General features: G+C 36.7%; 58 protein-coding genes, 1 pseudogene and 1 other annotated feature (1 of these 60 running past the window's edge). Of the genes and pseudogenes, 33 read left to right on the top strand and 26 right to left on the bottom strand.

The features are described 5' to 3' along the window. Positions 1-108: 108 nt before the first annotated feature. Positions 109-789 (bottom strand): YidC/Oxa1 family membrane protein insertase, encoded by a 681-nt coding sequence (locus AAFN87_RS14330; RefSeq protein ID WP_347791756.1) that lies wholly within the window; start codon positions 787-789, stop codon positions 109-111. A 618-nt stretch (positions 790-1407) separates the two neighbouring features. Between AAFN87_RS14330 and nagB the strand changes: the two genes are divergently transcribed. Continuing rightward, positions 1408-2139 (top strand): glucosamine-6-phosphate deaminase, encoded by a 732-nt coding sequence (gene nagB, locus AAFN87_RS14325; protein ID WP_347791755.1) that lies wholly within the window; start codon positions 1408-1410, stop codon positions 2137-2139. 16 nt (positions 2140-2155) lie between these two features. Here the strand turns inward: nagB and AAFN87_RS14320 are convergent, their stop codons facing one another. Then, positions 2156-3034: a DMT family transporter gene (locus AAFN87_RS14320; RefSeq protein ID WP_347791754.1), complete on the bottom strand. Its 879-nt coding sequence runs from the start codon at positions 3032-3034 to the stop codon at positions 2156-2158. Between the two features lie 130 nt (positions 3035-3164). Between AAFN87_RS14320 and AAFN87_RS14315 the strand changes: the two genes are divergently transcribed. After that, the gene (locus AAFN87_RS14315; protein WP_347791753.1) at positions 3165-4076 is read left to right on the top strand and encodes a S66 peptidase family protein; all 912 of its coding nucleotides are present in this window, start codon (positions 3165-3167) and stop codon (positions 4074-4076) included. Positions 4077-4515: 439 nt separating this feature from the next. Here the strand turns inward: AAFN87_RS14315 and AAFN87_RS14310 are convergent, their stop codons facing one another. Both AAFN87_RS14310 and AAFN87_RS14305 read right to left on the bottom strand, forming a co-directional pair. Then, a complete protein-coding gene (locus AAFN87_RS14310) occupies positions 4516-5031 on the bottom strand; it encodes a hypothetical protein (RefSeq protein ID WP_347791752.1) in 516 nt (171 codons plus the stop codon). A gap of 4 nt (positions 5032-5035) precedes the next feature. After that, the gene (locus AAFN87_RS14305; RefSeq protein WP_347791776.1) at positions 5036-5719 is read right to left on the bottom strand and encodes a B3/B4 domain-containing protein; all 684 of its coding nucleotides are present in this window, start codon (positions 5717-5719) and stop codon (positions 5036-5038) included. A 59-nt stretch (positions 5720-5778) separates the two neighbouring features. Between AAFN87_RS14305 and queG the strand changes: the two genes are divergently transcribed. The 3 genes from queG to AAFN87_RS14290 all read left to right on the top strand — a co-directional run bounded on the left by queG (position 5779) and on the right by AAFN87_RS14290 (position 8515). Beyond that, positions 5779-6909 carry a tRNA epoxyqueuosine(34) reductase QueG gene (gene queG / locus AAFN87_RS14300; RefSeq protein ID WP_347791751.1) on the top strand — a complete coding sequence of 377 codons (1131 nt, stop codon included), beginning with the start codon at positions 5779-5781 and terminating at the stop codon, positions 6907-6909. Positions 6910-6927: 18 nt separating this feature from the next. Beyond that, positions 6928-7401 carry a tRNA (uridine(34)/cytosine(34)/5-carboxymethylaminomethyluridine(34)-2'-O)-methyltransferase TrmL gene (trmL, locus tag AAFN87_RS14295; protein WP_347791750.1) on the top strand — a complete coding sequence of 158 codons (474 nt, stop codon included), beginning with the start codon at positions 6928-6930 and terminating at the stop codon, positions 7399-7401. A 517-nt stretch (positions 7402-7918) separates the two neighbouring features. After that, positions 7919-8515, top strand: a complete 597-nt coding sequence (locus AAFN87_RS14290) for a class I SAM-dependent methyltransferase (protein WP_347791749.1) — start codon at positions 7919-7921, stop codon at positions 8513-8515. A gap of 666 nt (positions 8516-9181) precedes the next feature. On the opposite strand, the gene AAFN87_RS14285 is transcribed toward AAFN87_RS14290, so the two are convergent. The 4 genes from AAFN87_RS14285 to AAFN87_RS14270 all read right to left on the bottom strand — a co-directional run bounded on the left by AAFN87_RS14285 (position 9182) and on the right by AAFN87_RS14270 (position 12638). Continuing rightward, positions 9182-9946, bottom strand: coding sequence for a sporulation protein (locus AAFN87_RS14285; RefSeq protein WP_347791748.1), 765 nt, complete (start codon positions 9944-9946; stop codon positions 9182-9184). A gap of 62 nt (positions 9947-10008) precedes the next feature. Then, positions 10009-11019, bottom strand: a complete 1011-nt coding sequence (locus AAFN87_RS14280; RefSeq protein ID WP_347791747.1) for a DUF4179 domain-containing protein — start codon at positions 11017-11019, stop codon at positions 10009-10011. Continuing rightward, a complete protein-coding gene (locus AAFN87_RS14275; protein ID WP_347791746.1) occupies positions 11016-11579 on the bottom strand; it encodes a sigma-70 family RNA polymerase sigma factor in 564 nt (187 codons plus the stop codon). The genes AAFN87_RS14280 and AAFN87_RS14275 overlap by 4 nt, the downstream gene beginning before the upstream one ends. A gap of 174 nt (positions 11580-11753) precedes the next feature. Next, the gene (locus AAFN87_RS14270) at positions 11754-12638 is read right to left on the bottom strand and encodes a VOC family protein (RefSeq protein ID WP_347791745.1); all 885 of its coding nucleotides are present in this window, start codon (positions 12636-12638) and stop codon (positions 11754-11756) included. A gap of 460 nt (positions 12639-13098) precedes the next feature. Here AAFN87_RS14270 and AAFN87_RS14265 point away from each other — a divergent pair, with 460 nt between their 5' ends. Then, entirely contained in the window at positions 13099-13269 is a 171-nt protein-coding gene (locus AAFN87_RS14265; protein WP_347791744.1) for a multidrug ABC transporter ATPase, read from the top strand. Positions 13270-13315: 46 nt separating this feature from the next. Here the strand turns inward: AAFN87_RS14265 and AAFN87_RS14260 are convergent, their stop codons facing one another. Continuing rightward, a complete protein-coding gene (locus AAFN87_RS14260) occupies positions 13316-14929 on the bottom strand; it encodes a long-chain fatty acid--CoA ligase (RefSeq protein ID WP_347791743.1) in 1614 nt (537 codons plus the stop codon). Positions 14930-15167: 238 nt separating this feature from the next. Here AAFN87_RS14260 and AAFN87_RS14255 point away from each other — a divergent pair, with 238 nt between their 5' ends. From AAFN87_RS14255 to AAFN87_RS14245, 3 genes are all read left to right on the top strand, one after another. Beyond that, positions 15168-15998: an aldo/keto reductase gene (locus AAFN87_RS14255; RefSeq protein WP_347791742.1), complete on the top strand. Its 831-nt coding sequence runs from the start codon at positions 15168-15170 to the stop codon at positions 15996-15998. 19 nt (positions 15999-16017) lie between these two features. After that, positions 16018-16839, top strand: a complete 822-nt coding sequence (locus AAFN87_RS14250) for an aldo/keto reductase (RefSeq protein ID WP_347791741.1) — start codon at positions 16018-16020, stop codon at positions 16837-16839. A 69-nt stretch (positions 16840-16908) separates the two neighbouring features. Continuing rightward, a complete protein-coding gene (locus AAFN87_RS14245) occupies positions 16909-17133 on the top strand; it encodes a phosphate-starvation-inducible protein PsiE (RefSeq protein WP_347791740.1) in 225 nt (74 codons plus the stop codon). Between the two features lie 182 nt (positions 17134-17315). On the opposite strand, the gene AAFN87_RS14240 is transcribed toward AAFN87_RS14245, so the two are convergent. From AAFN87_RS14240 to AAFN87_RS14230, 3 genes are read right to left on the bottom strand one after another with little or no spacing between them, the layout of a single operon-like run. Beyond that, positions 17316-18152 (bottom strand): RluA family pseudouridine synthase, encoded by an 837-nt coding sequence (locus tag AAFN87_RS14240; RefSeq protein WP_347791739.1) that lies wholly within the window; start codon positions 18150-18152, stop codon positions 17316-17318. Between the two features lie 54 nt (positions 18153-18206). Beyond that, the gene (locus AAFN87_RS14235; protein ID WP_347791738.1) at positions 18207-18677 is read right to left on the bottom strand and encodes a thioredoxin family protein; all 471 of its coding nucleotides are present in this window, start codon (positions 18675-18677) and stop codon (positions 18207-18209) included. Between the two features lies 1 nt (position 18678). Continuing rightward, positions 18679-19104 carry a disulfide oxidoreductase gene (locus AAFN87_RS14230; protein WP_347791737.1) on the bottom strand — a complete coding sequence of 142 codons (426 nt, stop codon included), beginning with the start codon at positions 19102-19104 and terminating at the stop codon, positions 18679-18681. A 135-nt stretch (positions 19105-19239) separates the two neighbouring features. On the opposite strand from AAFN87_RS14230, the gene AAFN87_RS14225 reads away from it, so the two are divergent. Continuing rightward, positions 19240-20781 carry a GNAT family N-acetyltransferase gene (locus tag AAFN87_RS14225; RefSeq protein ID WP_347791736.1) on the top strand — a complete coding sequence of 514 codons (1542 nt, stop codon included), beginning with the start codon at positions 19240-19242 and terminating at the stop codon, positions 20779-20781. A 49-nt stretch (positions 20782-20830) separates the two neighbouring features. On the opposite strand, the gene AAFN87_RS14220 is transcribed toward AAFN87_RS14225, so the two are convergent. Continuing rightward, on the bottom strand, positions 20831-21448 hold the full coding sequence (locus AAFN87_RS14220) for a GntR family transcriptional regulator (protein WP_347791735.1): 618 nt from the start codon (positions 21446-21448) through the stop codon (positions 20831-20833). Between the two features lie 171 nt (positions 21449-21619). Between AAFN87_RS14220 and AAFN87_RS14215 the strand changes: the two genes are divergently transcribed. From AAFN87_RS14215 to AAFN87_RS14195, 5 genes are all read left to right on the top strand, one after another. Further along, positions 21620-22513: an NAD(P)-binding domain-containing protein gene (locus AAFN87_RS14215; RefSeq protein ID WP_347791734.1), complete on the top strand. Its 894-nt coding sequence runs from the start codon at positions 21620-21622 to the stop codon at positions 22511-22513. Between the two features lie 4 nt (positions 22514-22517). Further along, a complete protein-coding gene (locus AAFN87_RS14210; protein ID WP_347791775.1) occupies positions 22518-23930 on the top strand; it encodes a four-carbon acid sugar kinase family protein in 1413 nt (470 codons plus the stop codon). A 13-nt stretch (positions 23931-23943) separates the two neighbouring features. Next, entirely contained in the window at positions 23944-25296 is a 1353-nt protein-coding gene (locus tag AAFN87_RS14205; RefSeq protein ID WP_347791733.1) for a GntP family permease, read from the top strand. A gap of 144 nt (positions 25297-25440) precedes the next feature. Then, complete coding sequence (locus AAFN87_RS14200; protein WP_347791732.1) at positions 25441-26553, top strand: GAF domain-containing sensor histidine kinase; 1113 nt, start codon at positions 25441-25443, stop codon at positions 26551-26553. 12 nt (positions 26554-26565) lie between these two features. Continuing rightward, the gene (locus AAFN87_RS14195; RefSeq protein WP_347791774.1) at positions 26566-27213 is read left to right on the top strand and encodes a response regulator; all 648 of its coding nucleotides are present in this window, start codon (positions 26566-26568) and stop codon (positions 27211-27213) included. A gap of 101 nt (positions 27214-27314) precedes the next feature. Here AAFN87_RS14195 and AAFN87_RS14190 read toward each other — a convergent pair whose 3' ends face one another. Together AAFN87_RS14190 and AAFN87_RS14185 are read right to left on the bottom strand one after the other, a co-directional pair. Further along, positions 27315-28199, bottom strand: coding sequence for a cation diffusion facilitator family transporter (locus AAFN87_RS14190; protein WP_347791731.1), 885 nt, complete (start codon positions 28197-28199; stop codon positions 27315-27317). A 79-nt stretch (positions 28200-28278) separates the two neighbouring features. After that, positions 28279-29598 (bottom strand): hemolysin family protein, encoded by a 1320-nt coding sequence (locus tag AAFN87_RS14185; protein WP_347791773.1) that lies wholly within the window; start codon positions 29596-29598, stop codon positions 28279-28281. Positions 29599-30249: 651 nt separating this feature from the next. On the opposite strand from AAFN87_RS14185, the gene AAFN87_RS14180 reads away from it, so the two are divergent. The 4 genes from AAFN87_RS14180 (at position 30250) to AAFN87_RS14165 (ending at position 35504) form a co-directional block, all read left to right on the top strand. After that, entirely contained in the window at positions 30250-31992 is a 1743-nt protein-coding gene (locus tag AAFN87_RS14180) for an ABC transporter ATP-binding protein (protein WP_347791730.1), read from the top strand. Continuing rightward, the gene (locus AAFN87_RS14175; RefSeq protein ID WP_347791729.1) at positions 31989-33725 is read left to right on the top strand and encodes an ABC transporter ATP-binding protein; all 1737 of its coding nucleotides are present in this window, start codon (positions 31989-31991) and stop codon (positions 33723-33725) included. The genes AAFN87_RS14180 and AAFN87_RS14175 overlap by 4 nt, the downstream gene beginning before the upstream one ends. A gap of 540 nt (positions 33726-34265) precedes the next feature. Then, the gene (locus AAFN87_RS14170) at positions 34266-34589 is read left to right on the top strand and encodes an MFS transporter (protein ID WP_347791728.1); all 324 of its coding nucleotides are present in this window, start codon (positions 34266-34268) and stop codon (positions 34587-34589) included. Positions 34590-34601: 12 nt separating this feature from the next. After that, on the top strand, positions 34602-35504 hold the full coding sequence (locus AAFN87_RS14165) for an MFS transporter (protein WP_347791772.1): 903 nt from the start codon (positions 34602-34604) through the stop codon (positions 35502-35504). A gap of 51 nt (positions 35505-35555) precedes the next feature. Here AAFN87_RS14165 and AAFN87_RS14160 read toward each other — a convergent pair whose 3' ends face one another. Further along, positions 35556-35765: a YheE family protein gene (locus AAFN87_RS14160; RefSeq protein WP_347791727.1), complete on the bottom strand. Its 210-nt coding sequence runs from the start codon at positions 35763-35765 to the stop codon at positions 35556-35558. Positions 35766-35887: 122 nt separating this feature from the next. On the opposite strand from AAFN87_RS14160, the gene AAFN87_RS14155 reads away from it, so the two are divergent. The 7 genes from AAFN87_RS14155 (at position 35888) to AAFN87_RS14125 (ending at position 42567) form a co-directional block, all read left to right on the top strand. Beyond that, positions 35888-37033, top strand: coding sequence for a DUF445 domain-containing protein (locus tag AAFN87_RS14155; RefSeq protein WP_347791726.1), 1146 nt, complete (start codon positions 35888-35890; stop codon positions 37031-37033). A gap of 20 nt (positions 37034-37053) precedes the next feature. Beyond that, positions 37054-37398 (top strand): YlbF/YmcA family competence regulator, encoded by a 345-nt coding sequence (locus tag AAFN87_RS14150; protein WP_347791725.1) that lies wholly within the window; start codon positions 37054-37056, stop codon positions 37396-37398. A gap of 166 nt (positions 37399-37564) precedes the next feature. Further along, on the top strand, positions 37565-39070 hold the full coding sequence (locus AAFN87_RS14145) for a coproporphyrinogen III oxidase (RefSeq protein WP_347791724.1): 1506 nt from the start codon (positions 37565-37567) through the stop codon (positions 39068-39070). 322 nt (positions 39071-39392) lie between these two features. Beyond that, the gene (locus AAFN87_RS14140) at positions 39393-40181 is read left to right on the top strand and encodes an HAD family hydrolase (RefSeq protein WP_347791723.1); all 789 of its coding nucleotides are present in this window, start codon (positions 39393-39395) and stop codon (positions 40179-40181) included. Between the two features lie 206 nt (positions 40182-40387). After that, positions 40388-40747 carry a DNA polymerase III subunit delta gene (locus tag AAFN87_RS14135; RefSeq protein WP_347791722.1) on the top strand — a complete coding sequence of 120 codons (360 nt, stop codon included), beginning with the start codon at positions 40388-40390 and terminating at the stop codon, positions 40745-40747. 313 nt (positions 40748-41060) lie between these two features. Next, positions 41061-41711, top strand: a complete 651-nt coding sequence (locus AAFN87_RS14130; RefSeq protein ID WP_347791721.1) for a DUF6241 domain-containing protein — start codon at positions 41061-41063, stop codon at positions 41709-41711. Positions 41712-42153: 442 nt separating this feature from the next. Next, positions 42154-42567 (top strand): VOC family protein, encoded by a 414-nt coding sequence (locus AAFN87_RS14125; protein ID WP_347791720.1) that lies wholly within the window; start codon positions 42154-42156, stop codon positions 42565-42567. 118 nt (positions 42568-42685) lie between these two features. Here AAFN87_RS14125 and AAFN87_RS14120 read toward each other — a convergent pair whose 3' ends face one another. Together AAFN87_RS14120 and serA are read right to left on the bottom strand one after the other, a co-directional pair. After that, positions 42686-43930 (bottom strand): polysaccharide deacetylase family protein, encoded by a 1245-nt coding sequence (locus AAFN87_RS14120; RefSeq protein ID WP_347791719.1) that lies wholly within the window; start codon positions 43928-43930, stop codon positions 42686-42688. Between the two features lie 481 nt (positions 43931-44411). Next, positions 44412-46013 carry a phosphoglycerate dehydrogenase gene (serA, locus tag AAFN87_RS14115; protein ID WP_347791718.1) on the bottom strand — a complete coding sequence of 534 codons (1602 nt, stop codon included), beginning with the start codon at positions 46011-46013 and terminating at the stop codon, positions 44412-44414. 55 nt (positions 46014-46068) lie between these two features. Continuing rightward, positions 46069-46331 (bottom strand) — a binding site (T-box leader). A gap of 393 nt (positions 46332-46724) precedes the next feature. Here serA and AAFN87_RS14110 point away from each other — a divergent pair. Both AAFN87_RS14110 and AAFN87_RS14105 read left to right on the top strand, forming a co-directional pair. Further along, positions 46725-48373, top strand: a pseudogene (locus tag AAFN87_RS14110) (FAD-binding dehydrogenase). A gap of 69 nt (positions 48374-48442) precedes the next feature. Further along, complete coding sequence (locus AAFN87_RS14105) at positions 48443-49225, top strand: enoyl-CoA hydratase (protein ID WP_347791717.1); 783 nt, start codon at positions 48443-48445, stop codon at positions 49223-49225. Positions 49226-49658: 433 nt separating this feature from the next. On the opposite strand, the gene AAFN87_RS14100 is transcribed toward AAFN87_RS14105, so the two are convergent. Then, positions 49659-49844, bottom strand: coding sequence for a YhzD family protein (locus tag AAFN87_RS14100; RefSeq protein ID WP_347791716.1), 186 nt, complete (start codon positions 49842-49844; stop codon positions 49659-49661). 241 nt (positions 49845-50085) lie between these two features. Between AAFN87_RS14100 and yhaM the strand changes: the two genes are divergently transcribed. Next, positions 50086-51021 (top strand): 3'-5' exoribonuclease YhaM, encoded by a 936-nt coding sequence (gene yhaM, locus AAFN87_RS14095; protein WP_347791715.1) that lies wholly within the window; start codon positions 50086-50088, stop codon positions 51019-51021. Positions 51022-51227: 206 nt separating this feature from the next. Here yhaM and serC read toward each other — a convergent pair whose 3' ends face one another. Continuing rightward, positions 51228-52322 (bottom strand): 3-phosphoserine/phosphohydroxythreonine transaminase, encoded by a 1095-nt coding sequence (gene serC / locus AAFN87_RS14090; RefSeq protein WP_347791714.1) that lies wholly within the window; start codon positions 52320-52322, stop codon positions 51228-51230. A 358-nt stretch (positions 52323-52680) separates the two neighbouring features. Here serC and AAFN87_RS14085 point away from each other — a divergent pair, with 358 nt between their 5' ends. The 3 genes from AAFN87_RS14085 to AAFN87_RS14075 all read left to right on the top strand — a co-directional run bounded on the left by AAFN87_RS14085 (position 52681) and on the right by AAFN87_RS14075 (position 53923). Further along, complete coding sequence (locus tag AAFN87_RS14085) at positions 52681-52839, top strand: hypothetical protein (RefSeq protein ID WP_347791713.1); 159 nt, start codon at positions 52681-52683, stop codon at positions 52837-52839. 16 nt (positions 52840-52855) lie between these two features. Then, entirely contained in the window at positions 52856-53425 is a 570-nt protein-coding gene (locus AAFN87_RS14080) for a TetR/AcrR family transcriptional regulator (protein WP_347791712.1), read from the top strand. A gap of 162 nt (positions 53426-53587) precedes the next feature. Then, complete coding sequence (locus tag AAFN87_RS14075; protein WP_347791711.1) at positions 53588-53923, top strand: zinc ribbon domain-containing protein YjdM; 336 nt, start codon at positions 53588-53590, stop codon at positions 53921-53923. 30 nt (positions 53924-53953) lie between these two features. Here the strand turns inward: AAFN87_RS14075 and AAFN87_RS14070 are convergent, their stop codons facing one another. Beyond that, entirely contained in the window at positions 53954-54820 is an 867-nt protein-coding gene (locus AAFN87_RS14070) for a peptidylprolyl isomerase (protein WP_347791710.1), read from the bottom strand. A 144-nt stretch (positions 54821-54964) separates the two neighbouring features. Here AAFN87_RS14070 and AAFN87_RS14065 point away from each other — a divergent pair, with 144 nt between their 5' ends. Further along, a complete protein-coding gene (locus AAFN87_RS14065) occupies positions 54965-55069 on the top strand; it encodes a YjcZ family sporulation protein (protein ID WP_347791709.1) in 105 nt (34 codons plus the stop codon). 50 nt (positions 55070-55119) lie between these two features. On the opposite strand, the gene AAFN87_RS14060 is transcribed toward AAFN87_RS14065, so the two are convergent. The 5 genes from AAFN87_RS14060 to AAFN87_RS14040 form a co-directional block, all read right to left on the bottom strand. Further along, positions 55120-55305, bottom strand: a complete 186-nt coding sequence (locus AAFN87_RS14060) for a hypothetical protein (RefSeq protein WP_347791708.1) — start codon at positions 55303-55305, stop codon at positions 55120-55122. A gap of 69 nt (positions 55306-55374) precedes the next feature. Beyond that, a complete protein-coding gene (locus AAFN87_RS14055) occupies positions 55375-55917 on the bottom strand; it encodes a DUF3267 domain-containing protein (protein WP_347791707.1) in 543 nt (180 codons plus the stop codon). A gap of 226 nt (positions 55918-56143) precedes the next feature. Beyond that, positions 56144-56704 (bottom strand): HTH-type transcriptional regulator Hpr, encoded by a 561-nt coding sequence (locus AAFN87_RS14050; protein WP_347791706.1) that lies wholly within the window; start codon positions 56702-56704, stop codon positions 56144-56146. Between the two features lie 170 nt (positions 56705-56874). After that, positions 56875-57255 (bottom strand): YtxH domain-containing protein, encoded by a 381-nt coding sequence (locus AAFN87_RS14045; RefSeq protein WP_347791705.1) that lies wholly within the window; start codon positions 57253-57255, stop codon positions 56875-56877. A 255-nt stretch (positions 57256-57510) separates the two neighbouring features. After that, on the bottom strand, positions 57511-57671 hold the 3' portion of the coding sequence (locus AAFN87_RS14040; protein WP_347791704.1) for a tryptophan transporter. Its footprint extends 367 nt past the window's final position; only the last 161 of its 528 coding nucleotides appear in the window; its start codon lies beyond the right edge, outside the window; it ends in the stop codon at positions 57511-57513.

Here is a 57671-nt window from a genome sequence, read left to right as displayed (position 1 = left end):
AAAGGTATTGTGTCTGGCATATTTTCTTGTTCAATAATTCTTCTTTAATAAGTACCGTAACGGATATAATACCGCTTTATATTAATAGTCTTCATTATAGGGCGCAGTTCAAAATTGCATAGTAGGTGCTTTTTTATTTTCAATCAGCTTAAATACAAACATTTGACCAGTTGCCATTAATGCAGATACAGTCCAATATAGGGGAATTGCTGAAGGCATAACGCTAGCGCTTATATAAATCATAATAGGGACAACTATATACATCATCCATTGCCCTTGCATCGGTTTTTGTGCAGAACTGTTCAGCTTCGTATTGATTACGAGTTGAAGTAGAGTAACTGCAGATGCAATAATAATCATCCAATAATCAATAGCACCTAAGTTAAACCATAAAAATGTTTCATTTAAAATATGCTCATTTCCTCGAATTGCATAGATTAAACCTAATACAACAGGTAGTTGAATTAATGCACTAATACATCCTGCCTTCATTCCAGCTATATTATCACGAGTAATGTGAGCTAATTCCATTTTAATTTCAAGTTGTTCTTCTGTTCTCTTCGTGTGTTGTAATTTTTCTTGTAACGTGGCTATCTTTTCACGCATTTCCTGAGTATTAGTATTTTTCCTCATTTTAATTTGCGATTGATATGCTTTGAAATTTGGAAAAAACAATATTAAACGAATGATAACAGTTAATACAATTATGGAAAGTCCATAATTACCGAGTAAAGCAAACAGTGAATCTAAGAAATTTGATAATGGGTTAACGAATAAAATATTGAACATATATACTCTCCTTTTATAATTTTTATATTATAAAAGGATGTATGAATGTTCCTCATTGTCTGATTTACGATATATTGTTTTACGTAGCCATTTTATAAAAAATATTTGACACGGTTTATTTTGAATCCATTCATCATGAATAACAGGTAAGTTGAAGTTAATTTCAATCGGTATTTTAAATATGGATAAATTAGATATAAATCTACATGTATATATTTTTAGGAATGGCGTGTAAAGAACAAAATAATTGTAATCACTGATGAGGGATGTTAAAAATAACAATAATTCCAATTTATATCACCTCATTGATACTATAGCATAGCCAGGTCAAATGATGCGACAATAAAAATTGCTAATTTCACATTTCAAAAGTGATCGATTTCTTTCGCATACATTGTTCAAATCACATCTTTTAGCTACTCTTGACTTGTAAAAGCTAGAATTATAGGAATATTTCTAGCATAAAAGGACATATTTTAGCCGTAGCATCTAGCTAAAAATCAATGTAAAATAAAACATATTAAGCTAATAAACAATGTAGTCTAGAAGAACGCCTTTATTATAATGCATTTCATAATAATTGGTGCTTTAAATATGACATGAAAAGGGTAGGTAAATATGCCGGACAAATTAAATTTAAAATGGATTAAAGCAGCTAGTTATGAAGAAATGAGTAAAATTGCAGCAGATTTATTTATGGAACAATTACATGAAAAACCGGAAAGTGTACTAGGTATGGCCACAGGTGGAACGCCAGAAGGTTTTTATAAAGAAATGGTCGCACGTTATAACGCAGGAGAGATATCCTTTGTTCATACAAAGTCTTTCAATTTAGATGAATATGTTGGAGTAGACCCTAAAAACGTAACAAGCTATCACTATTATATGGATCAAAATTTATTTAACCATATTGATATAAAGCGTGAAAATATTCATGTACCAGTAGGGAATACGGACGATTTAGCTACTACTGCATTAGAGTATGATGCGGCAATTGCTGCTGTCGGCGGGATTGATATGCAACTATTAGGTATCGGGGTAAATGGTCATATCGGGTTTAATGAGCCAGGAACACCTTTTTCATTAGGAACAAATGTAGTAGAGCTAACAGAATCGACGCGTGAGGCGAATAAAATTTATTTCGATAAGCTAGAAGATGTGCCAACACATGCAATTACAATGGGTATCGATACGATAATGAAGTCGAAAAAGATTGTGCTATTAATTTCAGGTGCTTCGAAGCAAGAAGCGATGAACCGCTTACGTAGTGGGGAGATTACTGAAGACTTCCCAGCAAGTGCCCTACACAATCATGGAGATGTAACAGTTATTTATACAGGAGTGAAGTAGGAGGCGTAATTGCCCCCTATTTTTTATTTGTCAACAATACGCCGCTAATAACGGCTAAGCCACCAATTATTTGTGAAATTTGCAGTTGCTCCCCTATAAAAATTACTGCAAATATGGCAGCGAATAATGGAATAAAGTTCAAATAAATACTTGCTTTATTCGCACCAAGAGATACAACACCGCTATTCCAGCTAAGAAAGGCTACAATTGATGCGAAAATTCCAACATAGAAAATGGCACTTATCGTTTTTAGTGACCAGTCGATTGTAAAAGAACTAGATATGAGCTCATACACTGTAAATGGTAGAAGCATGATAGCCCCAAGTGCAATCGTTACGAGAAATGTTGAGTAACCTGGTAAACGGCCCGCATATTGTTTAATAAGCAAAGAATAAACGCCCCAGCAAAAGACTGCTACGAGAACGATTAAATCTCCTTGATTAAATGAAAACTGCGCAAGGCTACTAAATGAACCTCCTGAAATAATAAAAAGCACGCCTGTAAGCGATAATGCGGTACCGAGTATTTGAAATTTCGATAGGCGCTCCTTTAAGAAAATAAACGATAATATGTAAATAATAATGGGTGTCGATGAGTTCATAAGTGAAGCATTGATCGACGTTGTATAATGTAGTCCGATATAGACAAGAGTATTAAAGCTTGCCACACCTGTGACGGCAAGTATTATAACAGCTGGCCAATGGGCTTTTACACTTTCCCATTCTCGCTTTGTACGACGATAAGCTAGAGGGAAGAACACGATAAATGCTGTGCACCAACGAAGGAATGCGAGTGTTATAGGAGGAATATCATCTGCGACAGCACGCCCAATAACAAAGTTTCCTCCCCAAAGGATTGTCGCAAGAATTAGCAAAAGCTGTGGAGGGAATTTCATTTGAATATCTCCTTTAATTAACTTTATTAATATCCATTATAGTAATAGTTTGGGAATAATAGTGATGTAGTTTAATACAATAGCGTTTATGCTACAATAACGAGAAGATAGAAGAAGGAAGGCGAATGTTTTGAAAATACGGCCAGCAAAATTAGAGCAAGGGGATACAGTAGGGGTTGTAGCACTTAGTAGCCCGTTAAAAATGGAGCAACTTCCATTAAAGCTTGAAACGGTAGAAAAATTAGGATTACGCTATAAGCTTGGAACTACAGTATCTGAACACGAAGGTTATTTAGCAGGCAGTGATGAGGAACGTGTTGCTGAATTACACGCAATGGTAACAGACCCTGAAATTAAGGCGATTTTTTGTGTGCGGGGCGGCTATGGTATTGGTAGATTGTTAGATAAAATCGATTATCAGCTACTTGAGGAAAATCCAAAAATTATTTGGGGATTTTCTGATGTAACAAGCTTGCACTTAGCAGTAAATGAATTTTCGAATCTCGTAACATTTCATGGACCGATGTTATCAGATGGAGATAGTCCGTTAGATGAGCTCTCTGCCAAGATGTATCACCAGCTTTTTATGCCAATGGAAGTACAATATAGTGAAATGATAGCACCTCTAAAGACAATTGTTCCTGGCGCTGTAAGAGGCGAATTAACAGGTGGTAATTTAAATCGCATTGTTGCGACACTTGGGACAAAATTTGAAATTGATGTGCGTGATAAAATCATCGTCATGGAAGATATTGATGAATCATTAGAACATATCGACGGCATGCTTAATCAATTGCGTTTAGCGCGTAAGCTTGAGCAGGCAGCTGGTTTTGTTGTAGGGGATTTCAAGCGTCTAGGGGAAGGTGTTACAGAAGAAGATTTACTGCGTGTTGTATCACATTATTTAGCTCCTCTTGGCAAACCAGTGTTAGCGGGCTTTAAAATTGGCCACTGTACTCCAAATATCGGTATTCCTCTTGGGGTAGAGGCGATTTTAGATGCAGACGAGAAAGTGCTAAGAATTTTACCTGGTATCCAATAAAGTGAATCTTCATCAGTGGTGGTTTTCCCTCATCCCCCACTGATTGTTAGAGGGACCAATCACGTTCAAAACGCCACGTCCTGTGGCTTTCACCTGACTAGGACATCCTGTCCGTCGTCGGGCATTTACGGGCAGTTGCCCCCCCCACTAAGAAATTTTAGTTTCACTTAACTCCTTGAAGTAGGGGATCTTACTGCCCGTTAATCTGCGATAAAATTTATGGGGATGTACGATAAGTAAAAAACTTATCATACACCCCCTTTTTCGTAACGAATGCAAAAGATTCAATTGATTTTGTAGTTTGTTGGCATTTGCTAATAGTTGGTCATATGAAATGGGTCACAAAGTAACTGGTCAATGGATATTGGTTTAGCATTAGATTGCATTTAAGCAAAGCTGCACTCGTTACGACCCGGTTTGGAGTCTCACCGCACCGAGATTAAAAGTACGCAGAATCGTCAAAATCAATTTCAATTTGATAGTTTTTCGCATTAATAGCGTTTGATAAACGATGTGCCTGTTTTTCCACTTCATTCGCACGTGCACGGTATATAGCTGGATCGTACAATGCAATTCGGTAAAATGTCATTTCACCAGAGCTATGGAAGTAAGATTCTTTTTCTGACATTCCTAGTTCCTTTGCTTGTCCAGCCTCGGCACGAAGCTGTGTCGCAAGCTCAATTGCTTCAACAAGTGCCAATTTCTCACCGTTAAATAGTACGTGATTGTCTATGTTTGCACGGTAAATAAGGCGGTCTAATGTGCGGGCATCTTTGCGGACGATAGCGAGTTCTGCTTCTACATGCAGTAACCCACGTTCAGGTAATTTTGGCTCTTCCCCTTTTTCCACAATCGTATGTGCAACGCGAGAAATTTCATGAGTGAGCTCTTGAATTTTTTTGTTTAAAATACTTTTTAATTTAACTGCTTCAGCTAATGTTATTATTGGTCTCATCCTTTCACAGTGTAGTAGTTGGGTGTTCTTTAGAAAGTAGGGCTATTGTATAATCACCGCCATTTACTTGTGTAAACATTTTGCCAGCAGAGGCAAGTAATTGCATGCATTCCTCATCTGTCAGCGACGGGCGTAAATAAAAAATTTGTAGAGCATCGGTTGTTTGTTCTGTTACCGCTGTACGCTGCGAATCAACAAACGGACTACCGAATGGACCTTCGTCATCATGAGAATATAAAATATTTTTCAGCGAATTGAAACGACCATTTAACCCTTCATAGCTAGTATCATCATTTCCTAGCGAAATCGTTATGTCCCCTTCAAGTTTATTGACATCATAAATCCCGATTGGAATCTCGTATTGCAACGAGAAGAAATTATTAATATCAACTGCTGAGTGAAATGGTGTTAAATAGTTTTGTTTTGCAATTCGGCGCATTAAGCTTTCGGCTGAATGACGGTAGCGGTTCGGATCTGCGCCAAGCAATTTCCAAAGCGCTCTCCACTCTGCAATACCTGGACGTTCTGTTACAGGTGTTTCCTGCATTTCTAAATAGAGATTTTCCTGATAAAGCTGTGTACGGCCTTTAATCATTTGAGGAGAATCTGACACGACAATTTTGTTATAATAAATAATGCCTATTTTTAAGTCGTATGTAGAAAGTGAATCATGTAATGAAATGTTAATAGAAATCACCTACTAGTGTTATTTATATATATTGTATCAGTAAGGAGAGAAAAGTTGAAATGAATGTCACCGCGTTACAGACAGAGCTCATTTCTTATGCCAAGTCAATCGGTGTCGATAAAATAGGGTTTACGACTGCCTCACCGTTTCTAGAATTAAAAAATCGTTTGCGCCGCCAGCAGGAATTAGGCTTTCAATCAGGCTTTGAGGAGTCAGATATAGAAAAACGAACAGAGCCAACTTTATTATTAGATCGACCGGAAAGCATTATTGCTATTGCACTTGCTTACCCTTCAAAAATGGAAAATGCTCCTGTAGGTAAAAAAGGAGAGCGCCGCGGAATTTTTTGCCGTGCATCTTGGGGTGTGGACTACCATGTTGCCGTACGGGAGCGGCTACAACTGATTGAACAATGGTTACACGAACGTGTACCGAATGTGAAAATTAAATCAATGGTCGATACAGGAGAGCTTGTTGACCGTGCTGTTGCCGAGCGTGCGGGCATCGGATGGAATGGCAAAAACTGCTCGATCATAACACCTGAATTCGGCTCTTATGTGTATTTAGGAGAGCTTATTACGAATATTCCATTTGCGCCAGATACGCCGATAGAGGATGAGTGTGGGGATTGTAGATTATGTATTGATGTTTGCCCTACAGGTGCGATTGTAGCACCTGGACAGCTTAATTCACAGCGATGTATAGCCTTTCTAACGCAAACAAAAGGCTTTTTACCCGATGAATTTCGTAGTAAAATAGGCAACCGTTTATATGGCTGTGATACGTGTCAAACCGTTTGTCCAAAAAATAAAGGAAAGAGCAATTGGATTCATGAAGAATTTAAACCAGATCCAGAGCTTGCAAAGCCTTTACTTAAACCTCTTTTATCGATTTCTAATAAAGAATTTAAAGCGCGTTTTGGGCATGTTTCGGGCTCATGGCGCGGGAAGAAACCGATACAGCGAAATGCCATTTTAGCTTTAGCGCACTTTAAAGAAGAAGCTGCTATACCAGAATTGCTAACATTACTCAAACAGGACGAGCGCCCAGTAATACGTGGAACTGCTGCGTGGGCACTTGGCAAAATAGGCGGTGACGGTGTCGAGGAAGCACTTCTTGCAGCTAAAGAACGAGAACAAGATGAGGAAGTAATAGCCGAAATTGAGAAAGGGCTAGCTTTTTTAAAATAAAGAAAGAAGGAATTTTTAGTGCCATTGCATATTGTTTTATACCAACCAGAAATTCCAGCAAATACAGGGAATATTGCTCGTACATGTGCTGGAACAAATACAAGTTTACATTTAATTCGCCCACTCGGCTTTTCTACAGATGATAAAATGCTAAAACGCGCGGGACTCGATTATTGGGAGCATGTGAACGTTGTGTACCATGATTCACTTGAAGATTTTATTGCCTATAGTGAAGGCGGCGATGTGTATTTAATTGAAACTTATAGTGATGAGCCTTTTACAACACATGATTTTAGTAATCAGGAGCGCGATATTTACTTTATGTTTGGGAAAGAAACGACAGGGTTACCGAAGGATTTTGCTTATGAGCGAAAGCATATGTGCTTACGAATTCCGCAAAGTGATCATGTCCGTTCTTTAAATTTATCGAATACAGCAGCAATCGTTATATACGAAGCATTGAGACAGCAAGGCTACCCGGGATTAAAATAGTATGTAACACCTCTTTTCGTGGAGCTGACATTTTACTGACATAATAAGATGGTATTGTGAAAATTAGTATAAATGAAGAGGTGTAACATGTATGACAACAATATTAGTAGTGGATTGCGCCTTCAGATCAAAATGGTGATCCAATGGGAATGCCTGGTGAGAATAGCAATGAACAAACACAAGCTACTGTAATTGATAAAAATACAATTCTTGCATTTGTTATTTCGTTTATTTTATTAATAGTTGGGCTGATCTTTGTGAATAAATTTAATTGAAGAGGGCGTTAAAAAAAGTACTCTACCCAAAACTTTTGGGTAGAGTTTTTCTTAAAATAATAAGAAAGTATAAATTTCTGGAGTTTGAACAGTGTCTTGCTTCAGCGCCCAGCCCCTCGGTCAAAAGCGGAAAAAATGCTTTTGATTCGGGTCTGCAAGCAGCTATAGGGGCTAAGCAGGGCGCTTGCGCTTTTCTAACAATATGCTAAAATAAATCATTCATTTTTTGAGGAGTTTATAGTATGAATGAACAACAATTTGATAAGTATTTGAATATTAATACGATTGGGGATCAGTATGGATTTCCAAAGCTAGCTCATTATCACCGCTATGAACCTACACCTTATGCAGGATTAGAGCAATTATTTGCACATTATGAAATGCCTAAAAATGCGGTCTTTATCGATATGGGGTGCGGAAAAGGAAGGGTACCTATTTATGTTCACTCTAAATTTAAAATTGCTACAGTAGGGATAGAAATGGATACCGGCTTTTTTGCAGATGCTATTAAAAACCGTGAAAATTATCTTCAAAACAAAAATTCACACGTACCGATTACCTTCATCCATACGATTGCAGAAGAGTATAGTATAAAACCAAACGATAATGTTTTTTTCTTTTTTAACCCATTCTCCATCCATATATTTCGTACGGTAGTTCATAATATTTGGAAGTCATATGAGCAAAATATGCGTGAAATTCATATTATTTTATATTACCCGCCCTATGATTATTTACAATTTTTACATCATGGAACGACTTTTGAGCTAATACATGAAGTACATTTGGAAAATGAAAAAAATATAAACGAGCGCTTATGTGTGTTTGCCATAAAATAGAGTGGTGTTTGAGTAATTGGGAGTTATCATCAAAAGTGGTAGATGCTATATACAGCGCAAACAACACTCCGAGCCGACGCGCATCCAAGGTATGGCTCCAGTCTCCTATGACTGTCGATGCCCTTTCGCCACAGGTAGTGATTTGCTATTCCCGTAGGAAGTATTGCTCTGTAGCAAAAGGTGAATGCAGTGTGCAGACAATTATTGGAAAATAATTTTGGATAATACATTTTGTTATATATCAACGGGAGCTATAGTTATGAGTCTATAATATGTGCAAGTTGATTGGAGTGGAGCCAGCGTGACTCCTTGGGGATTAACGTCACAGATGAGACCCCGCAGCGCAGTGAGGAGGCTAAGCGGACGCCCCCAGGAAAGCACGCTGGCGCAACGGAAATCAACCTCGAGTTATGGTGAATATGTAACATTGAAGTGTACAACGAAAATAAGAGAAGGGGATATTCCGGAAGTATTGCTACTTCAGAATATCCCCTTTCATCAGAAAATAAGATATTATAAACTTCTGGAGTTTTGGCATTGTCTAGCTCCAGCGCCCAGCCCCTCGAGGTCGCTTCTGTCACTCAATCGAAAGCGGGAAAGATGCTTTCGTTTGCTGGCCAGCAAGCAGCTGTCGGGGCTAAACGGGGCGCTTGCGCTTTTCTTATTCTACATATATCTTTCAATTGCTTGTTGAAGTTTTGCTTTTACATTGTCACCAGCTTCGATTGTAAGACGTACGAAGCTTTCGTCCATATCAAGTGCTTCTGAAAGTAAACTACTTAATCCTCTTGCTTTTCGATCGACTTGCATTAAAATTTCAGCATAATTGTCAGATTGAGCTAAGAAAATGATTTCTAACTCGTCTAAATGACGACGATATGCTTGATTTGTTGGTATGAATTCAAATTCCTGAACGAACAAGTAGTTCCGACGTAAGCGTGCAGAGGCAGCTTCACAGTCCACTTTACGCAGTCTGAAACCAAGTTGTTCAACAGATTGTAATATATTGGAGGCAAGAGGTGTTGGCTTTACTTCGATATAATCTTGGTCAGTTGGGTCTACCGCACTCTTAATATCAAGTCCCGTATGAATCCAAACACGAGTTTGCCCCATTGTGACCGGTACGTCTGCTGGTAGCACAAAAGAGAACGGAATATTATGAAGTTCATTTGCTCTTATTGTAAAGGCTTCGTTCACTTTGATTTTTTTGATTACTGCTGTTTCATTATATTTTGTGTCGTTCATTTCTTTAATATAGTTTGTTGAAAGCGTTAAATAAATGGTATCGATTTGTTGCTCTGTATTGCCGCCTTTTATTTCAATTACACCACTTACGACTTCTCCTGCTGTATAGGAAGAACGATGTAATTTAGTATCGACTGTTGCTGCACCAATACCAACGCTTGCTAAAATTTTATTGAAAAGGGACATATCCATACCTCCAAAATTTATTTGTAGTATGAATACGTCCACCTATAAGAAAAAGTTTCAGGCTATTGAATATCTACAGTTATATCTTCCATGATTGGCATGTTCGTAATTTGTCCTGAGCCTTTAGAATAATATATTTGTGGTGTTAATATAAGTGACGTAGCATCTGGATGTAAACGATCAATCGTTATACTCAATTCAAAAGAGCGCCCTTCGTCAGGACTAAATCCGCCATTGCCATTGACGCTATAGACATTCCCTAAATTATCCTTCACCTCTATAATATCTGAAGTTGCATGTGGCCATTCTTTAATCGTTGCCTCATCTACATATTGCTCATAATGAATAATCGTCGATAATGCATTTTGTTCAATCGAGCTTACAACAATTTGCACACCATCTAATTGCCCTGTTGCATGGACAAGTTTTACTTCATTTTGTAATTTCGGTAGCTTGAATTCAAACTGCCAATTACCTTTGTATGTTACCTCTGCTTGTGTTCGAATTTCGTACGGATTCCAGCGCACTAAAATTTCCTCAGGTGCTCCTTTATCAAAATGTGGTGTGAACTTTTCGATACCGATATACGTTGTGTCATTTATTTTTTCAATGGAACTAGTTCCTGCATATCCACTTGCAGATTTTACAGAAAAGTGGCCATTAACATATGGTTGTTCCCCTAAATCTTTATCCGTTTCAATAGCATAAGTAAGTGATACAGATGTACCATCAAACACTGCATTTTCAATCATAATAGAAATACCTTCACTTGATTGGACTTGCTCTATAACGGTCGCTAAATCACTAAAGTTGCTATTCAGTAAATGTGTATTAGTATAGTCAACTATATTTTTCATAAATGGTATTTGTGACGCGAGAGAAGGGAAGGCAAACGGTGTTGTAACCGTTGCACCAAGCAAAATGACAGCTGCAATGGCAAATTTGCGCCAAACAGGATGTTTTTTCTTTTTGCCAAGGACATGATGCTGGACACGTTTTTTCTCTAGCTCAGTAACTTCAACAGGCTCGATTTCCTCTATATTTAAATTGGCAAATTGTTTGTAGTCTTTCATATGAACAACTCCTTTAAATTAGGGGATTGTGCTAATTTTTTCTTTCCTCGGTACAATCGGTTATCGACTGCAGCTTTAGTAAGTGACAAAGCATCCCCAATTTCACTATTGGTCATCTCTAAAAAATATTTCATCATGAAAATATCGCGATCTAGTTGCTCTAGGTTGCTAATTGCCAGGAGCATTTCATTTTTACGCTCGCGTTTGAGAAGGGTCTTTTCGCTACTACTTTCAGGCTGCTCGTGACAGTCCACTAGTTCTGCTTCACGTGAATTTTGTTTGTCGAGTGAGCGGTAGTAGTCAATTGCTTTATACTTTGCAATCGTGCCAATCCAACTTTTAAAATCTGTAGCTTCACCTTTAAATTGATCCGCGTGTTTCCATACTTCTAAAAATACGTCATTCACACATTCATCAACAGCGGAATGTTTGCCAAGAGGTGTCAGTACTTTTAAGGCAATTGCTTTAACAAGAGGCATATATTCCTTGATAATGTATTCAAGTGCATCTTCTTTTTGTTTTTTCAAACGTTTTATAAAATTATGTTGTGAAGTGGCCATATAAAAGTCTCCTTAATTTTTTGAAAAAGCTTTTTCACTAACTACAACGAATTGAAAATGTAAATATTCTCATAAAAATAAAAAACTGACCCAAAATACATTGGATCAGTTTAAGTATAAAGTGAATCTTCAATTAGTGGGGGTCTTACTGCCTGTTAATCTGCGATAAATGAATTATTCACCATCAACAGTAAAGATAATGCGGATTCCGTTTGGATCTTCAGTAGAAAATGCTTGTTTTCCACCATAAAGAGGCGCAACTGTGAATTGTTCTATTTGGTAGCCAGCAGCAAGAAGTTTTTCTTTTACTTGCTCGGCATATTCTTCGTTTTTTAATACGATTGTATATGATTTTAAGCCGATATTATTGGCTGGCGCCTTTGCACCACCTTGACTATGCCAAGTATTTAACCCAATATGATGGTGGTATTTTCCTGTTGAAATAAAGAGTGCCTGACCGCCATAACGAGTTACTACTTCATAATCAAGAACTTTAGTATAAAACTGCTCCGTAGCTTCTAAATCAGCGACAGATAAATGAATATGACCCATTACAGTCCCTTCAGGTAAACCATTCCACTGTCCATCTGCTTCCGCTAAAATTGGATTGAAATTTAATCGATCTGTTACCATATGCACAGATCCGTTTTGCCAAGTCCAATCGCTTTCAGGTCGGTCAACGTAAATTTCGATACCATTGCCGTCTGGATCATTTAAATACAGAGCTTCACTAACATCATGATCAGATGCACCGAGGCGGACATTTAAGTTCACGAAATGCTGAACGATATTACCTAAATCTTTGCGAGTAGGTAGTAATAATGCAAAGTGATATAAACCTGTTAGACCATCACGCAACGGTAATGCATTATCCACTTGTACGAGTGATAATAGACTTGTTTTACCATCAAATGTTAAATAAGCAGTTGTTTCATCTTGCTGTAAAACAGAAAAACCGATGATCGTTGTGTAATATTGAAGTGAACGCTCTAAATGTGAAACTTTTAATTGAACATGTGAAATATATAAATTTGGTTTTTCATGAAAATGAGTGGGCATAAGATAAGCTCCTTCTATAGTTATCTTTTATAATCTAGTTACTTTATGTAAGTAATTATATTTACAACTATAATTAAAGTCAAGAAAAGTATTTAAACAATTTGAGAGTCATAGAAAATCTTCACTGTTCAATTGATGCGATAGCTATTTTTAATTGCTTATCCAAAACAAAAAAGACAACCACAAAAAGTGGTTGTCCTTTTATATTAGCTATTAAGAAGGATTAGTTTTCTTTTGAAAATGGTTTACCTTCATAGCCTGCAGTGAAGATAGCAGTTAAGAATGCTGCACAAACACCAAGAATTATGATTAATTTCATGGAAGTATCCTCCTCATGTTTCTATAAGTTCTTCCATAAGTATAGCCTAAATGTAAAATGTTTACTACCTAATTTTGTGAACGAATTGGTTCAAATATTCTAATTGGGGAATACTTTATTATGAGGGAGGGAAATTTTTATATGGAAAAAGGAAACGACAAAATAGTGAATGGCAACATGACTAATAATTTGGAAGATGTTATATGGCTTGGTAAACAAATGGAGAATATGCGTGACGGGCAGCAATTAAATGATGATGATCGTATTGTTGATCCACAGCAGTTTGACGCAGAATGCCCAAAAGAAAAGTAAAACAAAGGAGCCGACTCTACATATTTTTCAGACGGCTCCTTTTCCATTAAATTTTCAATTCATAGCCTTTTAATTCATCACGCAATTTAGCCTTTAAAAACTTGCCTACTGATGTTTTAGGAATTTCGTTTAAAAAGACAACATCATCTGGGAGCCACCATTTTGCGAATTGGCCTTCAAGCGAGTCGATTAGCTCTTCTTTCGTTGCATTTGCACCTTCTTTTAATACGACGCAAGCGAGCGGGCGTTCCTGCCATTTTTCATGTGGAATGGCAATAACAGCTGCTTCAAAAACAGCAGGGTGTGTCATTAACGCATTTTCTAAATCAACAGAGGAAATCCACTCTCCGCCAGATTTAATTAAATCTTTTGTCCGATCCGTAATTTTAATATAGCCATCTGTAGTTAAAACAGCGATATCTCCTGTATATAACCAGCCATCACGAAATGCCTCAGACGTACGTTCATCTTTATAATATTCTTTCGCAATCCATGGCCCACGTAAGCGCAGTTCCCCCATTGTAGTGCCATCCCACGGGACAGGCCCGTTTTCGTTGACAACTTCTGATTCAATTAGTGGCACAGTTAAGCCTTGTGTTGCACGGATGTTCAGTTTGTTTTCATAATCTAAATCTTCCATAGCAGTTGTGTAGTTCGATAAGCTAACAACAGGCGATGTTTCCGTCATACCATAGCCGACGATAAATGGAATACCAAGTTTTTGTTCGAATGCACGAATAAGTCCTTTTGGTGAAGCTGAACCACCACAAACAATGCCGCGTAAAGATGACAGGTCGCGCGGATTTTTTTCCTGCTCCTGTAACACACCAAGCCAAATCGTTGGAACACCTGCAGTAGTCGTTACTTTTTCTTGTTCAATTAAATCGAGTAAAATAGCTGGGGTAAACATCGGACCTGGAAGTACTTGTGTCGTACCAAAATTGACAGCCGCAAAAGGCATTCCCCATGCATTTACATGGAACATCGGCACAACAGGCATAATGGTATCCTTTTCACAAAGTCCGAGTGTATCTGCTAAACCAAGCGTAATACTGTGTAGCACGAGACTACGGTGTGTATACACGACACCTTTAGGCATACCAGTCGTTGCACTCGTATAACACATGCCAGCCGGTGTATTTTCATCTAAATCCTCCGGGAACTCGAAGTCCTCTGATGCATCTGCTAATAGCTGTTCATATGAATAGACGTTTTCAAAGGTTGATTCAGGTACATTGAAATCATCTTGCATAACAATAATATGTTTCACAGTTTTTAAATAAGGAATTGCTTTTTCGAATAGTGGGAATAAATCGCCATCAATTAAAATAATCTCATCTTCTGCATGGTTAATTACATAAATAATATGTTCAGGTGCAAGGCGAATATTGATCATATGAAGAATTGCACCAGCACATGGTACAGCAAAGTAAGCTTCTAAATGTCGATGATGATTCCAAGCAAATGAACCGACTTTTGTACCGTGCTTCATTCCAAGCTTCGTCAATGCATCGGCAAGTTTTCGTGTACGTTTTACGTAATCCTTATAAGGTATTCGATGCGTCATCGTAGGGCTTGTTCTTGAAATGATTTGCTTTTCTGGATAGTAGCGCTCAGCACGCTTTAAAAAACTTGTTAATAATAACGGTGTATCCATCATAATGACCAGCTCCTTTTGCAAATGAGAGTTTTCAAATGACAATGCAGCGGACAATAGCAATATTAGCTTGTGGTAATCAACCTCCTACTCTATATAGGAAATATTATACATAAAGTAGAAAAAATAAGCGATTAAAAGATTAATAGGTTTTATTTTCAACAATATAAAAATTCGGTAGTCGAAAGAAATGGAAAATCCGTATATAATGAAACTATTAAACTAAAAAGGAGAGAGCAAAATGCATTTGCAAAGCACGAAAACTTTATCAAACGGTGTAGAAATGCCACTATTAGGGCTCGGTGTTTATAAAATGACCGACCCGGATGAGACGATTCAAGCTATAACAAAAGCGCTACAAGTGGGTTATCGTGCAGTAGATACAGCGGCACTTTATTACAATGAAGCTGAAGTTGGCGAGGCGATTCGTTACTCTAATGTACCTCGTGAACAGATTTTTGTTACTACTAAAGTATGGAATAGTGACCAAGGTTACGACAATACATTGCGAGCATTTGAAACTTCGTTGAAAAAACTCGGTATGGATTATGTAGACTTATATTTAACGCACTGGCCTGTAGCGGATAAATTTACGGATACATACCGTGCGATTGAACGCTTATATGAAGAGAAATTAATTCGTGTACCAGGCGTATCAAACCATCATCAGCATCATTTGGAAGAACTCATGAAAACTGCAAATATTGCACCGATTGTGAATCAAATAGAAATCCATCCATATTTATCACAGGAAAGCTTACGTGCGTTTTGTGCGGAGCATAATATTGCTGTCACGGCATGGTCTCCACTTGGACGCGGAAGTGTACTAGAAGATAAAGACATTCAGTTAATTGGTGAAAAGTATGGAAAAACTGCAGCACAAATCGTTTTACGTTGGCACTTGCAGCATAATATTATAGCTATTCCAAAATCAGTTACACCTCACCGTATTGAAGAAAATACGCAAATTTATGATTTTGAATTAGCTGTTGAAGATATGCAGGCACTAGATGCGCTCAATCAAAATAAGCGTTTCGGCCAAAATCCAGACAATTTTCATTTTGATTTTTAATTATAAGGGGGATTAAATAATGACAATATCAACAACTATTACATTAGCAAACGGAGTAGAAATGCCACGCATCGGTTACGGCGTATTTCGTATGCGTGAACATGAAGTAGCATTTAACGGAGTAAGTGAAGCTCTTAAAGCAGGTTATCGTGCAATTGATACAGCAGCTATTTATCAAAATGAGGAAGCAGTAGGTGAAGCAATTAAAGCTTCAGGAATTGCGCGCGAGGAAATATTTATTACGACAAAAGTGTGGAACGCAGATCAAGGCTTCGATAATACTTTACGCGCATTCGAAACATCATTAAAAAAATTAGATTTAGATTATTTAGACCTATATTTAACTCATTGGCCAAAGCTAACATTAGCTGAAACATATAAAGCAATTGAACGATTATATGAAGAAAAATTAATCCGTGTACCTGGTGTATCAAACCATCACCAACATCATCTAGAGGAAGTATTTGCGGTAGCGAATGTAAAGCCAATGGTCAATCAAATAGAATGTCATCCGTCTTTATCACAAGATGCTTTACGCGCCTTTTGTGCGGACAATAATATTGCTGTAACTGCTTGGGCGCCTCTTGGTACGGGCATTGTATTCACTCACCCAGTTGTGAAAAAATTAGCTGAAAAATATAGTAAAACACCTGCACAAATTGTGTTACGTTGGCATTTAGAAATCGGTAATATTGCGATTCCAAAATCAATAACACCAGAGCGAATTGTTGATAATTTAAACGTGTATGACTTTGCACTTACAGTAGATGAAGTGACAGCAATTACTGCTTTAAATACTTTCCATCGAACTGGCGCTGACCCTGATAATTTCGACTTCTAAAAAATTATCAAACAATAGAGAATATATGATAAAATAAAATCGAATTATATATAAGGGAGGATTTTTTTCATGGCATCTGCATCACATAAAGACGCAAAAATTGCACCAGAGCGTTTAGAAGAAGCGTTATTAAAACGCGATCGTTTAATTATCGAATTATTAGTAAAAGTACTAGATGAGAAGTTAGTTATCGAGCGTCCAGTATTACGCGAACGTTTAGGAAACTTAGTACAATTATCTGACAGTGATGATGAGTTGAAAGAAACTTTATTCGCTTTAATTAACGAGCTATAACAAAAGTAAAACGACAATCGGCAGCGTGCCAATTGTCGTTTTTTATTTATTTCCCCAAATTTAGTTTTACCATGGGCGAAAAAGGTGTTCCCACGGGCGAATCTCGTGCTCCACGGGCGAAAACCGGTGTCCCACGGGCGAAAACAGTGTTTCCACGAGCGAATGGGTACTTTAGTAATGAATTACTGATCCTTCACCACGATGCTTTCATTTAAAAATGGATGCAAGAATTCAAGCTGGATTGCGTGTAATTCGTAATCGCCACTTGCTGTTTGACGTGCGTTGTACATCGTATCCCCAACGATTGGGTGACCAAGATGCGCAAGATGTACGCGAATTTGGTGTGTGCGACCTGTTTCAAGAACAAGATGCACGACGCAAGTACTTTTAAAGCGTTTGACAACTTCGTAATGTGTTACAGCGTGTTGGCCAGTTGGGGAAACAACACGTCGCGTATTATGATGACGGTCTTTACCAATTGGGGCATTTATCGTGCCGCTATCTGTGCGAATATTGCCTTGTACTTCCGCTGCATACGTTCGAATAATTGATTTCTCTTCAATCATTCGGTCAAAAATAGATTTTGCTATCGGGTGTTTTGCAATGAGTAACAAACCTTTTGTACCTTGATCAAGACGATGAACATGCTCTGCATAATGCCCGCCGTTATCGTCAATATAAGACATAACATGATTCATGCAAGTGTCTCGGTCCCATTCGTCATTTGGGTGCGTCGACATGCCTTTAGGTTTAGACACGATTAAGCAGTGCTCGTCTTCATAGCGAATATCAACATCACAATAGTCTGTTGGCACATAGCTTGAAGCGGGAATGTCATACTCAAATTTTATTATTGTCCCAGCTTTTAATGGATCTTTCCATAAAACAGGTGTGCCATCCTCAAGTGTGATTGCTTTTGCCATACGTAGCTCATGGACGATTTTTTTACCAAGACGCCATTTATCACGTAGTAATTCCTCTACAGTTTGTCCGTCTTGTACGATTGTGTAATGAAACATGTAATTTCCTCCAAAAAATAATCGTGCCCGTTATAGTCGAGCACGATTACATAATTATTCTAAGTTAAGGCTTTCGAAAAATTCACGAATTGACTTTTTGTCGAAGTCCCCTACTAAACGCGTTACTTCTTTTCCATCATTAAAGTAAATTAATGTTGGAGTTGCTTCTAAATTATATTTTTGCCATTGATCTGGATATTCTAATACATTCATCTGATCAATATGAATACCTAGCTTTTTGGCAATGGGCATTAATTTAGGTGTCATCTGCATACAGTATCCGCATTCAGGGCTAAATAAATACGCAAAAACGGGCTCACCAGAAGCAATTTTCGCCTCTAAAGGCTCAGGTAAAATAATATTTTGATAGTTTTTATTGCCTAATAAGTCGATAGTGGATTGTCGTAATTCGTCCTTATCATAAGGGTTTTTCTTTAATTTATCACTGTTTGACATGTTTGTTAATACAATAATTGCAACAAATAATGCAACGACAACTCCACCAATAATAGCAAGCTTCTTCAAATTATTTTTCCTCCTTTAATACTTTCATCATATAAAAGCTTAAGGCAGCTATGATGATAAATGCTGTTAATGCTAAAAACGGAATCGTAATAAAGCCGAGCCAGTTAATATATTGCCCTGTGCAAGGTACTAGTCCACATGCTGGTGCGGAGTCAGTTAAAAAGTCTAGCTTTTGAATTCCATAATGATACAAAGAAATACTGCCACCAATGATAGCAAATACAGCTGTTGTAATTGCTATGCGTGCATTTTTTTGTATGTAAGCAATAGTTGTCATAATAACGATTGGATACATTAAAATACGTTGATACCAGCACATTTCACATGGTTCATAGCCTCTAATTTCTGAGAAGTACAATGACCCAAATGTAGCAACGAGTGATACAACCCAGATGCTAAGTAAGCTATTTTCCAGTTTTTTATTCATACGCGCCTCTCCTGCATAAAAATATTTGCCGTTTAATTGATTATAGATAAAACAGAAATAGAAGTAAATTATTAAGATTTGTTGGTAAACATATATTATTATGGAGTATTTTAAACTTTTTAGAAGGAGGAACTTATGAGCGAGCAATTAGACATGTCACAATTTGAAAAACCGATGATTATTCGAGAAATGCAAATGGAGGACATCGATGAAATTTTGGAAATACAGCGTGTATCTTTTCCTGGAATGATACCTTGGGAGAGGGCTCATTTGCATAGTCATTTATCCATTTTTCCAGAAGGACAAATCGTTGCTGAACTCGATGGTAAAGTTATTGGTTCATGCTCGAGTTTGCGTATAAATTTTGATGAATACGATGATCGTCATACGTGGAACGATATTACTGATAACGGATTTATTACAAATCATGATCCGGATGGCTACAATTTATACGGTATTGAAGTGATGGTACACCCAAATTATCGACGTATGAAAGTGGGACAAAGGTTGTATGAGGCGCGGAAAGATTTGGCACGTAGCCTTAATTTAAAGTCAATAATTATTGGTGGACGTATTCCAAATTACCATATCCACGCTAGTGAAATGTCACCTCGTGAATATGTCGATGCGGTTAGCCGTCATAAAATTTATGATCCGGTATTAACATTCCAGATGATGAATGGTTTTATTTTAATGAGGATTAACCCAAATTATTTAACCGATGATGTCGCATCTGGTAAGTACGCAACATTAATGGAGTGGAATAATGTCGACTATAAGCCATTATCAAAGCGCCATTTTAAAACGAGTTATCCAGTACGTATTTGTGTCGTACAATATATGATGCGTAAAATTAGCTCATTTGAAGATTTTGCACAGCAATGCGAATACTTTGTGGATGTTAGTTCGGATGCGGGCTCTGATTTTGTTGTATTCCCAGAAATTTTCACAACGCAACTCATGTCATTCTTGCATGAAAAATCACCATCACAAGCTATACGCAAGCTCACAGAATTTACACCGCAATATATTGAAATGTTTACGAATTTAGCTGTGCGTTACAATGTCAATATTATTGGTGGCTCGCATTTTGTGAAGGAAGACGATGAGGAAATTTATAATATTGCCTATTTATTTAGACGGGATGGTACGATTGAAAAGCAATATAAAATTCATATAACACCGAATGAGCGCAAATGGTGGGGGATTAGCAGCGGCGATGTCATTGAAGTTTTTGATACGGATTGCGGTAAAATTGCAATCCAAATATGCTATGATATTGAGTTTCCAGAAATGGCGCGCATTGCAACAGATATGGGCGCGAATATTATTTTTACTCCGTTTTGTACAGAGGATAGGCAAGGCTATCTTCGCGTGCGTTATTGTGCACAGGCTCGCGCGGTTGAAAATCAAATTTACACAGTTATTTCAGGCACAGTGGGCAATTTACCTGAGACGGAAAATATGGATATTCAGTACGCGCAATCTGGTATTTTTGCACCGAGTGATTTTGAATTCGCCCGTGACGGCATTGTTGGGGAAACGAATCCCAATTTAGAAATGGTATTAATCGGTGATGTTGATTTAGAAATTTTACGTCGCCAACGCCAGGACGGTACGGTGAAGCATTTAAAAGACCGCCGACATGATGTGTATCGTGTGGATTATTTAAAATAACAGGAAAAGCTACCGTAAAAGAAGTTTCCTTTACGGTAGCTTTTTCATGTTAAAAATCATTTTGAATATTTAAAGTAAAGTGTAAATCTGCTTCTAAATGTTTACGCATTAGTTCACTAGCTAATTTTCCATCATGGGCGGCAATAGCATTATAAATTTCTTCATGCTCATCAATTAATAGAGGACGTTTGTTGATTACAACGGCGCGACTAAAAATATAAATGATAGATTTCATTTTATCTACTTCAGCAATCATAATTGGATTACGACTTTCTTGTACAATTAAATCATGAAACTGTTTATTAGCAACAACAGTTCCATTTACATCACCATTTCTAGCATCACTAATAGATTGTTTTAACTTTGTTAAATTCTCTTGAATCATATTTGCAGCAGCTTTTTTTGCAGCATAGCATTCTATTAAAGTACGCATTTCAAATATGTGCATTAAATCTAGCTTAGTTGGTTTATAAACACGTTTATTTTTAATAAGACCTTCTTGCTCTAAACGTCGAATCGCTTCACGGATTGGTGTACGACTTACCCCGATTTCTTCAGCTAATCGTTCTTCAACTAGTTTAGTTTCTCCAGCAAGTTGACCTGATAATATTTGGTCTCGAATAGTCTCATATGCTAGTAATTGAGCATTTGGATTGGATAATTGCATAAAAAATCCCCCAGGTAACCGTTATATTTTTCTATTTTTTCTATTATACATTAACTCTAAAAAATACATTGTATACATTTTTACTAAAATTGTATACAATGCGAAATGTTCAGTATATAATACATTAGATTTTAATTTTTGAAAACGATTTCATCAGGAGGAAAACAAGTTATGAAAGTAGGATTTGTAGGTCTTGGTATTATGGGAAAGCCTATGGTGCAAAATTTAATAAACGGTAAAGTAGACGTTACTGTTTTTGATATTAATAAAGAAATTGTAAATCAACTAGTTGTATTAGGGGCTAAGCCAGCAACAAGTTTGCAAGATATAGCGATAAATAATGACGCAATTATTTTAATGTTACCAAATGCGGCAATCGTAAAATCAGTTTTATTTAATGAAGATGGTATAGCTAATTTTTGCAAGCCAAATACAATCATCGTTGATATGAGTTCATTGTCTCCAGTTGATACGAAAGAAATTAATGAAAAATTATCGAGTAAACAACTACAATATTTAGATGCTCCGGTGAGCGGAGGAGAGCCAAAAGCAATCGATGGGACATTATCGGTTATGGTAGGTGGTTCCGAACAAGCGTTAGAAAAAGTAAAACCTATATTGCAAAAACTAGCTGCAGATATTACTTATGTAGGTGAATCTGGAAGTGGATCGGTAACTAAACTAGCAAATCAAATACTAGTAAACGTGACAATCGCCGCTTTATCAGAAGCTGCAGTTCTTGCTTCTAAATCAGGTGTAGATTTAAACAAATTATACCCAGCTATACGTAATGGATTAGCGGGTAGTGCAGTACTTGATGCAAAATTACCATTAATGATAGACCGTAATTTTGTTGCCGGAGGGCGCATCGATATAAATTTAAAAGATTTATTAAATGTTGAACAGACTGGTCGTGCATTAGAAGTACCAATGCCGTTAACATCAAATGTAATAGCGATGTTCCAGGCTTTAAAAGCAGATGGTAAAGTAGCAGATGACCATGGTGGAATCATTCAATATTATGAAAAACTTGCTAATTATGAAGTGCCAAAAGGAGGCAAATAAATTGATGTCAGTAGAAGATAGAATTCAGTTGCTACCTGAATATGATGAAAAACTATCTACACTATGGGGACAAGTTAGACCAACCTTCACCTCAAAAATTATTGTCCTTGACGATGATCCAACTGGTGTTCAAACTGTCCACGGAGTTCCAGTTTTCACTAATTGGGAAGAGCAGTCCATCGAGGAGATTTTTGATGAAGATAGACAGCTTGTTTTCATCTTAACAAATTCTCGTGCTTTTTCGAAAAAGCATACAGAAGAAGTGCACACAGTTATTGCTGAGCGCATTTCGAAAGTAGCGCAACAACGTGGGCAATCTTTTTTATTAATTAGCCGTAGTGACTCAACATTGCGTGGACATTATCCTTTGGAAACAGAAGTGTTGAAAAATACTATTGAGAAAAATAGTGCTAGTCGTATTGATGGTGAAATTATTATTCCTTTCTTTAAAGAAGGGGGTCGCCTAACGATTGATGATGTTCATTATGTGCTACAAAATAATCGTTATGTGCCTGCTGCCGAGACAGAATTTGCATTAGACCGTATGTTTAGTTTTTCGCACAGTAATTTAAAACAGTATGTCGAAGAAAAAACAGCAGGGCAGTATAGTGCGGATCAAGTTGTTTCGATTTCATTAGATGAATTACGTGCACTCAATATTGAAGCAATCAAAGAAAAGTTGATGCAAGTAACAGATTTTAGGAAAGTTATAGTAAATGCGTATACAGAAGAGGACTTAAAAGTCTTTAGTATAGCACTAATCGAAGTAATGAAGAGTGGTAAAAGTTTCATATTCCGTACAGCAGCTTCATTTACAAAAGTAATCGGTAACATTTCATCAAAGCCACTTTTACCAAGAGAACAATTAGTTAACGCGTCATCTGAAAACGGTGGGTTAATTGTGATTGGCTCACATGTGAAAAAAACTACAGAGCAATTAACATATTTACAACAATTAAAAGATGTAAAATTTATCGAATTTCATTGTGCGCTTGTTTCTGAAAAAGCTGCATTTGAAGCGGAGATTAAACAAATTCAGCAACAAATAAATGATTCAATTGCGGTTGGACAAAGTGTTTGTGTCTTTACAAGTAGAGAATTACTAAAGCTCCCTAATGCAAGTCGGGAAGCAGAGTTAGCTATGTCAGTGGAAATTTCTAATGCAGTAACAAGCTTTGTTAGAAATTGTCGTCCACAACCTCGTTTTGTTATTGCAAAAGGCGGGATTACGTCAAGTGATGTTGGCACAAATGGGTTAGGTGTGAAGAAAGCTGAAGTATTAGGACAAGTTGCTCCAGGAGTACCAGTATGGCTTACAGATGCAGTAAGTATTTTCCCAAACATGCCTTACATTATTTTTCCGGGAAATGTGGGAGAGCCCGATACATTAAAAACAGTAGTAGAAAGATTAATCTAAGGAGGATTGAGAAATGGTCACAGGGAATATGTTGTTATTAATTTTTATAGCTTCATTAATATTATTATTTATTTTAATTTTGAAATTTAATGTAGAGCCATTTATTTCATTAATTGCCGTATCCATAGTAGCTGCAATTTTTATTGGATTCCCGATTAAAGAAATACCAGGTATTATTACAACCGGTTTCGGTAATACATTAACTGGTGTTGGTATATTAATTGGTTTAGGTGTAATTTTCGGTAGTTTACTAGGTGCATCAGGCGCAATTGAAAAAATTGCTGAAGCAGTATTAAAAGGATTCGGAGTGAAAAAATCTGCTGCTGGACTTTCTTTAACAGGGGTTATTGTATCAATTCCAGTATTTTTTGATGCAGCGTTTGTTATTTTAAGCGGGCTAATTAAAAGTCTTTCTCGCAAAACGGGTATTTCAGTTATTACATTTGTTACGGCTTTAGGGCTTGGATTAATCGTATCGCATAGTATGATTCCGCCAACACCAGGACCGTTAGTTGTTGCTGAAAATACAGGCTCTGATTTAGGATTGTTTATTATTTACGCAATCATTTGTGCAATTCCGGCAACGTTAATTGGTGGCTATATATACGGCTCATTTATTGGGAAGAAGATTCAACGATTTGTCGATGAAAAAGAAGTAGCTGCAGACAATAGTGAGGTAACGGCGAGTAATCGTAAAGAAATATCTACTAGTCTATCGTTTGGAATACTAGCATTACCGATTGTTTTAATTTTATTCAATACTGTATCTTCATTATGGCTAGAGGAAGGTACTTTGCGTACAATTTTAAGCTTTATTGGGGATAAAAACATTGCGTTATTTATTTCTGTAATTGTTGCTTTAATTATACTTCGCCCATATATTAATGTACCGTATACTCAATTATATGAAGAGGCGTTAAACTCGGCTGGTATGATTATTTTAGTAACAGGTGCTGGTGGAGCATTCGGTGCTGTTATTAATAAATCGGGTATTGGTGATTATTTAATTGATACAATGATTGGTTTAAGTATACCGGTTTTATTATTAGCATTCTTATTCTCACAACTTTTGCGTGCATCGCTAGGTTCTTCAACAGTAGCACTAGTGACAACTTCTTCGATTATGGGCCCTATGGTTATGGAACTTGGCACTTCTCCTATTTTACTTGGATTAGCAATCTGTGCAGGAGCGATTGGCCTATCATTACCAAATGACTCAGGATTCTGGGTAGTTAACCGTTTTGGTAAATTAACGATTCCAGAAACGATAAAAGCATGGTCAATTGGTGGGTTCGTTGCTGGATTAAGTGCGTTAGCAATGGTTTATATTTTAAGTCTATTCTCTGGTGTCTTACCGGGATTATAAATCGAAAATAAAAGCTGTCCTAAAGTTCATTCTTGAATGAACTTTGATGGACAGCTTTTTTTTCATTCAAAAGTATGAGCCCTGACAGCATGCATTGAGCTACTATTCAGTGATATGATTATAGAAAGGAAATAGAGGTGTGCTATGAGTTTAGATCATTCTAATATAACGATATTAAAAGAAATCGCAGAACTCTTAAACGAAGAAACAGAAATGATTCCGATGCTAAAAGGAGCATTATGCAAATTTTTAAACGGTACTAAATTTGATACAGGATGGATTTTTTTTATCGATGAGAAAGGAAAATCCAAATTAGTCGTACATGAAAATTTACCAGAGGCGTTAGAAGTAAATGAATGTGAGCATTTAAAAAAAGGTGGATGCTGGTGCGTATCTCGTTTTCGCAATAATGAACTAGATAAAGCATCAAACATTATTGAATGTCAGCGAATTGAAAGTGCGATTGAGGCGAATGACGGCGATACTGAGGGTATTACCCATCATGCAACAGTACCACTGCAATCTGGGCAAGAGCGGTTCGGTATACTAAATGTTGCATCAAAAAATACAGTGCGCTTTTCGGAAGAAGAATTAGATTTACTAGAATCAGTTGCATTTCAAATGGGTTCAGCAATAAAGCGAATTTATTTAACAAATGAACAGCAGGAAATTGCTCTTGTTCAGGAGAGAAATCGCTTAGCAAGGGATTTGCATGATTCAGTAAACCAGCTATTATTTTCCGTTACTTTAACATCAAGAGCAGGCATTGAAATGAGCGAGCAGCCTGAAATTAAAGAGACGTTTAAAGAAATTCAACAGTTAACGCAAGAAGCATTGACAGAAATGCGTGCACTAATTTGGCAGTTGCGTCCTAAAGGTTTAGAAAGTGGACTTATCGAAGCGATTAAAGTGTATGCTGAGATGCTTGGCTTGAAACTAGTAGTCAATGTATCAGGGGTTATTCAATTGCCTTCTCGGGTAGAGGAAACCCTTTTCCGTATTGCACAGGAAGGTTTAAATAATATTCGCCGCCATGCTGGTGTGAAAGATGCAGAGCTATACGTAACCGTGACATCAACAGATATATTGCTCGTCATAAAAGATAATGGTCGCGGCTTTATTGTAGATGCAGATATTGAAATTCCATCGCTTGGCTTGCAGTCAATAAAAGATAGAGCACATGCAATTGGCGGTACAGCTGATTGGGTGAGTGAAATTGGCAAAGGGACGGAGCTGCTTATCCGACTGCCATATTAAGGGGGAAACATGATGATACGTGTATTAATTGCAGATGATCACCACGTTGTAAGACGAGGACTTTTATTTTTTTTAAAAACACAAAAAGATATTGAGGTTGTTGGGGAAGCCAAAAATGGTATAGAAGCAGTCGAACTAGTTGAAACATTAAGACCTGATATTGTACTGATGGATTTAGTTATGCCGGAAATGGACGGCATTCAAGCGACAAAACGAATAAAAATGCGATGGCCGGAAGTTTATGTTTTAATGCTAACTAGTTTTTCTGATAAAGATCACGTATTGCCTGCAATTGAAGCAGGGGCATCGGGCTATCAATTAAAAGATATTGAACCAGATGAATTAGTGAACTCGATTCGACAAATTATGCGTGGTGAAAATACAATTCATCCTGAAGCAACGACTCAGCTTGAAGAGGGCTTGCGTGAGGAGGAAAATAAACCGCATGTTCAAAATCCATTAACTCCACGTGAGCAGGACGTATTAGCAGAACTGACAAAGGGGAAAAGCAATCGAGAAATAGCATCCTCACTTTTCGTTACAGAAAAAACAGTCAAGACGCATATTTCAAATTTATTTACGAAATTACAAGTGCAAGATCGTACACAGGCCGCTCTTTATGCAGTGAAGCATGGGTTAACTGAAGGAAGTGGGCAATGATGAAAAAGAGCTGTTCCAAAAGTGAGTGAAAAACTACTTTTGGAACAGCTTTTAATGTTGGGGTTTTTGAAATTTAATACAGTTTTTCTAGAAGTGTATTCCTACTCAATAGGTGCAACATTCTCATTTGGTTCTATATGGACGAGTACGACGCAATATGGGTTGAAGCGCTTAATGGTTGCTTCAATTTTTTCAGTAATTTGATGACTTTCCCATACATTTAAATATGGATTGACAGTTACGGTTACATCTACAAACGACATATTACCATGCGTACGTCCTTTAAAATCAACTAGTTCGACTACTTCATCGACATTGCTAATTAGCTTACGTAGCGTTTCAGTTTCCTCGGCATCAAAGCCATCAGTTAGCGTGTGTACAGATTCCCAGAAAATCTCAATACCTGTTTTAATAATAATAATACCGACGATGACGGCAGTAATGACGTCAATAATAGGGAAGCCTAATATCGCAGCACCAATCCCGACTGTAGTCCCAATACTAACGATTGCATCTGAACGATTATCATAAGCGGCAGCTTTAACGGCAGTGCTTTTAATTTTATTGGCAAGTGCCAAATTATAGCGATATACAACATACATGACAGCTGCACTAAATAAGGCGACAGCCGCTGTTAGTATAGATGGCGCTTCGTGAGTGGGATTCAACAAGTTTCCGAATGAAGATAAAAGTACTTGTAAGCCGACTGAAATCATAATAAATGCAGCGATTAGGGATGCTATTGTCTCTGCTCGTAAATGACCGTATTGATGGTTGTCATCTGCTGGTTTTTGTGAAATACGAAGTCCAACAAGAACCGCGATAGAGGCAATGATATCTGTTGTATTATTTAACCCATCAGCTTTTAAAGCTGCAGAATTACCAAAATAGCCTACGCCAAGCTTCATCGCACTAAGAAAAAGATAAGTTCCAATGGAGAGCCAAGCACCTTTTTCCCCCGCTCGTAAATTTGTATATAGTTCCACAATGTTTCCCCCTAGAAAAACTTTTAGACATGATAAAACGACCCTCTAACAAAGTAGAGAGTCGCTTTTAAGCTGAAAGTTATTTAATTTCTTCTACTAGATCCACTACTGTTGCAGCTTCTTCAAGTTTTGTAATTTCGATATATAAAATATGGTGACCGTCTAGTTCTTTTAATTTAAATTCATAACCATGTGATTCGAATGTGTCACCTTCAACGGCATCAAAGTGTTGTGTCATGAACCAACCGCCGATTGTATCGATATCTTCATCTTCAATTTCAATGCCTAAAATATCGTTTACATTTTCTAGTAACATTTTTGCATCGACAATGAAATGACCTTCACTAATTTCTTGTAGTTCAGGAATTTCATCTTCGTCAAATTCGTCTTGAATGTCCCCAACGATTTCTTCGATAATGTCCTCAATTGTTACTAACCCAGATGTACCGCCGTATTCATCCATTAAAATGGCCATGTGAATGCGTTCTTGCTGGATTTTTAGTAGTAAGTCGCTAATCGGTATTGTTTCAATAACTCGAATAACAGGTTGCATATATTCTTCAACGGTTTTATCACCGTTTTCAGGATTTTTAATGTAAGCAGTTAATAAGTGTTTCATGTTTACTAAACCAATGACATGGTCTTTATCGCCATCTGTAATAGGATAACGAGTGTATTGTTCAACACCCATTAACTCAAATACTTCACGTAGCGTTTGATCTTTTTCAATACTTGTAATTTCAGTGCGTGGTACCATAATCTCCTTCGCAATTCGGTCAGAGAATTCGAAAATACTATTTACGTATTCGTATTCAGAGTGGTTAATTTCTCCACCTTTAAAGCTGTCCGATAAAATCATACGAAGCTCTTCTTCAGAGTGTGCCACTTCAGATTCAGAAATCATTTTTAAACCGAAAAGACCTGCTAATGCACGAGCCGAGCCATTGAGAGCGCGGATTATTGGATACATAATATTATGGAATAATAATAATGGGCCTGATAAGTTTAATGTAACTGTCTCTGCTTTTTGAATGGCAAGAGTTTTCGGTGCTAATTCCCCTACGACAACATGTAAAAACGTTACGATTGAGAAGGCAACAATGAATGAAAGAATAGATGTTACTCGACCGTCTAAGCCCAAAAATTCAAATAATGGATGAAGCAACAGCGCGAATGTCGGCTCTCCTAACCAACCTAAACCAAGGGCAGTAATTGTAATACCTAATTGGCAAGCTGATAAATACTCATCTAAATTTGAAATGACTTTTTTTGCTCTCATAGCCTTTTTGTTTCCATCGGCTACTAATTGATCAATTCGAGTAGTTCTTACTTTTACTATTGCAAACTCAGTTGCAACGAAGAATGCCGTAGCGGCAATCAAGACAGCAAATGCTGCCAGCTTAATGGTTAGCTCAACGCCTATGTCTACGTCCAAATAAATTCTTTATTTACGACCCAAATGAGGGGGGCAAATAAAGAGTACACCTCCTATGATGAAAAAATTTTGATATTAATATCATAAAATATTTCGCAGTAAAAAACAAATTTTGTAACCGCTTTTTTGTCTTGTAAAAAATCTTTCCCATATATTTTGTTGAAAATTCTTGTATATATTAGTGTAACGTTTTGTACAGCAGAATATTTCGTGTAACAAATTTAATTTTCTAAATATATTGACAGAAGAAAATTTTGTATGCTAATCTTGAGGGGCACTAAATAATTTTTGGAAATGGAGGTAAAGATTATGATGATTCAATTAAAAAATACGCCAGCAATAAAAAAACATTGTAATCCTTGCCTGTAATGACTTTTCCTTTTATTATTTGCTTGAATGCGCATAATGAACGGATGGTGCAGGTATTAATACCTGTATCTTTTTTTTAGGCATTTATCCTAATGAAAAGGGGGTAAATGTCTTTTTTTATGCCTTCAATGTGCAAAAAAAGATGAAGGAGGACATAAAATGTTCAATCGATTACAAGTGAAAATTTTAAAAAGGGAGTCTCTAGAAAGTGGATAGCGGGACTACATTGTGAAAGAAGGTTAAATTATGTTTGATGTATTAATAAAATTAAAATGGTTTTTCAAAGCACATTGGAAGAGATATACAGTAGCGATTGTGTTACTAATTTTTGCAAGTTTTATAGAGGTTCTACCTCCACAAATACTTGGGCAGGCAATTGACCAAATGACTTCTGGTGAAATTACGCCAAGCATTCTGCGCAATTATTTATTGGGAATGGCTATAATCATTGTTTTTAGTTATTTAATGAATTTTGTTTGGCAATATCAGCTCTTTGGTGGGGCGATTACGCTAGAACGTATTTTAAGAAAACGCCTCATGCATCAGTTTTTGAAAATGACGCCTACATTTTACGAAAAAAATCGTACTGGTGACTTAATGGCAAGGGCGACGAATGATTTGAATGCGGTATCGTTAACAGCTGGCTTCGGTATTATGACATTGATCGATTCGACAGCGTATATGGCTGCAATCATTCTAGCAATGGGCTTCTTTATTTCATGGAAGCTAACGTTTTTTGCTATGCTACCAGTTCCAATAATGGCAATTCTAATACAATATTTAGGGAAGATTGTGCATGATCGTTATATGATAGCACAAGAAGCATTCGGTGAATTAAATGACGATGTGCTTGAATCTGTAGCAGGTGTACGTGTTATTCGTGCATATGTGCAAGAAACAAAAGATGAAAAAAGTTTTGCAAATAAAAGTGAAGATGTGTTCAAAAAAAATATTCACGTTGCAAAAATAAACGCATTATTCGGTCCGATAACGAAAGCAGGTACAGCAATTTGTTATGTAGTTGCACTCGGTTACGGTGCTGTGCTCGTCTCTAATGGTGAGCTATCTGTCGGGCAACTTGTTACGTTTAACGTTTATTTAGGATTAGCGGTTTGGCCGATGTTTGCGATTGGTGAGTTAATCAACGTTATGCAGCAAGGAAGTGCTTCACTTGACCGCGTACAGGAAACGCTTGATTACGAAGCGGACGTAAAAAACCCGGCGCATGCAACTGCACTAGAAACACCGACATCAATTGGTTTTAATGAGTTCACATTCCAATATCCATTGTCACAGGTAAAAAATTTACAGCAAATTTCTATCGCTCTACAAAAAGGGCAGACGCTTGGTATTGTAGGGAAAACAGGTGCTGGTAAAACAACATTTGTAAAGCAATTGTTAATGGAATATCCGCTTGGTGATGGACAATTAACGATTGGTGAAATCGATTTAGCAAAGCAAACGAAAGAACAAGTACTTGATTGGATAGGGTATGTGCCACAAGATCACGTCCTGTTCTCACGTACTATTCGTGAAAATATTTTATTTGGTAAAGAGGATGCTACAAAGGCACAAATTGCAGAGGCGATTCGACTTGCGCATTTTGAACAAGATTTAGAAAATCTACCGATGGGAATAGAGACACTCGTAGGTGAAAAAGGGGTCTCATTATCTGGTGGTCAAAAACAACGCGTATCGATTGCCCGTGCACTCATAAAAAATCCTGAAATATTAATTTTAGATGATTCACTATCAGCTGTTGATGCAAAAACAGAAGCCAAAATTATAGAAAATATACAAAATGAACGTAGTGGAAAAACGACAATTATTACGACACACCGTTTATCAGGTGTTCAGCACGCAAATCAAATTATCGTTCTAGACGATGGACTTATTGTAGAGCAAGGTACACATGAAGAGCTTCTCGCACAAAATGGTTGGTACAAAGAGCAATTTGATCGCCAGCAACTAGAGGGGGGATCTGAATGAGTACAGGTAAACGCTTATACTTATACGCATTAAAATTTAAAAAGCCGATATTAATCGGACTCACACTTTTAACAATTGCAGTATTTACGGAGTTAGCAGGTCCGTTTATAGCGAAACATATTATTGATAATTACATGACACCTGGTTTACTTGAAGTAAAGCCGCTAACATGGCTATTAATTGTATTTTTTACATTATCGATAGCAACAGCTATACTACGCTACTTTATGTATATTTATTTACAAATTGGAGCCAACCGTGTCGTACAAAAATTACGCCAAGATGTATTCGGTCACATACAGACCCTACCTATTCATTACTTTGACAATTTACCAGCCGGAAAAGTAGTAGCGCGTGTGACGAATGATACGGAAGCGATTCGTAATTTATATGTGCAAGTATTATCAGTATTTGCAACAAGCATTATTTCCATTGCAGGGGTTTATATTGCTTTATTTATTTTAGATGTAAAAATTGGGCTTATTTCACTTATTGTTATTCCGCTTGTATACGGTTGGATGATTGGCTATCGTAAATTTGCGGCAGCATACAATCATGTGATTCGAACAAAAATTGCCGATATTAATGCGATGATCAATGAATCGATTAATGGTATGACGATTATTCAAGCGTTCCGTCGTGAGGGGCAAATGAAAAAAGAGTTTGCTGAAATGAATGACGAGCATTATGAATATAATCGTAAGCTATTATTTTTGGATTCTGCGACTTCGTTTAACTTAGTAAACGTACTTCGTATTTTAATGTTTATGGTGTTTATTTATTACTTTGGAACACAATCTATGACAACGACAGATGCTATTACAGCAGGGACACTTTATGCGCTTGTAGATTATATTACACGCTTATTTAACCCAATCGTGAACTTTGTAAACCAGTTTTCACAGCTTGAACGTTCATTAGTAGCGGGGTCTCGTGTGTTTGAGCTACTTGATCAACCAGGAGAGCCAGTTAGCGATGACCGTATTAAACGCTATGAAGGGAATGTTGAGTTTAAAGATGTATCCTTCGCCTATAAAGATAATGAATACGTACTGAAAAACTTAAACTTCGAGGCGAAAAAAGGAGAGACGGTAGCACTTGTTGGGCATACAGGATCAGGTAAAAGCTCAATCATGAACTTATTGTTCCGTTTCTATGATCCGCAAAAAGGGCGTATTTATATTGACGGGCAAGATATTACGAGCTTACCGCGCCAGTCAATTCGTGATCATATGGGGATTGTATTGCAAGATCCTTATTTATTTACAGGCACGATTGCTTCAAATGTTAGTTTAAATGATGAGCGGATTACTCGCGAAACAGTTGAAAAAGCGCTAGCTGCTGTAGGCGGCGAACGAGTGCTTGCTAATCTTGAAAAAGGTATTGATGAGCCTGTTATTGAAAAAGGGAGCACGCTATCTTCGGGGCAACGTCAATTAATTTCATTTGCGCGCGCACTAGCCTTTAACCCAGCGATTTTAATATTGGATGAAGCAACGTCCAATATTGATACAGAAACAGAAGAAATTATCCAGCATGCGATGGATGTCTTGAAACAAGGACGTACAACATTTATTATCGCCCATCGTTTATCGACGATTAAAAACGCGGATCGTATTTTAGTATTAGACCGCGGTGAAATTGTTGAACAAGGTACGCATGATGAACTATTAGCGTTAGGTGGTCGCTATGACACGATGTACCAACTACAAGCTAACTCACTGAATGTATAATATGTACTTAACTGCTAAAAGCGATAATTCGTCTTTTAGCAGTTTTTTTATGAGTGATATCGAAATATATTCAATGGACGCTTCTTGATGTTCAGTTTCAACTTCTACACAAGAACTCCCTAGAATTAAGCGGTTTTTTTTAACCTCGAGAGGATTATTAAGCATATGGTCAATAGAATTCAAAATAAGGTCAATAGAATTCAAAATTTGGTCAATAGAATCCAAAATAAGGTCAATAGAATCCAAAATAAGGTCAATAGAATCCAAAATAAGGTCAATAGAATTCAAAATATGGTCAATAGCAGGAAGCCCTAGCGACGAAGCTGCTCGCCCCCACCCAGTAAAGGACCCGCCGAAACGGAAACTATTGCATAAGTTCATTTTTGGACTTTATCAATGCCTTCGAAAATGCTAGTGAGTTTTTTAATAGAAGAGGTTGCTTAATTACTACGAAAAACTTATATTTAGAGTAACGAAATAAATATTTGTGAAAGTGATGTGCAAGTTTTGTCTAAATGGCTCCTAGAATGGGTAAAAAATTTGAAAGCATTTAATCGAAATATACGATTATTTATATTTGCAAATGTGCTCATTCAAACAGGAATGGGCGTTTTTAGTGTGATGTACAATTTATATATTCGGGAGCTAGGATTGCCGGAAACTGTAAATGGTAGCGTTATTTCTATTACATCACTTGCAACAGCAATAATGCTTGTTCCTGCTGGAATATTAAGTGATAAGCTTGGGCGTAAATGGGTATTAATAGTAGGTACATCATTAACGGCTATTATGTTACTAGGCCGAAGTTTAGTTATGACTGAACAACCGATGCTCATTTTTGCATTTGCAATGGGGATTGTTTGAGCATTGGCACAAGTGTCGGGCGTACCGTTTTTAGCGGAAAACTCCAAACCAAGTGAGCGTATGCATTTATTTAGTATCCACTTTGCACTTGTAACGGTTTCAAATGTTGTAGGTAGCTTACTCGGTGGCGTTATTGCAGATTGCTTGCAGTGGCTATTAAAAATGGGTGAGGTAAAGAGCATCCAAATAGCACTTATCATCGGCATTGCTATATTTTTCTTCGGCTTATTCCCGTTATTTAAATTAAAATCTACTTCTCCAATACAGAAAGTTGAAGAGGTAAAAGGGATAAAACCTGTTAAAACGAAAGAAGCAAGCTTTAATTTTAATTTTAAGATGATCGTACTTTTCGGTATTGCGAATTTGCTAATTGGTACAGGATCAGGACTCGTTATTCCATATTTAAATTTATACTTTGCAAATCGTTTTGACGCATCGAATTCCTATATTGGACTTATACTCGCACTTGGCTCAGCTATGACTGCCGTTGCGATGCTTATCGGTCCGATACTTGTAAAGCGAGTCGGCAAAGTGCGTGCACTAGTTATTTTTCAGCTAATGTCGATTCCGTTTCTATTTTTAACAGCCTTTACAAATTCAATATTTTTCGCGTCACTTGGCTTTTTACTACGCCAAGCATTGATGAATGCAGGAAACCCAATTCAGAGTGCAATTGCGATGGATGTAGTAGACGATAAATATAAAGGGCTAGCAAACTCGGTAAATCAAACTGTCTTTAATATCGGTTGGGCAACGATGGGCTTACCAGCAGCTTGGCTCGTTACAACATTCGGTTCGTATTGGGGCTATGCGTACGCCTTTTCGATTACCGGCTGCTTATATTTAATTGCCTCCACTTTTTTCTATATCGTGTTTGGACGCAAGTTTGTATTAAAGGAAGAGGCGACTTCATAACGAAGCCGCCTTTTTCTTTAAATTATAGTGAAGTATTTGCGTTGCTAATAATTATTCATATACATGAAATAGCATAAGTTCATGAATCATTTTTTCGACGTTTGCAATATCCTCACTGGCAGGTGCCCCACCAATAAACTTAATGCCCCCATCTTTCTTGTATTCTGCTTCATAACGCTTTTGTTTATAGAAAAAAGATAATGCCCAGCCAGGCAATTGAGTATTTTCGTATAACGGCTTAAAACTAAAATGTTGAATCATATGAAACATACCTCCCCATTCAATCGTACTAAATAGAGGGTGTGTTATGCAATTGAAAAAAGGTGGATATGTAAGTAGCAGTGGTATAATAAAGAAATTCAAAATAGAAATGAGAGGATTCCATGGATAGTTTATTTGGACTATTAGTATTGCTAGCAGGGGTCGGTGCCATTGTTGGTGCGGCCACTAACTATATGGCAATTAAAATGCTATTTCGACCGTACAAGCCAATCTACTTTATGCGCTGGAGGTTACCGTTAACACCGGGGCTAATTCCGAAACGTCGTGATGTATTAGCTGTGCAATTAGGAAAAACCGTATCTGAATATTTATTAACACCAGACACGATTAAAAAGAAATTTTTATCAGAAGATATACGTAAAAATATATTAGCTTTTGCTCAAAAGAAAGTAACGGAAGAAGTCTTTACTGCTAATAAAACAATTAAAGATTGGCTAGATTTAGCTGGATTTAGCCATTTACCTCAAACAGTAGAGGGAAAATTGGACGTACTCATTTACAATCAATTGGAGTCTATGAAGCATGTGCTATCAACGAAAACGATTCAAGAATTACTACCACAAGACTTGGAGTTAGTGCTTGATCAAAAAGTAGACGAGGCAGTTGCACAAATATTGAAAAAGGGTGAAGATTACTTCCTATCTCAAGAAGGTACAAGAACAATCAAAAATATGATTGATGACTTTTTAAATACAAAAGGATCACTTGGTGGCATGTTACAAATGCTTATGGGAGATTCAATGTCTTTTGTTGAAAAAGTACAGCGTGAACTCGTGAAGTTTTTACAAGCACCAGGAACTACTGCGTTATTACAACGGATTTTTTCAGCAGAATGGGAAAAAATCAAACAACGTCCTGCGATGGACTTTATGAAAGATGTAAACTTTGATACGATTGGAAGAACAATTCAAGATTATGCAAAGGAACAGTTAGCGATTGATTCACGTTTAGATAAAACGATTTCCGATTATTGGCCACAAGGAGAAGCTTGGGCAAATGACGAGCTACTACCCAAAATGATGGATAAAGTATTTCAAGCAGCTGAAAGCAAAATTGAAGATGTTCTAAAACGTTTAAATTTAGCAGAAGTCGTACGTGAGCAAGTCGATTCGTTCCCAATTGCTAAACTTGAAGAGCTTGTATTAGGCATTATTAGCCGTGAATTACGTATGATTACATGGTTAGGTGGTATTATCGGCGGATTAGTCGGTATTGTGCAAGCGATTATCGTCTTTATGACGAAGTAAATTTAGAGAGTGGGAAACCAATGATTAACATTTATGATGACATTAACAAGTTAGAAGCAACATTACGTAAAACAAATGAATTTAAGGCGTTAAAAGAAACAGTTGACGCAGTACGTAGTGATGAAGAAGCGAAAAATTTATTCATAAATTTCCGTGACATTCAAATCAAATTACAGCAAAAGCAAGTTGCGGGTGAGGAAATATTAGAAGATGAGCTTGTACATGTACAAAAAGCTGCACAACTTGCTCAGCAAAACGTAAAAATATTAGCAATGCTTGAAGCTGAAATGGCATTAAGTACAGTTATTGAAGAAGTAAACCGCGTTTTAGTAAAACCAATACAGTCTCTTTACGACGGGCTGTAATAAAAAAAGGATCACACATGCCGTGTGATCCTTTTTTTGTCCTTTTCTAGGTGACTAAAAAGATATAGGCATAACAGTGAAAAAAACTCGCTATATTTGTTACAATAGAGCAGAAATAAATAACGAATAACTAAATTTATAGTAGATGAAAGTAGAGAACGATAAGATGAAAACGATCCATATTAACGAGCAGTTTAAAGAAGATTGGAATCGCGTATTGAATCATATTGCAAATCTTTTTTATGAGGACTCAGTTATCCAATTTACGCAAAACGGCGCGGATATGTCGATAGCCTTTCAACACACTATTGATGCTGATTTTACTATTAGAACTTCAGCTGAACTAATAGTAGATGGACAAACGTTTACGAGTGATTATGCGATTGCCTATACAACAGAAGGTACGGAAAAAGAACAGAGCATTCGGATGAAGCGTGCGTTATCACATGTAATGCTAGATGTGCTTGAGCAATATACAGGCATGACGCAGCAGTGGGGTATTTTAACGGGCATTCGTCCAACGAAGCTTTATCATAAATATCGTAAAGCGGGTATGAGTGAAGATGAAATTTTTAATGTGCTAAAAAAAGATTACCGACTGTCTGATACGAAAATTTTACTAATGAAAGAAATTGTAGCGCGTCAGCTACAAGTCATCCCAGATTTAGATGAAATAGGTCGTGAAATTTCAATTTATATCGGTGTGCCGTTCTGTCCGACAATGTGCGCTTACTGTACATTCCCTGCGTATGCTATTCAAAGTAATCGTAAAGCAGGTCGTGTTGAGAAATTTATTGATGGCTTGCATATCGAGCTACGCGAAATGGGTAAATGGTTAACCGAAAAAAATATGCGTATTACGTCTATTTATTGGGGTGGGGGCACACCTACTTCGATTGAAGCACATGAAATGGATGCATTGTATGAAACAATGTTTGACGCTTTCCCGAACCCAGAAACCATTCGTGAAATTACAGTAGAAGCTGGTCGACCAGATACAATTACACCAGAAAAGATTGAAGTACTTAAAAAATGGGGCATTGATCGTATTTCAGTTAATCCACAATCGTATACGCAGGAAACATTAAAGGCGATTGGTCGCCACCATACGGTACAGGAAACAATTGATAAGTTTTGGCTATCACGTAATTCTGGCATGAATAATATTAATATGGATTTAATTATTGGTTTACCAAATGAAGGAATAGAGGAATTCCAGCATTCATTAGACGAAACGGAGAAAATGCAGCCGGAATCATTAACCGTGCATACGCTGAGCTTTAAACGTGCATCAGAAATGACGCGTAACAAAGATAAATACCGCGTAGCAGATCGCGATACTGTTAGTGAAATGATGCAAATGGCGAGTGATTGGACAGCTGCAAATGGCTACGTGCCTTACTATTTATATCGTCAAAAAAACATTTTAGGTAATTTAGAAAATGTCGGCTATTGTAAGCCTGGTGAAGAATCCATCTACAATATCGTTATTATGGAAGAAGTACAAACAATTTTAGGAATCGGCTGTGGTGCATCTTCTAAATTTGTACATCCAGAAACGGGCAAAATTACGCAATTCCACAACCCTAAAGACCCGGCAGCGTATATTATGACGTTCGAAGATGCGATAAAAAAGAAAATTGATATTTTGAATGAGTTATATGTGGACTAAGGAAATTCTTAGTCCTTTTTTACATAATGGAGAAGTAGAGGGGAAAACAAGATACAATAACACTTTTAGTAGAGGAAACAGATTTACAAAAGATCAAAATACACTTAATGAAAAACTTGCGCAATCGAACATAAAAAAAGCATGTAACTTCATTGCTCTGGAAAATTAGCTGTTTTTTTAGTAAATCGCATTAGAATCGCCCAATAAAACTCCAATTCTATACACTTGAAAAATCGTCACAATGTTGTGAAATTAATGAGGCGAAATATGATAAAATGAATACTTAAGCATTAATGATATTTTAATTTTAGGGGCGAAAAAAGTGACCATTCAAACGATAATTTTCGATTTAGACGATACATTATTATGGGATCAAAAATCTGTAAAGACGGCATTTGAAAAAACATGTACATATGCAAGTGAAAAATACGCTATAGACGCGAATGCACTAGAGGAAGCAGTACGTGAAAGTGCAAGAGAGCTTTATCAAGCGTATGAAACGTATGACTATACAGTATTAATCGGTATTAATCCGTTTGAAGGTTTATGGGGTACATTCGATGACCCGACTGATTCATTCCAAAAAATGAAAACGATCGTTCCAGGATACCGTACAAATGCATGGACGAACGGGTTAGCGAAATTAGGTATTGAGGACTCTACATTTGGTGAGGAATTAGGCAAACGATTTGTGGAAGAACGCAAAAAGTGTCCGTTTTTATATGAGGATACATTTACTGTACTAGATCAATTAAAAGGGAAATACAAGCTAGTATTATTAACGAATGGTGCACCAAGTTTACAAAACTTAAAGCTTGAAATCACACCAGAAATCGCACCGTATTTTGAACATATTATTATTTCAGGAGACTTCGGAAAAGGTAAGCCGGACGCATCTATTTTTGAATATGTTATGGAAAAAGCAGGTGTCACAAAAGATAATAGTATAATGGTAGGAGACAATTTGATGACAGATATTTTAGGGTCATCACGCGTTGGTATGCGTAATGTTTGGATTAATCGTGAAAATAAACCGAAAAATCCTGATGTTGTTCCAACGTATGAAGTAGATTCATTAACCGCGTTTTTAGAGCTTGTACAAAAGCTTTAAAATATATTTTTAACTTCATGTTGCAAACAAATTCTAAAAGAAGCTACTCGAATGTGGAGTAGCTTTTTTAATTTCATATTTAAGGCTATGTTCTTGCACTGCTCACAAAATTTACTGGATAGAATAATGTATAGTTTATAAAATAATGAATTTTCTAATTATTCGTGATATAATAAGCTTATGGATAATAGAAAGGGAAATGCGTTATGAAAATATGTACTTGTGAAAATTGCGGACGAACAACTGAATCGGTGGAACTAAATAAGCTAGTGATTAGTGGACATGTAGCGCATGTATGTATAATGTGTGCACACGTATTATCGCAAGGAACAAATCGAGAGCGTTTTTTCTCTTTAGTTCGAAATAAAAACGTACAGTCATCAAACAGTGAAATGCAAATAATTCATCAAAAACTGTCTGCAATGATTTTAGTCGGTCTATTTTTTATCGTTTGTATTGCTGGATTCGGTGTCGCACAAAATATAAATACGTTCTCTGAAATCCCTGTGCAACATGCCGAGCAGCAAATAGAATATTTAACATTTGCAGTATTAAATCGATTTTAGTAACGAAACACTCGAGGTATGTGCTTAACGGGTTTACTTCAGAGGTGCAAACAAGTAAATATCAAGTCAAAGCACACATTATTTCAAGTATGAAATTACCGTGTGTTTTTTATTGTTAAATAAGAGTTTATTGCACTTTATTTGACTATTTAAATTTGATAACGCAGAAAAAATCACACAGGTGGAAATAAATATTGTAGTGTATGTGAATTTATATGGTGAATTGTCTGGAGGAAAAAGCAAAAGAAATTGTTGTTCACAAAATGGATTGTATATGATAATTTGGTGTAAACTGTTAATTGGAGGTGGGGAAATGAAGTGGACATATGTTTTAGGTGTAGTAGTTTTAACGGCGTTATTCAGTATAGGCGGTACGTTTTTGATTATGGAAAAGAACTATAAAAAAGCAGAGTCTGAACGTGCTGAGAACGAATTAGAGAATGAATTAGAAAACGATTCAAAAGAAGAGGAAAAAGAAAAATTTGTATCGACGGTGGATACGAGTGGTATGGGTTGGGAAAGTCCTACTTTCTCCAAGAGGATTGATGAGTGGAAAAGTGGAGATGAACCCTTCGTTGGCAATCTAGTAGAAGAAGTAATGCAAGAGATGGCACACCAAAAAATTATCGCTGAAACGAAGGAAGGTTCTATTATGATTACACCAGAAAGAATCGACATTTTAATACAGATGGTAGAAGAAAACAAAGATAAATATGAACGTCGCACACAGTCTGATAAATATGCACTTTATGAAACGTATCTAGATATATTAACACGATGGAAAAAAGGTGATTTTTCAACAGTTGACGATGACCATAATATTTTAATGTTTATTCAAGGCGGGAAATCTCCTGAAGGGTTAGCGACAGGCATAGCTTCGGAAGAGCAAGAAATAAATTACATATTCCGAGTTTTTGCTAAAGAGGTAGATGAAGTATTTGGTTCGACAGAAAAGCAGAATTAAATTCTGCTTTTTTTGCACTTGATGTGGATGTTATCTTTACGGTTAATGTTTTAACAATGATATTAACCACTAATACATATTTGTTAGAAAAGATTTTTTGCAGTTTATAGGATCTTCACCTTTGTTTTTTTGTGTGCAGAATTTGAGGCAACGCTATAACAACTTTTATTAAGCTAACAGGTGCTTAGTTTGAAAAGAAAATACAAAAGGACCAACTCAAAGTCGGTCCTTTTTCTGTGAATTTAATAGTGATTATTTTGATGTTTTAGTGAAAAATATTTTATGAGATTTATCTGTTTGCACCTCGCAAGACCCGTTAGTATGTACTTGAGTGTTTTTTATTTGAAAAAAATCGAATCAAAGGATAATTAGAATTTCAGACCTTTGTTCGTTTTCTTTGATACCTTTTTGTTTATATAATGAGCAACAGGGGGGAATGCGTATGATCGAAAATTGGGGACAAGATTTAGCTGTTGCACAAGTTCGAATAGCAAGACCAACAGATAAATTAATAGAAATAGAAAAATTTTATTGTGAAGGACTGGGGCTAGAAAAGATAGGTTCATTCACAGGACATCGAGGTTATACGGGGATAATGATCGGCTTACCTAATGCTAACTATCATTTGGAATTTACACAGCATACTGAAGGAAGCCCTTGTCCTTCACCGACAAAAGATAATCTCCTTGTCCTTTATATTCCGAACATTAAAACGATTCAACGGATTGCAAAAAGACTTAAGCGTATGGGGTATCCTGAGATTGAGCCAGAAAATCTATATTGGGAGGAAAAGGGGATTACGATTGCAGATCCAGATGGTTGGCGTCTAGTACTGATGAATACGGAAGGTATATGAGTACACGAGTATGTGAACACAATAGTGACAATAGAAAAAGAATCTGCGAGACTCCTACGGTTAGCCACCGAGAGAGAGAGCAGATTCTTATTATGTTTTTAAAAACATTTAATTCTAATTAATTGAGAATCTCAGAAACAGTTACGAATTCATAGCCTTGCTTTGTTAAATAAGCAAGCACTTGATCTAATGCGTCAGCGGTTGTTTGATGAACATCGTGCATTAAAATAATGCTACCGTTTTTCGAGTAATTTTGAACGGCGTCTAATGTTTTAGCTGGCTCGCGATGTTTCCAATCAAGGGTATCAACTGACCACATAATTAATGGGACAGAAAGTGATGCTTGAATTTCTTTATCAAATGATCCGTAAGGCGGTCTGAATAGTGTTGGTTCTTCCCCGATAATTGATTTTACGAGCTTATTCGTTTGCTCAATTTGTGATTTTACTTGTTTCATCGGTAAATCCGTTAATTTCGGATGATTATACGTATGATTACCGATTTCATGACCGGCTTCAAAGACATCTTTTAAGACATCTGGACTTTTTTCAACACGATGCCCTGTAACGAAAAAGGTCGCTTTTGCATCGTATTTTTCTAATGTTTTTAAAATTTGATGCGTAATCGTTGGATGTGGTCCATCATCAAAAGTGAGTGCTACACGTTTTGTTTTTGTTACGACACCATAATTGAATTTCCCTATTTTGGGTATCGTCGTATTTTGCAGCTTGCTTGCGACCACATAGCCTTGAATATCACCTGCTACAATGTATGCCCAACCTTGTAAGAGTGTATATACTTCTACTTTCGTTTTGTCCTGTAAAACAGCAATCTCTGAGCTACTAGTGCTTGCTGTCAATTTTACGGAGAGTCCTTTTGGTTCCTTTACAACCATCGTTTTAGTTTTGGGTGTTTTCAATGCAGTTGCGATTACATAGCCTGTTAAATTGCCATATTGTACGAAAGACCAGCCTTGTTCATCGGTTGCATATACTTGGACAATACTATCTACATAGACATTCCCTAATGGTTTTGCATGGAAATTATTAGTTTCCCTTACGTAAGGAGGGTTTTTAGATGATGCAAGCATCGGTTCCGGTTTGATTGATTTTAAAACATTTAGTTTTACAAAGCCTGTATATTGCATAAATCCAATTTTTGCCCAACCATTTGATTTTTCATACATAATAACCGTAGCATTTTCCGGAATTGTTGTAATGATTGTTGCATAATCATCTGCAAGTAAATTCACTTCTTTGGTAATTGATCGGATAGGCAGTGGCTCCTCGGCAACAGCATTATGAGTAGGAAAAATAATGCACGCTAGTATTGCCAAAATCAATCCGAACATCCATTTTTTCATATGTAATCCCCTTTTTATATTGATATAATTCATTATATGAAAAATTGGAACAGTGTAGTTCGGAAATTTTAGATTTATTGGATTTTTAAATATTTTTTAACAATTTAAAGAACAATACAAATAAGATGTACCTTTCAGTAAGGAAAATTTTAATACATAGCAATGCAAAATATGCCGAAAATAATACCAACTATCCTTTTCAGTCACTTCTCAATTTCTAGAAATTGGTATTTGGTTGTATTGATATAATGATTAGTATATGTAGGGCACGTTATTTGAATCATGGATTGCTTATTTATTTAACAACTTTCTCATTAGGGAATTAACGATTATTGCGAAAATAAAAAACGTACACTACTAAAATTGAATTTAGTAATGTACATTTTTATAAGATGTGCAATATTATAAGCAAGTTCTAATAATATATAAAATCATGTACAATTACTTGTCTTACAAAGTTGCCAAACTATCCTCTCAACAATTAAAGCTTAATTGCTTTTACTTCGTCGATATTTTCAAGCTGTGCTACGAATGTTAAATCTTCATCCGTTACAACATTATCTACAACTAGCATCATTACTGCAGAGCCACCAATTGCATTACGGCCTACTTGCATCGTTGCAATGTTAATATCTTTTTCAGCTAATTTTGTAGCTACACGACCAATAGCACCTGGTTTATCTGTATTTTTGATGTACAGTAAGTTTCCTTCAGGTACAACGTCAACTACGAAGCCTTCCACTTTCACGATACGAGCACCTAAACCATTTAATAGTGTACCAGCTACTGTATGTGTTGTATTTTCTGTTTTAATTTCAACTGTAATTAAGTTTGTTAAGCCTTTTGCAGTTGTTGTTTTATGCTCATTTATTTTCATGCCGATACGTTCAGCAAGGTAGCGAGCATTTACGTCATTTACATGCGTTCCGTGGTTTGTTGATAATAAACCTTTAATCGCGTTTGCAGTAAGTGGACGGACATCAAAGTTTGCTACTTCACCAGCATAAGAAATGTTTAATTCTTTTACTACTTCATTCGTTACTTGGATTAAGAATTTACCAAGCTTATCTGCAAGAGCGAAGAATGGCTCTACTTGTGCAAGCTTTTCTTTCGGAATCGAAGGCATATTTACAGGGTTTGTCACTGTGCCTGTCTTATAAAATTTAATGATGTCGTTTGATACGTCAACCGCAACAGATTCTTGTGCTTCAATTGTAGAGGCACCTAAGTGAGGTGTTGCGATAACTTGTGGTAAAGTAAGCAATTTATGATCTGTTGCTGGCTCAGTTACGAAAACGTCTAGTGCCGCACCAGCTACTTTACCTTCAACGATTGCATCATATAAGTCGTCCTCATTAATAATACCACCACGTGCACAGTTAATAATACGTACGCCGTCTTTCATAATAGCAAAGCGTTCTTTATTAATAATATTGCGTGTTTCTGGAAGAAGTGGTGTATGTACTGTAATGAAATCTGCAGCTGCACATACTTCATCAACAGTACCTTTTGTTACGCCAAGCTCTTTTGCACGGTCTTCTGTTAAGAAAGGATCATAAGCGATTACGTTCATTCGTTGACCTTTTGCGCGGTAAGCAACTTCTACACCGATACGTCCCATACCAATAACACCTAAAGTTTTGTTTTTAAGCTCTACACCTACATATGATTTACGGTCCCATTTACCGTTTTTTAAAGTGTTGAACGCTTGTGGGATAAAGCGTGCAAGTGATGTCATCATTGCAATTGTATGCTCAGCAGCAGAGTTTGTGTTACCATCTGGTGCATTAACAACGATAATTCCGTGTTCTGTTGCTGCAGTTAAGTCGATATTATCCACACCAACACCAGCGCGTCCGATTAATTTTAAGTTTTTCGCAGCTTCGATTATTTCGCGTGTTACCGTTGTTTGAGAGCGTACTAGTAATACATCTACGTCCGTAATTTTAGCAATTAATTCTGCTGGAGTTAAGCCAGTGTCGATAATGATGTTTAAATCTAAGCCTGTTTCTTGACGAAGCGGTTGGATACCATCTTCGCTTAGTGGATCTGCAATAAATACATTAATTGTTTTTGCTGTCATTCTATTTCGCTCCTCTTAAAAATAATAAAAAGCCTTCCGTCCCTTACATATCAATGTAAGGGGCGAAAAGCTTTGAAATAACTAACTTACGCGGTACCACCCTTATTCATTGCAAAAATACTTCGAAAATATTAAATATCGAAAATATTTCTTGCAATCTTAAGTTATGCGTAACGAGCATGAATCGGATAAGCTTACTTTCGTTTACTGCTTATCTATTCGGGAGTGGAACTACATTCGCCTCTAACACTGATTTTCACCATCCATCAGCTCTCTAAAGAAAAAGTACGACGAGCATGTCTCCGTCACTATATTTTTCGTGATTAAATTTGTTAACATCATAATACCGATTGTTCACCTTTGTCAACGATATTTACAAAAAAAATTAAAAATAAGAAAAAAACGAGGCTTAAATAGATTATATCACGAACTTAAATTACACTTAGACAAGTTAATGTTCGTGTTTTGGGAACTGCAAATGTAAGCGTTATCGTGATTGGGAACTATTGATAACAATGTAATTGACAGAAAATTAAAAACGAAATTAGAGTATATAGTATATAGGAAAATAAGATACAAGCCGAACGTATTAGTGCGACACAATTTTGACACCTTTCATAATTTGAACTGTTACAAGACATTCATAAATTCGCAGGGGAAATGACGTGAAACACGAATGTTATACATATAGTCAAAGAAAGGAGGGATCAAATGAAGTATGATGTCATTATTGTTGGGGCTGGACTGGCAGGATTAGTAGCTGCAAGTGAATTAATCGATGCAAAGAAAAAAGTACTACTAGTAGATCAAGAGCCAGAAACAACGATTGGTGGACAAGCATTTTGGTCTTTTGGAGGGGTGTTTTTAGTCGATTCACCAGAACAACGGCGCCTTGGCATTCAAGATAGTAAAGAGCTAGCTTGGCAGGACTGGCTAGGCACAGCTGGATTTGATCGTTTAGACGATGAGGATTCATGGGGAGTGAAATGGGCCAAGGCATACGTAGAGTTTGCTGCCGAAGAAAAATATGAGTGGTTAAAAAAACTTGGTATCCGCTTTTTCCCAGTAGTCGGATGGGCAGAGCGTGGTGGTTCTTTAGCAGGTGGACATGGAAATTCCGTACCACGTTTTCATATCGTTTGGGGAACCGGTCCCGGAATTGTAGAACCGTTTGCTAATAAAGTAATAGCAGCTAGAGAAAGTGGTTTGCTTGATTTTAAGGCGCGACACCGAGTTGATGATTTTCTTATGAAAAACGGTACTGTAATAGGTATTACAGGTAAGATACTTGAGCCAAGTAATGCAGAGCGTGGTACAGAAAGTTCACGTGTCGCAATTGGTGACTTCGCCTATTATGCGGACGCAATCATTGTCGCAAGCGGCGGTATTGGTGCGAATTTAGAGCTCGTAAAGAAAAATTGGCCTTCACGCTTAGGAACGCCGCCACAATCGATGGTTAGTGGTGTACCAGCTCATGTAGACGGACGCATGCTTGAAATTACAGAAAATATTGGGGGGCGTATCGTCAATCGCGACCGTATGTGGCATTACACAGAGGGATTACGTAACTGGGATCCTATTTGGAAAAATCATGGAATTCGAATATTACCAGGACCTTCATCGCTATGGTTCGATGCTACTGGTAATCGTTTTACAGCTCCAAATTTTCCAGGGTTTGATACGTTAAGTACCCTCGAAGCAATTCAACAAACAGGCTACGACTATTCATGGTTTATATTAACGGAAAGAATTTTTTTGAAAAGGAGTTTGCATTATCAGGCTCTGAACAAAATCCAGATTTAACGAATAAAAGTATTTCAGAAGTTTTAAAACGTGTCTTGCCAGGTCCACCAAAGCCAGTACAAGCATTTAAAGACCATGGTGCAGATTTTGTTGTTGCGAGTAGTTTAAAGGATTTAGTGCAAGGAATGAATGAGCTTGTTGGCACAGAATTGCTTGATTTTATGCATATAAAGGAGCAAATATTAGCCCGTGATCGTGAAATAGACAATTTGTTTACGAAAGATGCGCAAATTACCGCGATGCGAGGGGCACGTAATTATGTAGGGGATAAATTAATTCGTGTCGCTAAGCCACATAAGTTTTTAGATCCAGCAAACGGGCCACTCATCGCAGTGCGATTAAATATATTGACGCGTAAAACACTCGGCGGACTACAAACAGATTTAGATAGTGCAGTATTAAATGAGAAAGGGGGGCGCATACCTGGTTTATTTGCTGTTGGGGAAGTGTGTGGATTCGGAGGGGGCGGTGTCCATGGTTACCGCTCATTAGAAGGGACATTTATAGGTGGTTGTTTGTTCACAGGAAAACGAGTTGGCGAATATTTGAGCAAATAAAAAGGATATTTCTACGAGAATATAGAATAGTAGAAAGTGAATGACTATTCATTATAAGGGGTGTAGAACATGGGATATACAACAATTGAGCTTGAAGTGCTTGAGAGAAAAGCAGTTTTAACATTGAATCGGCCACATGCAATGAATGCAATGGATTTTACGATGATGAAAGAGTTAGCAAATTGTTTTGAAGCATTGCACAAGGAAAAAGATGTACAAGTGCTCATTATTAAGGGGGCGGGTCGCGTGTTTTCAGCAGGCGGCGACGTGAAAGCAATGGTGGGCTCTAATGACTTTGCTGATTTTGGCGAAATAATGGATGATATAACACGTCTAGCAGTTGCGTATTACACCTTACCGATGATTACAATTTCTCAAGTACATGGGGCAGCGGCAGGGCTTGGCTTTAGTTTAGTACTTGGCAGCGATATTATTGTTGCAGAAGAAACGGCAAAGTTAGCGATGAATTTTATTGGCATTGGGCTAATTCCTGATGGTGGCGGTCACTTCCATATGCAGGAGCGTGTCGGTACAGTGAAAGCGAAGCAAATGATTTGGGAAGGTAAAGTGATGAACGGAAAAGAGGCTCTTGCGCAAGGTTTAATTGATTATAATGTGCCAGAGGATGCAGCGGCGACAACCGTTGATCAGATTGTCGGCAAATTACTAGCGTCACCAATAGCTGCGATGCTAGAAACGAAGCAAATTTTACATGCTGAAAAATTACCTGAACTAGAACGTATTTTACAAGGTGAAGCAAATGCCCAATCTAAAATGCGCAACTCTAAAGACCATCAGGAAGGCATTCAAGCGTTTGTAGAAAAAAGAATGCCGGAATTTATCGGTAAATAATATGTGTCCTAAAGGATTGCATGGTGATTTTTCAGGGTAATTGTTATCAGTTTAATCGGCGGTATTATTGGTTTTATAATCGGTAATAGCACGATGCTTTAAGGCCATTGAAGGATAATAAAGGCTGGTCAAAACTAACAACTTTGAACTAGCCTTTTTCAATTTGAAAATAAGCTGATCTCTGTTTGGAATGGACACTTATTGTGTAGCATATTAGCGAAATATTGCAGACAATTTTATTATGAGCATGGATTACATATTAATTTTCAGAGGTTGATAAAGAGATTGATAAAACTGGCAGTGTAATGAAGAGGCTTAGGAGTCGGGAATAGCGATGCAGGAGTAGGCACCGGAACGGATGCGATAACTATTTACGATGCCTTACCCCAATGTTTGATGTAGAAATTTTATTAATGTATTCCACATATGTATATTACACGTGGAATAAAATTAATTTTCCTGCTGCATTTACTAGACGGTGTGTCTTTTCTGCAACGCCTTTTTCTTCAATTTGCTTTTGGCCATCGATTTTAGCCGATTCATCGCTTGCAAAAGTCCATATTTCATCAAATAGCGTTTCTCCAGTTTTTTCAAATGCTGTGAAGCGATAATTTTCCATAGTTTCCCCCACCTTTTAAGCGAATATATTATCATTATACATGAAATATTATGATAATTCACGAAGCATTCCCTATAAATTAGTAAAATACGAAAAAAATTTCAGGAATTTGCCCAGATATAAGTAAAATGATTTCTCCTGTTTTACTATCATTTAATCGAATAGCCGGTACACACATGGTACAATAAGGGTAAACGTACCGTATAAGCGCGGTCAATGTAAAGAAAAGGAGTGATTCTTTGTGGAAGGAATTACTAAACTCCAAGTTGGGGAGCAAGTAGATCAATTTTTACTTATTAAACAGGCCACAAAAGGTGTGACAACAGTAGGGAAGCCATTTATGTCTTTAATTCTTCAAGACAAAAGTGGAGATATTGAAACGAAGCTCTGGGATACAAATGAAGAACATGAAAATACTTATAAAGCAGAAGTAATCGTACGAGTAGGTGGAGAAATCCATGATTATCGTGGTAAAAATCAGCTACGCATTAAACAAATTCGCGTGGCGCGCCCAGAAGACGGGGTTCAAATTAATGATTTAGTACCTTCTTCAGCAACTCCAAAAGAGCAATTGATGGAAGAGCTAAATCAATTTTTCTTTGAAATAAAAAATCCAAGTATTTCACGTATTACGCGTCATCTAATTAAAAAGCATCAACCAAGCTTGCTTGTGTATCCAGCTGCATCTAAAAATCACCATGATTATGTATCAGGCTTACTCGATCATGTCGTGTCAATGTTACGTTTAGGAAAGGCAATTTGCGCACTATATCCAACATTAAATTCTGATTTAATGTATGCAGGTATTATTTTACATGATATTGGTAAAGTGATTGAGTTAACAGGACCAGTTGCGACAGCGTATACAGTTGAAGGGAACTTACTTGGCCATATTACAATTATGGTCAATGAAATTGGTCAAGCTGCTAAAGAGCTAGGAATTGAAGGCGAAGAAGTTATGTTACTGCAGCATTTAGTATTATCACATCATGGTAAAGAAGAATGGGGTAGTCCGAAAAAGCCGATGATCCAAGAAGCAGAAATATTGCATTACATTGATAATATAGATGCCAAGATGAATATGCTTACACGTGCACTAGATAAAACAAAGCCTGGTGAATTTACAGAGCGTCTATTCCCGCTAGATAATCGTTCGTTTTATAAACCAAAAATTTAAACGAAAAGGAGATTTCGCTAATTTGCGAAATCTCCTTTTTAAAAGGTAAAAAAGTATTGAATTCTAGAGTTCGGGCAGTGTCTAGCTTCAGCGCCCAGCCCCTCGAGGTCGCTTCATGCCCTCAATCGAAAGCGGAAAAGTTGCTTTCGTTTGAATGCCTTCCAGCGCTTGTCGGGGCTAAACGGGGCGCTTGCGCTTTTCTTAAATTAGCTGTGCTTTGCTTGGAATGCAATCATGAAATCAGCTAGTGCTTTACATGTTTCGTATGGTACAGCATTGTAAGTAGATGCACGGCAGCCGCCTACTGAGCGGTGACCATTTAAGCCAACAAATCCAGCCGCTTTAGCTTCAGCAAGGAATTGCTTTTCTAGCTCTTCGTCTGCAACGCGGAACGTAATGTTCATTAGGGAACGGCTATCTTCTGTCGCATGACCTGTATAGAAGCCATTTGAGTGATCGATTGCATCATAAATTAATTTTGCTTTCGCTTCGTTGTTTGCTTCTATTTTTTCTAAGCCGCCTTGCGCTTCAACCCATTTTAATACTTCACCTAACATATAAATACCGAATGTTGGTGGTGTATTGTATAAAGAATTGTTATCAGTGTGTGTTGAATATTTTAACATCGTTGGAATGTTAGTATTCGCTTTTTCTAATAAATCTTTACGAATAATAACAACTGTAACACCTGAAGGACCAAGATTTTTTTGTGCTCCAGCATAAATCATACCGAATTTACTTACGTCAACTGGCTTCGATAAAATATCACTAGACATATCAGCGATTAATGGCGCATTCGTTTCAGGGAATTGCTTCCACTGTGTACCGAAAATTGTATTATTTGATGTAATGTGCACATATGCAGCATCATCATTAAATACAAGATCACTAACTGCTGGGATATTTTTATAATTATTGTCTTTCGTTGTAGCAATTGCTACTGGCTCACCGAATAATTTAGCCTCTTTTAACGCTTTTTCAGACCATGCTCCTGTTAGCACGTAATCTGCTTTTTGTCCCGCTTGTAAAAAGTTCATTGGAATCATTGAGAACTGTAAGCTTGCGCCACCCTGTAAAAATAGAATTTCATAGTTTTCAGGTATAGCGAATAATTTACGTAGGCGGTCAATCGCACCATTATGTACTGCTTCAAAATCAGCGCTTCGGTGACTCATTTCCATAATAGACATGCCAGAGTTATTAAAGTTTACAAGCTGTTGTTGAGCTGCCTCTAAAACTTCTAAGGGAAGAGCAGAAGGACCTGCATTAAAATTATAAGCACGTTGATTTGTCTGATTCAAAATGAACACTCCTTAATGTGGTTGATAGACTTTATAATATACTGTTTTATACGTCTAATGGCAAAATTCATAATACTTTTTATCGTTACGTACATAAACGAGAATAAAACGTTGTATGTGTAGCATATTTTGATTATTTGCAAATCGCTATTACATGAGAATCGCATTAATAGTATTAGTTATATGTAAATTATGGAAGTACTGATATAATTTTTACTATACGACAATTAGTTTTAGAAGGAGAGAGCATGAAAGAAACATTTGAAACGATTTCACAAGCAGCACTTGGCAAAGTTTCAACATTACAACGTAGTAAAATAAGTTACTTTATGATGACGATGCTTGGTGGATTATTTATATGACATTATTTTCGCTAGCCCTTATGATTCCACATGGTGAACTTGTAACACTGCAAGGAATGATGCATAATTTAATACCGGTATCTATTGGAAATGCGATAGGTGGGGCAGTCTTTATTGGTGCTGCTTTTTGGCTAAGTCAAAATCGTCACGCATAAATGAGGGGGAATTTCATTGGCAAGGGAGCGTAAGTTTTCGACAGCTGATATTTTTTCAGAAACGGAACGCTTATTATTGCAATTAGGATATGAAGGATTTACATTTAAACATTTAGCTGAAAGATTAAACGTATCTCGAGCTGCGATATATAAATATTATACAAATAAAGAAGAACTAATTGTAGACTATATGATGGAGTTTATGACTGGTTTAATTGGAGAATTTAAGAAAATAGATCAAACATCTCCGTTTAATGAACAATTGGATACACTCTTATCGATTATTTTGCGCTCAAAAGATATGCACCAAATATTTAGTATGGTACATATTATTGATGGTGGCGATAACGAAGGCGTTATGCAAAAGCTAAAAATGCTCGATCAAATGCACGTCGCGATGTATGTACCATTACTCAATGTAGTCGCTTGCGGGAAAAAAGAAGGAATCGTCAATGAAAATTTGGCAAGCGAGCTTGTTCTCGGCTTTATTTTCCAAAGCATTGCTATCCCGAATCATTCAAATATCCCGAAAGAACAGTTTGAGCAGTCGATTCGGCAAATGATTTGTCATGGTGTATCGAAATAGGAAGATGCCTAAATGCACTTATTCACAAAGAATTTTCAAGTATACTATTTTACAAAACAGACACAGTATTGTCGTAAGTAATGTCCCTTTATGAGAGAAGGCTTGTCTTTACGATAGGAATATGCAAGTATTAAGGTGATTACTTGATGGAGGAGTGTATTTATGGAAAATTTACCTAACTGTCCGAAATGTAATTCGGCATACACATATGAAGACGGGACAATGTATATTTGCCCAGAATGTGCACATGAATGGTCACAAACAGAGGAAATAGTAGAAGAAGGCTTAGTTGTGCGTGATGCAAATGGCAATTTACTAGCTGATGGAGATACAGTGACTGTCATTAAAGATTTAAAAGTAAAAGGTAGTTCATCTGCATTGAAAATTGGTACACGCGTAAAAAACATTCGTCTAGTAGAAGGCGATCATAATATTGATTGCAAAATCGACGGTTTTGGCGCAATGCAGTTAAAATCAGAGTTTGTAAAGAAAAATTAAAAAAGAAGGCCGAGGCCTTCTTTTTTAATTTTATTTTTTAGCTTTCTCTTCATCAATATTGTAAGCTTTGAATGCTCCTTTTAAGTCAGCATCCTTCACTTCAACTTTTGCTTCTTTCAATAATTTAGCAACCGTTTTATTCCAGTCAGCTTTTTGTTCTGCAATTGCATCACGAATTTCATCTTTTTTCTCTTCTAATGTACCGTAGTCTTTAACATCACGTTTGTCCGTTACTTCGATTACATGGTAACCAGCAGGAGATTTAACAGGTTCGCTAATTGTGTTCAATTCAAGTGCATAAGCAGCATCATTGAATTCAGGAATCATTTTTCCAACTGTGAACCAACCAAGCTCCCCGCCCTCAGAAGCTGAGCCTGGGTCTTTAGACATTTCTTTTGCTACTGTTGCGAAATCTTCACCAGCTTTAATGCGTTCAATTGCTTTTTTAGCTGTTTCTTCGTCTTCTACTAAGATGTGTCGTGCCTTTAATTCTTTGCTCGCTTGATCATAGTAAGCTTTAATTTCTGCATCCGTTACTTCAACATCTTTTTCAGCTTGTTCTTTTAATAAGTTGAAACGAATATTCGCTTTAAGTGCATCTTCAGATAAACCATTTGTAGCAAGAATTAAATCAAATTGCTCGCCGTACTGTTCCTTTAATGCGTCAAATTCAGCTGTAACATCTTTATCTGAAACATCGTATTTATCCTCAAGGATTTTTTCAATCATAATTTGTTCTAGTAATTGCTCTCCGGCTAAATTTTTAATTTCTTTATAAAAATCTTGTTGTGTTAAATCGCCTACAGAAGAAGTGACAACAACTTCATCTCCAGGATTGCTGCATGCTGCTAATCCTAAAGATGCAGCTAGAGTGAGTGCTAAAAATGTTTTTTTCATTTGAAATGTACGCTCCTTACTTTCATGTAAATGCTTTAGTTACTATAACATAAACGAAAAAAAAAACAAAATGGTTGCAGTCAAATGCGCCTAAGTTTAACAAATAGGCATGCATACGATAGAAGATAGAAAGGAGGGAGTGCTATGGGTGGCGGAGGCTATAACGGCGGCGGCTACGGCTCAAGCTTTGCGTTAATAGTAGTGCTGTTCATTTTACTCATTATCGTCGGTGCAGCGTTTCTTTACTAATTGAATAAAAAACGAGTTGGCTCACATTGTCGGGCCAACTCGTTTCATTTTTAAACAGCAAATAAGACTTCCACGTAAAAAGAAACTAATAAAATCGTTATAAGCACATTAATTGTACGGAATATTTTAGGTTGTTTTTCTTCGGGAATTTCTTTACGCATACAAAGTGCATAAGTCATGCGATTAATTTGGAATAAATAAAATACAGAGAATAGCACTACAATTAAAAGTAGCAAATCTATTCCTCCCCTCTATCAGTTCATTATTAAGCATATCAAACGTTTATATCCAGATACAAGCAAGAACTACATGTTTGGCGGTACTAATATTTCATACCCTTTTGGTGTTTCTTCAATAACAGCATTGGGCGGGGAATTCCATAAATTTTTAACGTTCAATAAATCGATAAAACATATGCTGCAATGAAGTCCGAGCAGGATGCAAGTGTAATGGGCGTACTGCGTGTAATTAACTGCCAAAACAAGCAACAAGCTATTTAGAAATAAAAAAGGTGCCAGTAAGGCAAATACATAGCGATTTTTTGGAATCGTATCTTTCAACCGCATATGTAGGACAGGAATGAAGCGGTATTGAATACGCCAACGAAATGCTAGTTTTTTTCGATAATCCAAAAGCGCGATATAATGTATTAATTTATGCAAAGGGTAAAGAGCAAATAGTGCAAGGAAAAAAACTATAAAATAATCGTCATGGTGCCGAGAAGGGAAGTTATGACTTACTCCAACGTAAGAGAAACAAAATACAAGAAAAAAGGTAATTGTCGAAAACAGGACGAGTCTCGTTGTACCGTATTCATATTCAATATTTATCGTTTTCCAACAGTGCATTGTAAAACCTCTTTCTAGCATTCATTTGCGCTTCATTATAATTAAAAAGGAGCAATCTGAAAAGTAATTTGAAATTTTTTTATCTAGAATCTAGAGATTTTTACTTATGATGAATAATTAAAAGAGCATCTTGTGGTAATGTAGACGGCGACAGAGCAGCTTTTCCCATATAAAGCAAAGGCTGCTCTGCAAGAAAAGCTTACAGAACAGCCGCGTTGTTTCTAAGTTATTGTTGAATTGAGGCATGCTCATGGATTACATCGAAACTTTCTTTGAAATTAGTAAAAGAGCGTTCAAAGATTTCAATGAAGTCTTCTCCATAAATGTTACGAATAACAGCCATTACGTCTAAAAACTCTGGGAAGCGCCCATATAATTCTTTTAGTGGTAGTGAGCCTTCTAAAATACAATGTTGTGTATCATGATAATGCTCGTTCATACGCAAAATAAGTGCTGCTCCTGCATCAGTAAGCTCGACGTATGTATTGCGCTTGTCATCGTCCCGCTTTGAAAATTTTAAAAGGCCACGTTCTTCTAGCTTTTTTGAAAAATTGAATGCAGTAGATACATGCATCACACCGAATTTCGCCACATCGGATATTGAAGCGCCTTGTAAATGATATGAAATCCATAAAATATGATGCTCGTTAATGTTTAAATCATAAGGTTTAATCCACAATTGCCAATCTTTTTCAACAGCTTTCCATAGTGCTTTTGATAGTTGGGCAATTCTCTGACTATATAACATAGCCTCTTTTGTTGAATATAATTTCTCAGACAAAGCCATCACCTTCTTCTTTCATAGCGTTTGAAAATATTATAGCAATAAAAGAAAAAAGTTTAAAGTTAGAAAAATTAAATAATTGTAATACGACTCAAAAATATCATATTTTGGTATTTTTTAGTGATAATTAGCCCTATTAAGTGGTGTATTATGGGTAAAATTAAATGCGAATATTATTTTTGTTGGTCGTCACTTTTATTGAATTGAGAAATATTTTGCTCGATTGCGCTTATAGATTTCTGTAATCCTTCGATTTCTTGTTTTAATCGAGTAGCTTCTGGTTCAATCTCTTGTGTAAAATTGGTAAATGTCTCTTTTAACTCATTTATTATTTCTGGTATATTATTTTTCGCTTCGTTTGTAAAATTTGTTACTGAATTTTTTACGTTAGATGCTTGGTATTTTACATCGATCAATTTAGCTTTTGTAGCATTTGCATTGCGGATTATATTAGCACGTAATTCTTTACCAGGCTGAGGCGCAGAAAGAATAGTCGCGACAAGTCCACCTACGATTCCGGCTGATAGGCCAATGAAAAATGTTTTTGCTTTCATAATATGTCTCTCCTTAAAAAAATAATTGTGTGAAAGAAATGCGTATAGTAATTAAATTTTCCTATTTCTAACTATATTAAACCAAATATGATGTATTACTGAAAAGTATTTATAAAAAAACTAATAAAGCACTGCTCACTTATACTTTATTGATGAAACTGTCACTACACTTTAGCTAGGCGAGAAGATGGAGTTAAAACAAAAAAAGCTGTGCCAAAATACGATTGTATTTTAGACACAACTTTTCATATAAATTTAAACTTGTGATAATGACGTTTTGAAGTTTGAACGCTGTACTAAGTTCGTAATGATCGGGTAGATGATTACGAATGCAATTGCATTAAATACAACGGCTGGTAGGACAACTGTAACGAATAGTACTTTGAAATCAATTGGTACTTCTGTTAATAGTAATG

Origin of the sequence: Solibacillus sp. CAU 1738, from assembly GCF_039888725.1 — a bacterium.
In the GTDB taxonomy this organism is placed as follows: domain Bacteria; phylum Bacillota; class Bacilli; order Bacillales_A; family Planococcaceae; genus Metasolibacillus.
This window is presented reverse-complemented; position numbering and strand designations above follow the sequence as displayed.

What these genes read in the sequence shown, in the direction of transcription:
- AAFN87_RS14330 (WP_347791756.1), bottom strand. Translation starts at nt 789, where the DNA reads ATGTTCAATATTTTATTCGTTAACCCATTATCAAATTTCTTAGATTCA.
- nagB (WP_347791755.1), top strand. Translation starts at nt 1,408, where the DNA reads ATGCCGGACAAATTAAATTTAAAATGGATTAAAGCAGCTAGTTATGAA.
- AAFN87_RS14320 (WP_347791754.1), bottom strand. Translation starts at nt 3,034, where the DNA reads ATGAAATTCCCTCCACAGCTTTTGCTAATTCTTGCGACAATCCTTTGG.
- AAFN87_RS14310 (WP_347791752.1), bottom strand. Translation starts at nt 5,031, where the DNA reads ATGAGACCAATAATAACATTAGCTGAAGCAGTTAAATTAAAAAGTATT.
- queG (WP_347791751.1), top strand. Translation starts at nt 5,779, where the DNA reads ATGAATGTCACCGCGTTACAGACAGAGCTCATTTCTTATGCCAAGTCA.
- AAFN87_RS14290 (WP_347791749.1), top strand. Translation starts at nt 7,919, where the DNA reads ATGAATGAACAACAATTTGATAAGTATTTGAATATTAATACGATTGGG.
- AAFN87_RS14285 (WP_347791748.1), bottom strand. Translation starts at nt 9,946, where the DNA reads ATGTCCCTTTTCAATAAAATTTTAGCAAGCGTTGGTATTGGTGCAGCA.
- AAFN87_RS14280 (WP_347791747.1), bottom strand. Translation starts at nt 11,019, where the DNA reads ATGAAAGACTACAAACAATTTGCCAATTTAAATATAGAGGAAATCGAG.
- AAFN87_RS14275 (WP_347791746.1), bottom strand. Translation starts at nt 11,579, where the DNA reads ATGGCCACTTCACAACATAATTTTATAAAACGTTTGAAAAAACAAAAA.
- AAFN87_RS14270 (WP_347791745.1), bottom strand. Translation starts at nt 12,638, where the DNA reads ATGCCCACTCATTTTCATGAAAAACCAAATTTATATATTTCACATGTT.
- AAFN87_RS14265 (WP_347791744.1), top strand. Translation starts at nt 13,099, where the DNA reads ATGGAAAAAGGAAACGACAAAATAGTGAATGGCAACATGACTAATAAT.
- AAFN87_RS14260 (WP_347791743.1), bottom strand. Translation starts at nt 14,929, where the DNA reads ATGATGGATACACCGTTATTATTAACAAGTTTTTTAAAGCGTGCTGAG.
- AAFN87_RS14255 (WP_347791742.1), top strand. Translation starts at nt 15,168, where the DNA reads ATGCATTTGCAAAGCACGAAAACTTTATCAAACGGTGTAGAAATGCCA.
- AAFN87_RS14250 (WP_347791741.1), top strand. Translation starts at nt 16,018, where the DNA reads ATGACAATATCAACAACTATTACATTAGCAAACGGAGTAGAAATGCCA.
- AAFN87_RS14245 (WP_347791740.1), top strand. Translation starts at nt 16,909, where the DNA reads ATGGCATCTGCATCACATAAAGACGCAAAAATTGCACCAGAGCGTTTA.
- AAFN87_RS14240 (WP_347791739.1), bottom strand. Translation starts at nt 18,152, where the DNA reads ATGTTTCATTACACAATCGTACAAGACGGACAAACTGTAGAGGAATTA.
- AAFN87_RS14230 (WP_347791737.1), bottom strand. Translation starts at nt 19,104, where the DNA reads ATGAATAAAAAACTGGAAAATAGCTTACTTAGCATCTGGGTTGTATCA.
- AAFN87_RS14225 (WP_347791736.1), top strand. Translation starts at nt 19,240, where the DNA reads ATGAGCGAGCAATTAGACATGTCACAATTTGAAAAACCGATGATTATT.
- AAFN87_RS14220 (WP_347791735.1), bottom strand. Translation starts at nt 21,448, where the DNA reads ATGCAATTATCCAATCCAAATGCTCAATTACTAGCATATGAGACTATT.
- AAFN87_RS14215 (WP_347791734.1), top strand. Translation starts at nt 21,620, where the DNA reads ATGAAAGTAGGATTTGTAGGTCTTGGTATTATGGGAAAGCCTATGGTG.
- AAFN87_RS14210 (WP_347791775.1), top strand. Translation starts at nt 22,518, where the DNA reads ATGTCAGTAGAAGATAGAATTCAGTTGCTACCTGAATATGATGAAAAA.
- AAFN87_RS14205 (WP_347791733.1), top strand. Translation starts at nt 23,944, where the DNA reads ATGGTCACAGGGAATATGTTGTTATTAATTTTTATAGCTTCATTAATA.
- AAFN87_RS14200 (WP_347791732.1), top strand. Translation starts at nt 25,441, where the DNA reads ATGAGTTTAGATCATTCTAATATAACGATATTAAAAGAAATCGCAGAA.
- AAFN87_RS14195 (WP_347791774.1), top strand. Translation starts at nt 26,566, where the DNA reads ATGATACGTGTATTAATTGCAGATGATCACCACGTTGTAAGACGAGGA.
- AAFN87_RS14180 (WP_347791730.1), top strand. Translation starts at nt 30,250, where the DNA reads ATGTTTGATGTATTAATAAAATTAAAATGGTTTTTCAAAGCACATTGG.
- AAFN87_RS14175 (WP_347791729.1), top strand. Translation starts at nt 31,989, where the DNA reads ATGAGTACAGGTAAACGCTTATACTTATACGCATTAAAATTTAAAAAG.
- AAFN87_RS14160 (WP_347791727.1), bottom strand. Translation starts at nt 35,765, where the DNA reads ATGATTCAACATTTTAGTTTTAAGCCGTTATACGAAAATACTCAATTG.
- AAFN87_RS14155 (WP_347791726.1), top strand. Translation starts at nt 35,888, where the DNA reads ATGGATAGTTTATTTGGACTATTAGTATTGCTAGCAGGGGTCGGTGCC.
- AAFN87_RS14150 (WP_347791725.1), top strand. Translation starts at nt 37,054, where the DNA reads ATGATTAACATTTATGATGACATTAACAAGTTAGAAGCAACATTACGT.
- AAFN87_RS14145 (WP_347791724.1), top strand. Translation starts at nt 37,565, where the DNA reads ATGAAAACGATCCATATTAACGAGCAGTTTAAAGAAGATTGGAATCGC.
- AAFN87_RS14135 (WP_347791722.1), top strand. Translation starts at nt 40,388, where the DNA reads ATGAAAATATGTACTTGTGAAAATTGCGGACGAACAACTGAATCGGTG.
- AAFN87_RS14130 (WP_347791721.1), top strand. Translation starts at nt 41,061, where the DNA reads ATGAAGTGGACATATGTTTTAGGTGTAGTAGTTTTAACGGCGTTATTC.
- AAFN87_RS14125 (WP_347791720.1), top strand. Translation starts at nt 42,154, where the DNA reads ATGATCGAAAATTGGGGACAAGATTTAGCTGTTGCACAAGTTCGAATA.
- AAFN87_RS14120 (WP_347791719.1), bottom strand. Translation starts at nt 43,930, where the DNA reads ATGAAAAAATGGATGTTCGGATTGATTTTGGCAATACTAGCGTGCATT.
- serA (WP_347791718.1), bottom strand. Translation starts at nt 46,013, where the DNA reads ATGACAGCAAAAACAATTAATGTATTTATTGCAGATCCACTAAGCGAA.
- AAFN87_RS14105 (WP_347791717.1), top strand. Translation starts at nt 48,443, where the DNA reads ATGGGATATACAACAATTGAGCTTGAAGTGCTTGAGAGAAAAGCAGTT.
- AAFN87_RS14100 (WP_347791716.1), bottom strand. Translation starts at nt 49,844, where the DNA reads ATGGAAAATTATCGCTTCACAGCATTTGAAAAAACTGGAGAAACGCTA.
- AAFN87_RS14085 (WP_347791713.1), top strand. Translation starts at nt 52,681, where the DNA reads ATGACATTATTTTCGCTAGCCCTTATGATTCCACATGGTGAACTTGTA.
- AAFN87_RS14075 (WP_347791711.1), top strand. Translation starts at nt 53,588, where the DNA reads ATGGAAAATTTACCTAACTGTCCGAAATGTAATTCGGCATACACATAT.
- AAFN87_RS14070 (WP_347791710.1), bottom strand. Translation starts at nt 54,820, where the DNA reads ATGAAAAAAACATTTTTAGCACTCACTCTAGCTGCATCTTTAGGATTA.
- AAFN87_RS14065 (WP_347791709.1), top strand. Translation starts at nt 54,965, where the DNA reads ATGGGTGGCGGAGGCTATAACGGCGGCGGCTACGGCTCAAGCTTTGCG.
- AAFN87_RS14055 (WP_347791707.1), bottom strand. Translation starts at nt 55,917, where the DNA reads ATGCACTGTTGGAAAACGATAAATATTGAATATGAATACGGTACAACG.
- AAFN87_RS14050 (WP_347791706.1), bottom strand. Translation starts at nt 56,704, where the DNA reads ATGGCTTTGTCTGAGAAATTATATTCAACAAAAGAGGCTATGTTATAT.
- AAFN87_RS14045 (WP_347791705.1), bottom strand. Translation starts at nt 57,255, where the DNA reads ATGAAAGCAAAAACATTTTTCATTGGCCTATCAGCCGGAATCGTAGGT.